Genomic DNA, 55,761 nt, shown 5'->3' with positions numbered 1-55,761 from the left:
CCTGGTGATCCACGAGGGGACCCTCATGGCCGACGGGCCCACCCGGGAGATCTTCCGGGACGAGCGGCTCCTGGCCACCTGCCGGCTGGAGAAGCCCCTTTCCATGCAGGGCTGCCCGATTTGCGGAGCGTCTTGATCTGCGTCAAGGTCCGGCCCTAGGAACCACCTCATGCTTGGGCGACCGGATCCCCGGAACCCGAGGTGGAGATGCTCGCCCTGTTGGAGTTGGAACTTCGGCCCCTGGCGCGGGCGACCCTGGCCACCGTGGCCCTGGCCGGCCTGGTCGCCCTGGGCAACGGCGGAGGCCGCTGGCTGGATCCGGCCCTCCTGGGCTACCTCATCGCCTCGCTCTTCGCGTGCTTCGGCGTGGCCTACCGGTACTTCACCTGGCTGGAGCGGCCCGCCACGGGCATGTACTGGCGCTGGACCCTGCGCACCCTCCTGACGCCCCGCGTGCTGCTGCGCCTGCCCTTGATCCTGCTGGACCAGCTGTTCCTGCAGCGTTTCATCGGCAAGCGCTCCATCAGGCGCTGGGGCGCCCACGCCCTGCTGGCCTGGGGATGCCTCCTGGCCTTCTCCGTCACCTTCCCCCTGGTCTTCGGGTGGGTGCGCTTCACCAGCGACGGGCCCAATGCGGACCGCTACCAGGCCTGGGTCCTGGGCCTGCCGGCGGGGAGCTTCCCCCTGGGGGGGTTCGCCGCCTTCGCCGCCTTCCACATCCTGGACCTGGCCGCCGTCATGGTCATCACCGGCTGCGTCCTGGCCTTCGTGCGCCGCAGCCGGGACGAGGGCGACACGGCCACCCAGCGCTTCGACCTGGACATCCTGCCCCTGCTCCTGCTCATCGCCGTCTCCGTCACCGGGCTCCTGCTCACCGCCTCCGAGACCTGGCTCCAGGGCCGCAACTTCGGGACCCTGGCGTACCTGCATGAGATGACCGTCATCCTCATGCTCCTGAGCCTGCCCTTCGGCAAGCTCTTCCACATCGTCCAGCGCCCCGCCCAGGCCGGCGTGAAGCTCTACAAGGCCGAAGGGGACGCCCTCGGCCTCCTGCCCTGCAGGGCCTGCGCCACGCCCTTCATCCGCCCCAACCAGCACCGGGACCTGCGCGTGCTATGGAAGGAGCTGGGCCTGGAAGCCGGCGCGCACCACCTCGACCTGTGCCCCCGCTGCAGGCGGCGCCTGGTGATGAAGGCCCAGAGCCTGCGCCTGGGCGGCGCCTTCGATCCCTTCGCGGACACGCCGGTGCCCGTGGAACCCCTGGAGAGCTGACCATGGCCCATCTGCCCACCGACGCCAGCCGCCTCCGGGCCGAATTCGGCCCCCACCTCAACACGGCCCCTCCCGGCGGCTGGGACGCGGACCTCCGCCCCGAGAGGATCGTGGAGACCCACTGCTGCTTCTGCGGCCAGCAGTGCGGCATCAAGCTCAAGGTCGCCGGCAACAAGGTGGTGGGCTTCGACCCCTGGGAGGAGTTCCCCTTCAACAAGGGCAAGCTCTGCCCCAAGGGCGTCAAGCGCTACCTGCAGGGGGCCCACCCCGACCGGCTCCTGCACGCCATGAAGCGCACGGATTCGGGCTTCGTGCCCATGGGCTGGGACGAGGCCATGGAGCGCACCGTCACGGAGATCACGCGCATCCAGGAGACGTACGGCAAGGACGCCTTCGCCATGCTCAGCGGCGTGAGCCTCACCAACGAGAAGAGCTACCTCGCCGGCAAGTTCGCGCGCCTGGGCCTGGGCACCCGGAACCTCGACTACAACGGCCGCCTGTGCATGGTGAGCGCCGGCGCCGGCAACAAGAAGGCCTTCGGCGTGGACCGGGCGGCCAACTCCTGGGAGGACATCCCCCTGGCCGACGTGATCTGGGTCTCCGGGGCCAACGTGGCCGAGTGCGCGCCCATCACCACCGACTACATCTGGCGGGCCCGGGACCGCGGGGCCAGGCTCATCGTGGTGGACCCCCGCATCACGCCCCTGGCCCGCACCGCCGACCTGGCCCTGCCCCTCAGGCCCGGCACCGACTCGGCGCTGACCAACGGCATCCTCCACCTCCTGGACAAATGGAACCTCGTGGACCGCGACTTCGTGCGGGACCACACCAGCGGCTTCGAGGCGGCCCTGGAGGCGGCGAGGGACTGCACCCCCGAGTGGACCAGCGCCGTCACCGGCCTGCCCGCGGCCGCCATCGAGAAGGCCGCGCGCATGTGGGGCGAGGCCGCCACCAGCTTCCTCCTCCACGCCCGCGGCATCGAGCACCAGTCCAAGGGCGTGGAGAACGTCAACTCCTGCATCAACATCGTCCTGGCCACGGGGCGCATCGGCCGGCCCGGGTGCGGCTACGCCACGATCACGGGCCAGGGCAACGGCCAGGGCGGCCGCGAGCACGGCCACAAGTGCGACCAGCTCCCCGGCAATAGGGACATCGAGAACCCCGGGCACCGCGCCCACATCTGCGGCGTGTGGGGCTGCACGGACGAGGAGCTCCCCCGCAAGGGCCTCAGCGCCCAGGAGATCATGAACGAGATCCACGAGGGCGGCATCAAGGGCCTCCTCTGCCTGTGCTTCAACCCCGTGGTCAGCCTGCCGGACTCCACCTTCACCCGGGAGGCCCTGGAGAAGCTGGAGTTCTTCGTGTCCCTGGACTTCTTCCTGTCCGAGACCGCCCAGCACGCCGACATCGTCTTCCCCTCGGCCCTCCACGAGGAGGACGACGGCACCTCCACCAGCGCCGAGGGCCGCGTCATCCGCATCCGCAAGGCCGTGGAGCCCCCCGGGGACGCCCGCACGGACTGGGAGATCATGGTGGAACTGGCCCGCCGCCTGGGGAAGGGGAAGTTCTTCGACCACTTCACGTCCCCCGAGGCGATCTTCCAGGAGCTGCGCAGGGCCTCCTCGGGCGGCACCGCGGACTACGGCGGCATCACCTACGAAAAGATCGAGAAGCAGATGGGCGTCTTCTGGCCCTGCCCCACCGAGGACCACCCCGGCACCCCGCGCCTGTTCGAAGGGGGGAGGTTCTTCCACCCCGACGGCCGCGCGAAGTTCATCCCCACGCCCTGGCGGCCCCCCATGGAGGTGGTGGACGCGGAGTACCCCGTGTGGCTCACCACGGGCCGGGTGGTCTTCCACTACCTCTCGGGCACCCAGACCCGGCGCATCGGGTTCCTGGTGGAACAGTGCCCCCACCCCTACGTGGAGATCCACCCCCGCCTTGCAAGGAATCTCGGCATCGCCGAAGGCGACGCGGTCTCGGTCGCCACCCGCCGGGGCGAACTGGTGCTGCCCGCCAAGCTCGTCACCACCATCCGTCCGGACACCGTCTTCATCCCCTACCACTGGCCCGGGAACCTGGGCGCCAACCGCCTCACGGCCCGGAACCTGGACCCCGTGAGCCGGATCCCCGAATTCAAGGTGAGCGCCTGCCGCCTCGCGCGCACCACGCCGGACCGCTTCCCGCCCGAGCTCCTGGAGCTCATGGCCGCCGGAAAGGGGGCGTGATGGTCAGCGAGGAGTTCGGCTTCTTCATCGACCCCCAGCGCTGCATCGGCTGCCGGTCCTGCGTGGCGGCCTGCGCGGAGTGCGGCACCCACCGCGGCGTCTCCATGATCCACCTGGACGAGCTGGACCGCCTGGCCTCCACCCAGACCGGGCCCACCGTGTGCATGCACTGCGAGGACCCCATCTGCGCCATGAGCTGCCCCGCCGACGCCATCAAGCGCACCGAGGACGGCGTGGTGCACGCCAGCCAGAAGCCCCGGTGCGTCGCGTGCCAGAACTGCGAGCTGAGCTGCCCCTTCGGCGTGCCCATCGTGCTGCCCGGCCTGGAGCAGATGCTCAAGTGCGACCTGTGCTACGACCGGAGCTCCGTCGGCCTGAAACCCATGTGCGCCACCGTGTGTCCCAGCCAGGCCCTGCTCTTCGTGCCGAAGCACGAGGTGGCCGCCCTGCGCGGCTCGAAGCCCCTGCGGGAGTTCCGGATCGGCGCCCTGACGATCCGCACCCGCAACGCGATCATGGTGCCCGACCCGGAGATCCCCCTGAACCTGGATGCCTCGATCCTCATCGAAGGAGACCTCTGATGGCCGGCTGGAAATCGCTTTTCCCCGTGGATCTGGCCGAGGAGGGACGGCTCTCCCGGCGGGAGTTCGCGCGGTTCCTGGCCCTGGTGAGCGCCGGCTTCACCGGCGGCATCGGCTACCTGGGCCTCCGGAAGAAGCCTTTGGACGGCGCCCCCGCCGCCCCCGCCGACGCCCCCCGGGAGCTCCGCCTCTGCCGCGCCGACGACGTGGCCCCCGGCAACAGCTACCTGTTCACCTACCGCGACCCCCAGGACCGCTGCATCCTCGTGCGCACCCCCGGGGACCAGTGGCGCGCCTACCGCCAGACCTGCACCCACCTGGGCTGCGCCGTGCGCTGGGACGGCAAGGGCCTGGAGTGCCCCTGCCACAACGGCCGCTTCGAGGTTGTACAGGGCTTCCCCACCGCGGGCCCTCCGACCCGACCTCTGTCCCGCCTGCACGTGGAACTGCGCGACGGCGACATCTGGGTCGTGGGGGACCTGCCCAAGCCCGGAGAAGGGAGCCCCGCATGAACCGCTCCGTCTTCACGGGCGCCGCGCTGGCCGTGGTGCTGCTGATCGTGCTGATCCAGACCTATCTTTTCGAGACCGTCCTGGGCGCCGTCCTGGACGGCCAGCGGGGGATGCTGGCCGGGGCCTTCATCGTGTCCCTCCTGTTGACCGCCGTGGCGCTCGTGTTGGCCTTCAAGGCGAAAGACCTGGACAACAGGAATTGATCTTTTCCCGGCCTCCTCGGCGAGGGGAAAAAAGGAATTCATTCAAGGAGTCTTCATGCCCAAGATCACCTCGTGGAACCCCGAGGACCCCGCCGCCTGGGAGTCCGGGCAGAAGGCCGTCGCCTGGCGGAACCTCGCGGTCTCCATCCCGGCCCTCCTCGTGGCCTTCTCCGTGTGGATGTTCTGGTCCATCCTCGCGGTGCGCATGCGGGACGCGGGGTTCCCGTTCCCGCCCGCGCAGCTCTTCACGCTCATCAGCATCGCGGGGCTGGCGGGTGCCACGCTGCGCATTCCCAGCGCGTTCCTGGTGCCGCTGGCGGGGGGCCGGAACACCGTCGCCATCACCACGGCCCTCCTGATCGTTCCGGCCCTGGGAGCCGGGCTGGCGCTGCGGGACACCCACACGCCCTTCTCGACCTTCGCCGTCCTGGCCACCCTCTCGGGCATCGGCGGGGGGAACTTCGCCTCCAGCATGGCCAACATCCCGGGATTCTTCCCCAAGCGCCTGGCGGGAACGGCCCTGGGGCTCAACGGCGGGCTGGGGAACCTGGGGGTCAGCGTCATGCAGGTGGCGATCCCCGCGGTCATCGGCGTGGGGCTCTTCGGTTCCCTGGGCGGCAAGGCGCCCCTCTACCTGGCCAACGGCGCCCTGGTGTGGGTGCCCGTGCTGGCCCTGCTCTCCGTGCTGGCGTGGGTGTTCATGGACAACCTGCCGGGACAGGACGCCGAGCCCCTCGGGCCCGCGGTCCTCAAGATCCTGGGCCTCCACGCGCTGGGGCTGGCGGTCTCGGCCGCGGGCGTGGCGCTGCTGCTGTCGTTCAGGCTGGGCCTGGCGGCCCAGGTGGGCGTGCTGCTGGGGACCATCCTGGCCTCCCTGGGGCTGCTCAAGCTCATCCCCGGGCGCGTCAGCGAACGGCTCGCCTCCCAGTTCCTGATGTTCCGCAAGCCCGACACCTGGGGGCTCACGGTCCTCTACCTGGGCACGTTCGGCAGCTTCATCGGGTTCAGCGGCGCCCTGCCCCTGCTCATCAACGTGGTCTTCGGGCGCCTTCCGGGCGGCATGGTGAACACCCACGCGCCCCGCGCCATGGCCTACGCCTGGCTGGGCCCCCTGGTGGGCAGCCTCTTCCGGCCCGTGGGGGGCTGGCTCGCCGACAGATGGAAGGGCAGCCACGTGGCCCAGCTCTCCTTCGCGCTCATGGGCGTCGGCGCCCTGGGCGTGGCGCACTTCGTCGTGCGGGCCCAGGGGGCGCCGGCGCCCGAGGCCTTCTTCCCCCCCTTCCTGGGGCTGTTCCTCCTCCTCTTCGTGGCCACGGGACTGGGCAACGGGGCCGTCTTCCAGATGGCGCCCCAGGTCACGGCCCCGGGCATGGCGGCCCCCACGGTGGGGTGGATCTCGGCGGTGGCGGCCTACGGCAGCTTCCTGGTTCCTGCCATTTTCAAGATCCAGGTGGACGCGGGCACGCCCCAGCGCGCCCTGCACCTGTTCACCGCCTTCTACGCGGGCTGCATCATTCTCAACGCCTGGAGATACGCAAGGCGGCAGGAAATGGGCATAATGGCAGGCACCCCCAGGGCGTAGTCCGTCCGGGGAGCCCGAACTGCCCGGAGCAAGCCCATGACAACCCTGAACAAGCGCCTGGTGGAGGCCCCCTACCCCGTCGTGGGCCTCACGGGGGGCATCGCCGCCGGCAAGACCTACGCCTCCAAGCGCCTGAAGGTCCTGGGCTGGGAGATCATCAACGCCGACCAGGTGGCCCGCGAGGTGGTGGAACCGGGCACCCCGGGCCTGGCCGCCCTGGTGCAGGCGTTCGGCTCCGGCATCCTCGGCGAAGCCGGCACCCTGGACCGGGAGCGGATGGCCACCCTGGTGTTCTCCGACCCCGCCAACCGGGAGCGCCTGGAGGCCATCCTCCACCCGCTCATCGAGACGCGTCTCGCCGACAAGCTCCGCGCGCTGCCCACCACGATCAAGGGCGTGGTCCTGGACGCGGCCCTCTGGGTCGAGCGCGGCCAGGCCCACATCTTCGACGCCCTGTGGGTGGTGGACGCCCCCGAGGAGATCCGCCTCAAGCGCCTCATGGAGCGCGACGGCCTGGACACCGCGAGGGCCATGGACCGCATCTACGCCCAGAGCGCGGGCGCCGAGAAGCTGCTGCACGCCGACCAGGTCTTCCACAACGACGGCCGCGACCTGGACGAGTCCCTGCACAAGGCCGAGGAGAACCTCCTGGCCCACTGGAAGACCTCCCGGAGCCGGAAGTGGCGCCCGCCCATGACCGCCCCCTTCGACGCCGAGCAGCTCCGCGCCACCCTCGAGACCCTGCTCAGCCGGGGCGGCGACTACGGCGAGGTCTTCGTGGAGCACCGCCGCGCCTGCGGCCTGGGCATGGACGACGGCCGCATGGAGGACGTGGCCGCCGGGGAGACCTTCGGCGTGGGCCTTCGGCTCATGGACGGGGAGACCACCCGGTTCGCCGACCTCATCGCCCCCACCGCCGCGGAGCTCCTGGACGCGGCCCGCACCCTGGCCGCCCCCGGCGCCGGGGTGGCGGCCTCCATCCCCGAGCTCGCGCCCCAGCTCCTTCCCAAGCCCAGCCCCATCGAGCGCGAACCCGCCGCGGTGCCGCTGCCCGAGAAGGTCGACCTGGTGCGCCGGGCCGAGTACCTCGCCCGGCGGCGCGCGGAGACCCTCCGGCCCGGCGCCCTGCGCCAGGTGGCCGTGGGCTACGGCGACAGCACCCAGAGCGTCTGGATCGCCTCCGCCGAGCGCGTGGACGGCGCCTGGACCGCCACCCTCACCGAGGACCGCCGCATCCAGAGCGTGCTGCGCGTGAACGTCACCGCGGGCGCGGGCGAGCTGCTCCAGACCGGGTACCAGGCCCTGGGCCAGACCCGGGGCTTCGAGCTGTTCCATTCCCAGGAGGTGGAGCGCACGGTGCACGAGGCGGTGCGCCTGGCCATCCAGGCCCTGGACGCCCTGCCCGCCCCGGCGGGCACCTTCCCCGTGATCCTCTCCTCCAGCGCCGGCGGCACCATGATCCACGAGGCCTGCGGCCACGGGCTCGAGGCCGACCTGGCCCTGGCCGGGGTTAGCGCGTTCTCCGGCAAGCTGGGGCAGAAGGTGGCCGCCGACTTCGTCACGATCATCGACGACGGCACCCTGCCCCACAAGCGCGGGTCCTCGGCCTGCGACGACGAGGGCCGCGCCGCCCAGCGGGTCGTGCTCATCGAGAACGGCGTGCTCAAGTCCTACCTCCAGTCCCGCAAGACCGCCCGCAGGATGGGCGTGGAGCCCACGGGCAACGGCCGGCGCGAGAGCTACCGCCACATCCCCATCCCCCGCATGCGCAACACCTTCCTGGCTCCTGGCCAGGAGGACCCGGCGGCGATCCTCAAGGACCTGGACCGGGGCCTCCTCGTCAAGCACATGGGCGGGGGCCAGGTGGACACCGTCACCGGCAACTTCGTCTTCCAGGTCACCGAGGGCTACTGGGTGGAGGGGGGCGTCGTCAAGCACCCGGTGCGCAACGCCACCCTCACGGGATGCGGGCCCACGGTGCTCAAGGAGATCACCCGCATCGGACGGGACCTGGACCACTTCGACATCGGCACCTGCGGCAAGGACGGCCAGGGGGTTCCCGTTTCGGACGCCCTGCCCACCATCCTCTGCCCCGCCCTCGTGGTGGGCGGGACGGCGGAACCCCTCCCCAGCGTCATCTAGGAGTCCCCATGGTCTCGCGTCTCAAGCTCCAGCTGGGCGACATCACCGCCATGGGCACCGAGGCGGTGGTGAATTCCACCGACGAGACGCTCGCGGCGGGGGGCCCCGTGCACGTGGCCATCCACCGTGCCGCGGGCCCCGGCCTGGAGGAGGAGTGCCTGGGCGTGGGCGACTGCCCCCCGGGCGAGGCGCGCCTCACGGGGGGCCACAACCTGGCGTCCCCCTTCGTCATCCACACCGTCGCACCCACGTGGCTGGACGGCAGCGGCGCCGAGGCCGGCGTCCTCGCCTCGTGCTATGTGAACACCCTCAGGCTCGCCAGGGTGCGGGGCATCCGCTCCGTGGCCTTCCCCAGCATCGGCTCGGGCATCGAGCCCCAGATCCCCCTGGACGTGGCCGCCCCGGTGGCCGTGAAGACCATCCTGGACTTCCTGGAGGCCAACGAGCTCCCGGAGCAGGTCTTCCTGGTCTGCTTCAACGCCCAGACGTACCAGGCCCACCAGAAAGCCCTCAAAGAGGCCCTACCCTGATGTCCGACCCAGCCCTGTTCCAGACCTTCATCTCCGATTCCCTCGAGGAGCGGCTCCAGGCCGGCATCCGCTCGGCCCTGGCCCTGGGGGCCGAGGGCGCCGAGGCCTTCGTGAGCGTCTCCCGCTCCCGGCGCGCCAAGGTCCAGAACGGCGCCCTGGAGGACCTCACCACCAGCAAGCGCGGCGGCCTGGGGGTGCGCGTGCTGCGGCCCGGGGCCAAGGGCCTGCGCACTGGCATCGCCACCACCACCGACCTGGGACGGGCCGACTTCACCGAGCTGTTCGCCCAGGCCTGGGAGCTCTCCGCCCTGGGCGACGAGGACCCCTGGATCCGCCAGGCCTCCCCCTCGGGCGTGGACGACCTGCCCCCCCGCCACGACCCCCGCGGCTCGGCGCTGACCCCCGAGGACCGCATCAACCGCGCCCTGGAGCTGGAGGCCCACGCCCGCAAGGCCTCCCCGAAGGTCGTCGCCGTGCGGGACGCCTCCTGGGCCGACGGCGACGGCGCCTCGCTGCTCATCACCCAGCGCGGGGTGCGGGCCTACGACCTGGGCTCGTCCTGCTCCGCCGCCATCGAGCTGGCCGTGGAGGAGCGCGGCGACCGCCAGGCCTCGTGGCACTGGGACATGGGCCGGCACCCCGGCGCCGTGGACCTGGCCGCCATCGGCGCCGAAGCCGCCCGCAAGGGGGAGCGCAAGCTCAACCCGGCGCAGATGGACGCCGGGCGCTTCAACGTCATCCTCCACCCCGAAGTGACCGTGGACATCCTGGGCATCGTCTCGGGGATGCTCTCGGCCGAGGCCGTGCTCAAGGGCCGCAGCCTGTTCGCGGGCAGGCTCGGGGAGACCATCGCCTCCCCCCTGCTCACCCTGGTGGACGACGGCCGGCTGGCCACCGGCCTGGGCTCGGAGCCCTGGGACGGGGAGGGCCTGCCCACCCGGCGCAACGTCCTCATCGACAAGGGCGTCCTGGGCACCTACCTCCACACCCTCAAGACCGCCGCCGAGATGGGCGTGGCCCCCACCGGCACCGCCGGCCGGGGCACGGGCAGCAACCCCGGCGTCTCCACCTTCAACCTGTTCCCGGAAACCGGCGACACCACCCCCCTGGAGCTCTACCGCATGGCCGGGGAGGGCGTGCTCATCACCGAGCTCATGGGCCTGCACACCGTGGACCCGGTTTCGGGCGACCTCAGCGTGGGCGCGTCGGGCATCCGCATCCGGGGAGGGCAGCTGGCCGAGAGCGTGGACCGCATGACCTTCGCGGGCAACCTGCGGGACTTCCTCACCCGCATCGCCGCGGTGGGCAACGATCTCCACTGGTACGGCAGCAGCGGCGGGGTGTCCCTCCTGCTCTCCGACATGAGCCTTGGCGGGGCGTGATAAGGTAGTCGAAGCCTAAATCAAGAGGATTCGATGTCCACAGCAGCAGCCCGCCAATATCTCGCATTTCCCCACCTCGAGCCCGAACTGAGGGCCGAACTGGAACCCCTGGTCCAGGCCGCCGAGAAGGGCGACGCCGCCGCCCTGGTGGAGGTCAACGACCGGTTCTTCGAGCCCCTGGCCTTCGGCACCGGCGGCCTGCGGGGCATCATGGCCGCGGGCCTGCGCCGCATGAACAAGCCCAACGTCCGCCGCACCACCCTGGCCCTGGCCCAGGTGGCCAAGGCGAGGGCCCCCCAGGCGAAGACCGCCCTGGTGGGCTTCGACACCCGCCTGCAGTCGGACGTCTTCGCGCGGGAGGCCGCGCGGGTGCTGGCCGCCGCCGGCTACCAGGTGTTCCTGGGCAACCGCCCCCTGCCGACCCCCTTCCTCTGCTATGCCATGCGCAAGCTGGGCACCGCCTGCGGCATCATCATCACCGCTTCGCACAACCCCAAGGAATACAACGGCTACAAGGCCTATGACGAGAAGGGCGCCCAGGTGGTGAGCCCCTGGGACACCGAGGTCGAAGCCGCCATGGCCTCCTTCCCCCTGGTGCCCGAGCCGCCCCCGGCCGAGGGCGACGCCCGCATCGTGCCCATCCCCGCCGAGCTGGAGGAGGGCTACCTGGCCCTGGGCCTGAGCCTCATGACCCGTCCCGCCGGGTTCAAGCCCGCCAAGGTCCTCTACACCCCCTTCCACGGCACCGGCATCGCCTTCGTGCCCGAGCTCTTCAAGCGCGCCGGCCTCCCGCTGGAGATCTGCGCCTCCCAGGCGGTGCAGGACGGCACCTTCCCCACCGCCCCCCGGCCCAACCCCGAGGAGATCGCCGCCTACAAGGCCCCCCTGGCCGACGCCGCGAAGGCCGGGGCCGACGTGGTCCTCTCCAACGACCCCGACGCCGACCGCATCGGCCTCGTGGCGCCCCATGACGGCGCCTGGGAGCTCATGAGCGGCAACGACCTCGCGGCCCTCACCCTGGACTACCTCTGCACCCAGAAGGGCCTCAAGGGCGTCATGGTCACCACGGTCGTCACCTCCGACCTGCTGGCCGAGGTGGCCCGCCGCCACGGCCTCGAGGTCATGTGGACCCTCACCGGCTTCAAGAACATCGCGCTCTGCATGGACATCCTCGGGAGGAACGGCGAGACCTACGCCTACAGCGCCGAGGAGTCCTTCGGCATGCAGCTCAGCGACCAGATGCGCGACAAGGACGGCGTCCTGGCCGCCCTGGTGGTGGCCGAGATGGTGGGCCACTACAAGACCCAGGGCCTGGGCCCCTACGAGGCCGTCGACGCCCTCAAGGCCCGCGTGGGCATGTTCCACAACCGCCTGGTGAACCTGGAGGACCCGCGTCCCGGCGGCGCCGTGCGCTTCGCCGAGGCCATGACCCGCATCCGCGAGGCCGGCCTGAAGGCCTTCGGCGGCGAAAAGGTGGTCTCCTGGGAGGATTTCCAGGCCTGCCAGTGGCACGCCGGCGACCAGGTCGAACCCATCCTGGACCGTCCCGACAACCGCGCCAAGGCCCGGCCCATGGACCTCTCCAACGTCCTCAAGTTCCGCCTGGAATCCGGCGCCTTCGCCGCGTTCCGTCCCAGCGGCACGGAGCCGAAGCTGAAGGTCTACCTCCAGAGCCGCACGGATGCCGCCCTGCTGGACCGCATGGAGACCGAGGCGAGGGCGCTGCTGGGGCTCTAGCCCCGTTCAGAGAATCACGCAGGGGGCGCTCTTCGGCACCTTGATCCGGTAGTCCGGATGCTTGTCGTCGGGAGCCACCAGTTCGAGGGGGACCGGGTTGCCGTCGGCCTTGTTCTCCTGGGTGGTTTCCAGGTGCAGGGATTCACTGGCCACATCGCCGCCAAGGGCCAAGGCCCGGTAGCGTACCGGAAGGTCCACCCCGGCCCCCTCGTCCAGGCCGTGGAGCGACAGGAGTAGATCCACCTGCTGGATGCCCACCGCGCCCGGGGCGCACGGCGATGGGGTAAAGACGGCCTGACCGCCGGGCGTGAGATACAGGATCAGCGTGTTTATGGGCCTTGGCGCCAAATCCTGGTAGGTGCCATGGAAGGTGGGCTCGTGGACCGCCCCCTTGTCCTCGGCGCCCCAGGCCGGGCGGGCCTTGGGAGGGGCCGCGGACGCGTAGGAGGCCACCGTCAGATCGCGCCCCTGGGCCGCGATGGAGGTGATCTTCAACCTCACCCGATGGGTCGTGGCGTTGGTGAGGGTCACCTCGGCCAGCGCGGGCAGGGTGCCAAGAATCAGAAGGGCGAAACGGAACGGCAGCATGGATTCCCCAAGAAAAAGCCGCCGAAAGGCCGGCCAGATCCAAGGTGCCGCCCCTGCCGGATGGGTTCCCGGCCGGCCGCACTCAGGCACCCTAGCCGCCACCGGCCCCCTGCGGTGGCGCGCCCTGCGCAACCAAGCCTTTCTCCAGGAGATCCAGGAGCTTGGCGTATTCCTCCGGCGCAAGGTCGTGCTGGACGCCGGCGAGAGTCGCCAGCCCCGCCGATTCCTTCATCCCATAATGAAAAACTTCAGAAGAACGGCCAGCGAGGAGGAGCCTGAGTCGACTCCGGCCCGGTTCCAGGGGCGTCACCAGGAGGCTGCCGTCCTGGATGATGCTGGCCTTCCGCTGCTCACGGTCCTGCCACTGTTGCCGGAAGGCAACCATCCCGAGGCTCCTATCCGCACATAGGATCAGATGTCCCTGGTCCAGAAGGATCTCCAGGACCTTCGGGAAGACGGCTTCCGCATCGACGGCCACGGTTCGGGTGCGGTGGGCGGCGAGCCGGCTGACTTCCTCCCGGGGGAGGACAGGCGCGGAATGGATTTCAACCACGGGAAGGGACCCGCAGCCTGCCATGGCAAGACAGGGCAGAATGGCGTGCAGCGGCTTCATCGGGCCCCTCCCTATCGCAGGTAGGTGAAGAGGAAGCTGCCGTACAGGGTATCCGTGTAGACAGCGATGTGGGTTGGCCCCCGCCAGTCGTTGCCCGGCTGAGGCACCGAGAGCTCCGCGTGGGAAGAATTCGTCACCGTCCGGGAGGTCGTGATTTCATCGGTCCACGTCCAGGACTTGTTTGCCGTGATGCCGAAAAATTTCGTCAACCCGGCGCCCATGGCAGCGGAAACCGAGTAGCTGCTGACGATGGAGTTGCCTTTTGTTTCAATCCCCTCGTTCTGGACCATGAGCGAAGACGTGTGTACCACGCCTGACGCGGGGCTGTAGTCCACCGAGCGAAGGTTCGTCAGGCTGAACCTGTTCGGGTCGGGCACGAACGTGTTGCCCATGAAGTCAGAGCCGATCGCATGGTAGGGATTCTGCTTGGCGATGGCATGGAAGTCCGAATCGGTTCCTGGCCCCGTCAAGGCTCCGCCTCCGGGCCATTCCCGCTTCAACCGGGCCAGCAGGTGTTCGTTCGTGATCGGTTCCTTTCCAAGGAGCTGGGCGACGGTCAGGTGGACAACATTGGCGCCGACGGTGGCGGAAAGGGGATCGCCCGGATGGTTCATGAGCCTCCACGAAGCTTCGTTGGAGGAGGTAAAAGACAGCTCAACGGCGGGGTTCAGCCACACCTCCAGGACGTCCTGGTCGTGGTTGATGCCCTCGGACGTGCCGGTCCATCGGTTCAAGGTCGAGAGGTTGTTGCTCATCGTGATGGACCGGGAGTCTGTCGTGCTCGTGGACCAGCCCGCGCCCAAGGTTGCGAAATTCTTGACGTCCTCCCCGCCGAGACTGGCGGACAGGTTGAAGGCGCCCGAAAAAGTTTGGCTGATGGAAGACGTGGTTCCCACCCCGGACCCTTTCCCGTAGCTGACCGTTCCCCCGATTCCGGGAGGCGCATAGATGACGGACAGGACCTTTTATTTGGGAAAGGCCTGGCTCCGGATGACGATCTTTCCCTTGCCGCCGTTCTCGGTGCTCAGGTAGATGGGCGCGCCGTCCAGGGCCTGGACGAGGTTCAGGTTCGTGTATTCCAGGGCGCCGCCGGCCTGGGGGATCATGCCGACGCCGTTGATCGCGATCATCCTCCGGTTGGCGGAACTGGTCCCGGGGAAAACGTGGCGAGTACCCTCGGGGTCCACCCAGGTCCAGTTGGACCAGGTGTGTCCGATCAGGATGGAATCCTTGCCGTCCTGCCTCAGGGCGTGGGTCGGGGTGGACGTCTGGGTCGCCGTCGGCGCCGCCCAGGCCTGGGACCGCAAGGGGGCGGAACCGGCCGCGAGGAGGATCGCTCCGGAACAGGTCAGGGCTTTCGAAAGAGGGGTCATGGTGCCTTTCCGCGCTTCGCGACCTCGCACGCCGGGGCCCGCCCCGGGCACCCCGCCCGCGGCCGGCGACCCCCTGCCGTCCGGGTCAGCGTCACCCTCCAATGCCAACCGCGGCGCCAAGGTTCCACGGCCCGCGGGCCGTACCCCCGAAGGCGCCGCCGTCCCGATGCGGCGGGTTCAGACCCCGTCGGAACCGAAGCCTGTCTTCCCTGTGCGGGCGGGGTTCTGCCCCGTGAGCTGGTCGATGCGGGCCGCGTCCCGGTCGTCGAGCCTGCGGGTGGCCTCCGCGGGCGGGAAGATCTCCGGGGCCTCCTCCTGGAGGTACCGCCGCGTGCGGGCCAGGAGCGAATCCATGTCCTGCAGGAAGCGCACCCGCTCCAGCTTCAGGCCCCGCAGGGAGGCTTCCAGCTCCTGGCTCTTGGCGCTGGCTTCCCGCAGCAGCTCGTCGGCCTTGAAGTCGGCCTCGCGCAGGATGAGCGCCTTCTCCCGGTTCACGGCGTCCAGGATCTCCTCCTTGGTGCGCTGGGCGTTGAGCAGCGTCTCCCGGAAGATCCGGTCCTGGTCCTGGTACTGCTTCAGGTGTTCGCGCAGGTCCAGGATCTCGGTGCGCAGGCGGGAGTTCTCCATCTGGAGCTCCTCCCATTCCGCGGCCACCTCCAGCAGGAAGGCCCGCACCTCCCCTTCGTCCAGGCCGCGGAACCCCTTCTCGAATTCCCGGCGTTGGATGTCCAAGGGCGTGTATTTCATGGGCGCTCCTAGGAGAGGACGCTCTTCTGCAAGAGGGCCTGAAGGGCGTACAGGATCAGGATGGCCACCATGGGGCTGAAGTCCATGCCCATGGAGGACGGCAGCAGGGTCCGGATGGGGTGCAGCACCGGGTCCACGATGGCGTGAAGCAACCGGACGATCGGGTTCCGGGGGTCCGGCTGGATCCAGGACAGGATGCTCGTGATGAAGATGAGCATGATGAGGAGAAGAATGAGTTTGTCGGCCACGAGCACAAGGAACATAGGGAGGGGGACCTTTCCTTGCCATGATAGTCGCAACCGGCCCCGGCGTCCCCTTGGACAATTGGGGAGAACTGCAGTACAACCGTGAGATGCGAATCGGGATCTCCTGCTACTCAACTTTCGGCGGTTCCGGCGTGGTGGCCACGGAGGTGGGGAAGGCCCTGGCCGCCCGGGGCCATGAGATCCACCTCCTCAGCCCCTCCCTTCCACCCCGGCTGCTGGGCTTCGAGGACAAGATCTTCTTCCACGAGGTGACGGCCAGCCCCTACCCCCTCTTCGAGGCGGCTCCCTACTCCATCGCCCTGGCCTCCAAGATGGCCGACGTGGCCGAGCACCATGACCTGCAGATCATGCACGCCCACTACGCCATCCCCCACGCCTCCGCCGCCCTCCTGGCGCGCATGGCCCTCGAGGGCCGGCTCAAGGTCGTCACCACCCTCCACGGCACCGACATCACGGTGGTGGGCTCGGACCCCAGCTACCTGTCCATGGTGAAGCTGGCAATCCGGGAGAGCGACGCCGTCACCTCGGTGTCGGAGTACCTGCGGGACGAGACCTACCGCACCTTCAAGGTGGACCGTCCCATCGACGTGATCCCCAACTTCGTCACCGCCCCCCAGGACCCCAACCCCGGCTGCCGCAAGTGGCTGGCCCCCGCCGGCACCTCCATCCTCACCCACATCTCCAACTTCCGCCCCGTCAAGCGCGTCATGGACGTCATGAAGACCTTCGAGCGGGTGCTGCGGGAGCAGCCGAGCTTCCTGGTCATGGTGGGCGACGGCCCCGACCGGGCCGAGGCCGAAATCTACGCCCGCGACCACGGCTTCGCCGACCACGTCCGCTTCACCGGCAAGCAGCTGGACATCGACACCGTGCTTGCTTGCTCGGACGTCTTCCTCCTCCCCAGCGCCACCGAGAGCTTCGGCCTGGCCGCCCTGGAGGCCATGGCCCACAGGGTCCCCGTCATCGCCAGCCGCGTGGGCGGCCTCCCCGAGGTGGTCCGCCACGGCGTGGACGGCTTCCTGGAGCCCCTGGGCGACGTGGACGCCATGGCCGAGGACGCCCTCACCCTCCTGCGCGACCCCGTCCTGCGCAGGAAGATGGGCCTCTCCGCCCAGACCCGCGCCCTGGAGACCTTCGAGGAGAAGCCCATCGTGGACCAGTACGAGGAGGTCTACGAGCGGGTGCTCGCGATCCCGAAATCCATCGTGGATTTTGGTGCCCGGACCCGGTAGACTAGCTTCTTCGGCTGGGTAGCTCAGGTGGTTAGAGCGAGGGTCTCATAATCCCTAGGTCCGCGGTTCGAGTCCGCGCCCAGCCACCACCAAGAAAAGCCCCGTGAACATTGAGTTCTCGGGGCTTTTCCTTTGTACCCGCGTGCAACACTTACGAAGATAGAATTCGTCAATTTCTGGCCGGGGTACAGTCTAGGGGTACAGTTTGAGCAGGGGTTCTTCGTTTCCCCTTTCTGGGAAAGGGGTTCCGTGTCTGAATCACGTGCTCCATAGCCCTTCCATACCGCCGCCAAGGGTGAGCCACCTGGGGGCCGTCTCGAGGAGGGCAGAATTCGACTTGCTACCCCTTTCACCCAAGTCAACCACGGCTCCCCAGGAAGGCCGCCACGATGCTGGTGGCTTCCGTGCCATGGCCTGCCTCGAGGTTGATCCGAATCCGTGCCCCGTCCCGGGCGGTTATCCCGATCGTGGTGGACGCCACAGGACTCACAACCGGGGCAAGGGCAAAGGGACCGACCGTACAAGCGTAAACCCGCTATTCTAGCAAAACCAGGAGACCCCCCGGCTCTGCCGGGGTGGCAGTAGAAGTTTGACATTTCAGGGAGTCCATCCTGGAATCTCCGATTGTGAGCCGCCAAGCACACGAAAGGAGGTCCAAGATGGACTCGTCGGAAAGTCTAAGCCCTTCCGGTGGGAGTGTAAGTACCACGTGGTGTTTATCCCATAATGTCGAAGAAAGACGCTCTACGAGAAGTTACGACCACATCTGGGTGAGGTGTTCCGGCAACTGGCCGCGCAGAAGGAATGCCGGATCGAGGAGGGGCACCTCATGGCCGATCACGTCCATATTCTGATTTTGGCCTGCCCCCACCCCCTTGGACAGCTTGAAATGTTAGGATCCACTCGGACTGGGTAGTCGCGAGGCGGGTTAGCATAATGAATCACCAAGGGATTGCGTTTGAATATTTTGTTCCTCCATTGGTGATTGCCATTCCTCGGTGTTGTTAAAATTGGAGATATTGCTCGTGCTTTCTGAAATCACCAGGCGCGACATCGTCGATGTCCTCACCTTGTCCGGGATCGAGTACAACGGTCGACTGGGGGAGGTCGAGTTCCTGATGCGTCTGTACGACCTGCAGAAGCTGCCTTCCGGCGATGGACGGTTCGCAGATGCGGCCGGGGACATCAACCAGCATCGCTGGAATAACCACGATTGGGAGGATGGCTGGGTGTTCTCCGACAGCCGGTTCAACCTCCTCCATGGTCCTGAGAAGAGCTTCCTGGATTTCCTGGCCATGATGATCCACCCAGCGGTGCGGTCCAACCCGGCTGAGGTCGATCAAATTGTTGAGCTACTGAACCCGCTCCTCAACCGGGAGGGGTGGGAACTGGCGGTTGCCAGCACCATCGCCGGGCTCCCCGTTTATTCTGCGAGAACCCTTACCGGCAAGATCAGCCCCGCGTTGAACGCCGCCAAGGGGATGGCAGTGCGGGTCGACGCCGCTTACATTCATCAGCAGATCCAGCGAATCGAACAGGCCGTGGAAAAGGACCCTGAACAGGCCATCGGCACTGCCAAAGAACTTGTGGAGACTGTGGCCAAGACCATCTTCCTCGACCATGGTCTGAGGGTCCCGGTGGAAGATGACTTCCCAAAGTTGGTTCGGGCTGCGTTGAAGCAGCTCAAGCTGGTCCCAGACGATATCCCAGACAAAGCCTATGCCGCCGATATCATCCGCAAGTTGCTTCAGAATCTCGCCACTATCTCGAACGGTTTGGCAGAACTCCGAAATGGATATGGGACTGGCCACGGGAAAGATGCCCGAACCCGTGGGCTTCGCGCCCGCCATGCCCGACTGGCGGTGGGAGCAGCCGCGACTCTTGCAGTATTCATGCAGGAGACGTCTGAGGAGATGCTCGGGAAGTAGGTGGTCGGGAAGGCCACGCTGTACAGGTCCAACGCGGTCAGATGGACCGAGTGGTGGAAATGGCCTTCAGGGCCGCCGTGGCCAGGGCCAGGACCCGGAAAGGGACCCCTGCTGGTATCTGGACGACCTCGGCATCATTGAGGTCGGGGATGCCATCCAGGAGGGCTGCAAGCCGGGTCAGCTCCTTGTGCAAGAGGATGGCCAGGACCTCGGGCGGGAGGTCCTGGTCATGGAGAGGGGCAGGCGCGGGGGTGGTCATGTCTAGAACGGTGCTTTTCATGGGCGGGGGCCTCCTATATGGAATCCGGAAGCGGGCGGCGCCTAACTGACGGATGGATTGCGAAAAACGGACCCCTACATCACGTCGTGTCCGAGAGCTCAATCGTCCACGTCCGCCGGGGGACCGTGCCCTCCCAGGGGACGACTACGAAAGTGAGTCGCGGCGTCTGTGAAATCTCGTAGTCCGGAGAAGCCTCGTGCTCGCCCCCTGCCCGTCGGGTGTTGACAACCCCATGTTGAATCTGATTTTAGCCGTCATTTTTCACTCTGGCACGGAGCCTGCTTCCTTGGCCTCACCGATGCGGGCCCGGCCCTGCTGTTCAGGGCGCCGTTCAAAGACGGGCGCTTCCCGCGCTTCCCTTCCCCCTCGCCTTCAGCCGAAGGCCTCTCTAGGAGCTCCCATGAGCCGCAAGATCCCCACCATCCTCTTCGCCCTTGGCCTGATCACCACGGGTCTCCTGGCCCACACGGCCACCGCGATGACCCCCTCAGCCAGGACCATGAACCTCCTGGGTCCCAACGTCGGCGTCGAGGGTTACGACCCCGTCTCCTACTGGTCCGAGGGCGGCAGCAAGCCCATGCAGGGGACCATCAAGCTCACCTACAACCACGCGGGGGTCAACTACCGCTTCGTCAACGAGAAGAACCTCGAGACCTTCAAGATGAGCCCCGAGCGCTTCCTGCCCCAGTACGGCGGCTACTGCGCCTGGGCCATCGGCGCCATCAATCAGCGCGTCGACGTGAACCCCAACCACTATGTGATCCGCGACGGGAAGCTCTACCTCTTCTTTTCGGACGCCAACATCGTCACCCACGATTTCTGGAAGAAGGATACCGTCGCCCTGATCGAAAAGGGTGATGCCGCCTACGGAAAGCTGCTCGCCGAATAGTACTCTCCCTCCCATTGCCGATCGGCGCCCTGGTCACAGGGGACAGGCTTTCACGTTCACCGTGACAAGGCGCCGCCCTACCTGAAGGTGTCCCATGCGTTTCCATCTTGTCCAACTGGCTGTCCTCGCCATCTCCTTCCTGCCCCTAGGTGCCCAGATTACTTACAAGGTCGATCAGGCCCACTCTGAGGTGGGCTTCCGGGTCCGCCATCTCGTGACCCGGGTCTCCGGGCGCTTCCACGGCTTCGACGGCAGGATCCTCCTGGACGAGAAGGACCTTGCCCAGTCCTCCGTCACCTTTACCATCCAGGCCGCCACGCTGGACACCGCTTTGGAGGCCCGCGACAAGCACCTCAAAGGCCCGGACTTCTTTGATGTGGACCACTTCGGCCAGATCACCTTCCAGAGTGCCCAAGTCCTCGATCGCGGCCAAGGGCGTCTGGACGTCACTGGGGACCTCACCATCCGGGGCATCACGAAGCGGGTCACTATCATGGCCGTCAGCCTCGGGACGGTGCAGACCCCCTTCAAGGACACCCGGGCCGGCTTCGAGGGCCAGCTCAAGGTGAGCCGCAAGGACTACGGCATGACCTGGAACCTGCCCCTCGGCCTGGGCGGAACGGTCCTGGGCGACGAGGTGGACATCACCCTCGCCCTGGAAGTCATCAAGCAGTGAACTAGGCACACCCCACCTTTCCTCCAGGAGACCCTCAATGGCCCTTCAAGAAGACTTGAACACGTTCATGGCCGGAGTCCGGACCCAGCTTCCGGCCGAAGTCCTGGCTCCCGTGGAGCGGTTCTACGCTGAACTCGACAAGCCTGATCGCTTCCCCTACCTGCTCCATATCGGAGAGCGGGCCCCCATGTTCACGCTCCCCGACGCCACTGGCAAGATCGTCAGCACCGAAGCCCTCCTGGCCAAAGGGCCCCTGGTGATCTCCTTCTACCGGGGAGCCTGGTGCCCATTCTGCAACCTCGAGCTCAGGGCGCTCCAGACGGCCCTCCCGGAGATCCTCGCGCTGGGCGCGACCCTGATCGCCATCTCCCCGGAGAAGCCCGACTATGCCATGCCCTTGATCGAACGGGAAAGCCTTGCCTTTCCAGTTCTATCCGACCTAGGCAACAAGGTCGCCCGGAGCTTCGGTCTGGTGTACACCCTGGAAGGCGAGGCCAGGCGTATCTCCCTGGACACCTTCGGTACCGATCTCCCAAAGTTCAACGGAGACGACTCCTGGGAGCTCCCGGTGCCCGCCACCTTTGTCCTGGAGCGGAACGGTAAGGCCAGACTCGTCTTCTTCGACCCGGAGTTCCGCAACCGCGTCGATCCCGCCCTCATCCTCTCCACGCTGCGGGACCTCCAGCAAGCGTGTGTCTAGCGCACTGTGCATTGCGTACCGGCGCCCATCCAACCGCCTTCCCCGGAAGGCAGAACCTCGGAGTCCACATGAACCTCCTCAAGTCCACGTCCGTCCTCGTACTCGGGTTGATGACCCTCGGCCTCGCCGCCGAGACCCCGTCCGACTGCGCTTCGGGCCAGGTCTTCACCAGCAGCAATGCCCAGGCCGGCAACGAGTTGCTCGTCTATTCCCGCAACCATGACGGCACCCTGACCTTCAAGAGCCACCTTCCCACCGGTGGCCAGGGCTCGGGCGCGGGGTTGGGTTCCCAGGGCGCGGTGACCTTGAGCCTCGACGGAGAGTATCTGTTCGTCGTCAACGCCCAGAGCAATTCCGTCTCGACCTTCGCACTCCATGGCAACGCGCCCAAGCTCACTTCCGTCCTCGCCTCCGGCGGGACCCACCCGATCAGCGTCACGGAACATGACGGCCTGGTGTACGTGGTCAATGACGGCGGCATCAGCAACGTCACCGGTTTCCGGAACAGCCACGGCATCCTGAAGGCGGTCCCCGGCTCCACCCTGGGGCTCTCCAAGCCCAGCGGCGCCGCCCCTGCGCAGATCGGTTTCAGCGCGGACGGTGCCACCCTGGTGGTCACCGAGAAGGGCACCAACCTGCTGACCAGCTACCAAGTCATCCACGGAGGCGGCATCACCGGTCCCCTCTCCACCCTGTCCCCCGGCCAGACCCCCTTCGGTTTCGCCTTCAACCGCCATAACCGCCTCCTTGTCACCGAGGCGGTCGGCGGCACCCCCGGCGCGAGCACAGTCTCCTCCTACCGTATCGCCCATGCCAGCCCTGCCAGCCTGCAAATCGTCAGCCCTGCCGTCCCTGATGACCAGACGGCCGCCTGCTGGATCGCCATCACCCCCAACGGCCGGTTCGGCTATGTCGCCAACACCGGCAGCAGCTCCGTCAGCAGCTACCACATCGCCTTCGACGGCCAGATCGACCTGATGGCCATGGTGGCCGGCGCTACCGGAACCGGTTCGGCCCCCGCCGATGCCGCCATTTCCTCGGACGGGCACCACCTGTTCGTGCGCAACGGCCGTTCGTTCACGCTCTCGTCCTTCGATATCCACAAGGACGGAAGCCTCAGCGCAGGCATCCTCACCAGCGGACTTCCGACCAGCGCGGTCGGGCTCGCCGCGAACTGAACCTTTCACACCTAGGCTGTACCTACATGCGGCCTGGCACCCTAGGGTGCCTGGCCGCACCGTCGTTCAGGGAATGACCCGGCAGGTCGCCCAAGCCTCCAGGAGGACTCCATGGTCAAGATCTCGATCTTCTACCCCGCGCGCGAAGGCGGCCGGTTCGACCTTCCCTATTACTTGCAGACGCACATGCCCATGTCGATCGACCGCATCGGGGCCCATCCCGGGTTCCGGGGGGTCTCCGTAGAGCAGGGGCTTGGCGGCGGGGAACCGGGAACCAGGCCCACCTTCATCGCCGCCTGCCACTTCCTGTTCGATTCCATGGAGCACTTCGTCGAGGCCTACACTCCCCATGCCGCCTCCCTGTACGAGGACCTCACCAACTACACGGACCTCAAACCCCTGGTCCAGATCAACGAGGTCCTCCTCCGCACCGGGGGAGCCCCACTTTGTTCACCTGGTGGCAGAATCGCCACCGGATCGGACCCTGCGCGCAGGCCCCTGGCGAACGCCAGGGGAGCATGCGCCCACGCCAGTTGAAACCCCCGCTGGCATGCAGGAAGCCCAGGCCGTCCTCGACAAGCGAGGCCGGCTTGGGCTCGGTTCGTTTCAGAGGCCGAGGTCGCTGAGTCCCGGGTGGTCGTCGGGGCGCCGCCCCAGGGGCCAGCGAAACTTCCGGCCCTCCTCCTGGATCGCCAGATCGTTGATGCTGGCATGGCGTACCGCCATGAGCCCATTCCCGGCGAACTCCCAGTTCTCATTGCCGTAGGACCGGAACCAGGCTCCTGTGGCATCGTGCCATTCGTAGGCGAAGCGCACCGCGATGCGGTTGCCGTCAAACGCCCATAGTTCCTTGATCAGACGGTATTCCAGTTCCCGCTCCCATTTCTGTTCCAGCAGGGCTACGATCTCCTCGCGCCCCCTTGGAAACGCGGAACGGTTGCGCCAGAGGGAATCGGGGGTGTAGGCCAGCGCGACCCGCTGGGGGTCCCTCCCGTTCCAGGCGTCTTCCGCTACCCTCACCTTCTGGAGGGCGGAGGCACGGGTGAAAGGAGGCAGGGGGGGGCGAGCCTGATCCATGTTCATGGCAGTCCTTTCATGCAAGGTCGATGACTGGTCGAAGCTTGCCGCAAGTGGAAATTTCGTGAGTTCATGGTCATGGCCCCGCCTTTCGTCGCTAGGGAATCCTCATGCGGATTCCTTCTCCAGGTCTGGGGTGCTCCAAGGCAGGGTTGCGCTACGGAATTTATCTCCGGCCGCCCCGCCCTGTGGCACGCGCCATGCATCTGGAACCGCATGGCTGCGAGGTGCAGCGCTGTCTTCTGAAAGCGGACCTAACCATGGACCAGGATTTTCAATTCGCGTCCCACCCCATCCAGAGCGAGGAAGCGCCTTGGCCCGCGTCCACCACGCTGATCCCAAAACGTGTTCGCACCGGTGCCATGGGCAGGCCCGCGAAGCCGCCTCTCTTTCTCGCCGAGGGGGGTCGACACCCGGTGGTGCCTTTGGCGGTGCGCGACCGGGAAGAGGGTCTCCTGGTGGCCGCCAGGGCGGGGGACGCGGATGCCTTCGCGGCGCTTGTTGGACCTTGCACAGGCATGCTGCGCCAGGTGGCCTTGGGCATCCTCCGCAACGAGGAGGATGCCCAGGATGCCTTCCAGGAAGCGCTGCTGCGCATCTACCTGGATCTGCACCGCTTCAACGGCACTTGCAAATTCAGCACCTGGGCCTACCGAATCTGCGTCAACCGGGCTCTGATGGTGCTCCGCTCCAGGAAGCGCCGGCGCGAGGAGGCCATGGAGGTCCTCCTACCCTGCCATGACCGCTATGGCTCGAGGCAGATGGGGGCGCCGGAGGAAACCCTCCAGGAGGCCCCGGTAGCCTTCGCCCGGCTGGAACAGCTCCATGTCCGGACGGAGGTCCAGAAGGGTCTTCGGAAGCTCACCCCCAAGCAGTTGGAGGTCTTTCTGCTCAAGGACATGAGAGGTTGGAAAGCCAGGGAGCTGGCCGTCCATATCGGCGTGTCCCTGGACGTCGTCCGACAGCGCCTGCACCGTGCCCGGTTGGGCATGCGGGAGCACCTCGGCACCTACGGAACTCACGCCTTCCTTCCCCTGGGGATGGCCCAGGCAGTGAGTTGCGTTGACGAAAGATCGTAGAGGTCCGCCATGACTTTTCGTAATCCTCCACCGCACCGCTGGCCCTCCCCCCCCACGCAATCCCGCCACAGCCAATGTACGCGTGGGTTTCTTCCTTGTTTAGGAGTTGGCACGCGAAATGCGATCAAGGCGGTATCGAGGCACACCGCATCGATTCAACTCATGAAGGAAGAATCCCATGAACCGACTCAACCAACTTGATCCAGCCAAGGCCTCGGGCGATACCAAGATGATGTTCGCGGACGTGCAGGCGAAGCTGGGCTCCGTCCCCAACATGTTCCGGATCTTCGGCAATTCGCCTTCCGCCCTCAAAGGCTATCTGGCTTTCAGCGGCGCCCTTGTCGCAGGCGTGCTCAACGCCAGGGTCCGCGAACAGATCGCCCTGGCCGTGGCCGAAATCAACGACTGCGACTACTGCCTCAGTGCCCACACGCTTCTGGGCAGGATGTCCGGTCTCACCGGGACCGAAATCGACAACGCGCGGCGGGTCCAGTCGGCCGACGAGCGCAGCACCAGTATTTTGCAGTTGGCCCGGACCATCGTGGTGAAGCGCGGTGAACTGAACGACGAGGACCTGGCTGCGGCCCGCGCCGCCGGCCTCACCGATTCGGAGATCGTGGAGACGGTTGCGAACGTCGCGCTCAATATCCTCACCAACTACCTCAACAGGGTCGCGAAGACTGTCCTGGACTTCCCCCCGGTCAAGGCCGGTGTGTTCACCGAAGGTTCCAACTAGTCCGGACCCGGGCCTCCCAACGAAACCTGGATTCCAGGTCTGCATTCCCGGATTCCAGGTCAACTTTCCACGCAAGGAATGTGGCACTTTGATCTAGGGCTTGACCCTTCGAAACGGCATGGCCAATTCATCATATGGCCATGGAATTGGAAGGCCCGTCCCCTTCCGGGGGGGCCTGGGTGGGCTGCGCTCCAGTGCCTCTGTTTCTATGATTTTTTTCACCCTGGGCCGCTGGCCCATTCGCGGTACTTCCGCATGGAGATTTTATGACCAATCAACTGATACACCTCAGCGGCCTCTTCGCCGCCACGGTCCTCCTGACCGGCGCGGCCCCCACTCTGGGGGCAGCCCAGGTGGCCAAGTCCTCGGCTTCCATTGAAGCCCACGACATGTCCGGTTCCTGTGGTGCCAAGGAGTCCAAGGAGGACAAGAAGGGCGACGAGAAGAAGGACGCCGGCGAAGTGAAGAAGGGCGGCAAGGAGGGCGCCTGCGGTGCGGGTTCCTGCGGCAGCAAGGACACCAAGCCCAAGAAGCCCAAGAAGGCCGAGAAGAAGCCTGAAGCCACCAAGTAGACCCGGTTGGGGGTGGGCCCTCGGCCCCCCCCCGCCCCGCCGCCCATGGAGGCGCATCATGACCACCCCCGCACAAGCAGCCTCCTATGGCGGCCATGCCTATTTTTCCGTCCAACTCCATCTTCTCCACGCGTGCAATCTCTCCTGCGCGCACTGCTATGACGCGAACCACAGCGGTGGCGAGATGCCTGCACTGCCGGAAATCAAGCGGCGCCTGGACGCGATCTTCGCGTTCGGGGCCAGCGAGGGGTTCCTCCCCGATATCCATCTCTCTGGGGGAGAACCCACCCTCCGGAAAGATCTGGTGGAGATCGTGGAGTACATCATCGGGACGAAGGGCGGGGACGCCCTTCTCTTCACCAACGGCACACGCATGAACCGCGCCTTGGCCCGGGATCTCTACCTGGTGGGCCTGAGGTTCATCCAGGTGAGCCTGGAGGGCCCGAAGCCGCACACCGACGGCATCCGGGGTCAGGGCGTCTTCGACACCGCGATGGCGACCTTGAGGATGTTGAAGGGCATGGGCTTCCGCCTGACGGTGAGCACCACCGTGACGGCCTCCAACTATCCGTATCTCCAACGTTTCGTGGAGGAGCTGGACGACCTGGGGCTCCATTTCCACCTGCGGGAAGTCTTCCCGGTGGGCGCGGGTTCCGCACTCCTCCAGATCACCCGGGAGCAACGCAGGGAGTTCCACCGCTGGGCCATCGCCCATGAGGGGGCGTCCACCGTGGGCGTCGAGGACCCCGTCCACTGTTCCGCGGACGCAGGCTTCGCGAAAAACCGGGCGGGCTGTGTCGCCGGGCGCAACCACTTCTCCGTGGATGTGGACGGGTCCATCTATCCCTGCAGGCCCCTCGCCCATCGGGTCGGTCACGTGAACTACCTGCGGGCCGCCTGGTATTCGCCGGACATGGTCCGGATCCGGAAGCGAGCCTTCGGAGGGCAGTGCGGGCACTGCGAACTGACCCAGAACTGCGGAGGTTGCCGGGTTCATGCCCTGCTGGCCGGGGACCTGTTCGGAGAGGACCCCCGCTGTTTCGCCGCCGAGACCGGAATGCTCAGGCCGCAGGAGGTGGGCACATGCTGAACCGTGGCTTCACCGGGGTCGGCCTCGGCCTCCGGGGCCCCCACATCCAGGAGGTCCTGGATGGGCCGGAACACTCCGTGCCCTTCTGGGAGATCGCGCCGGAGAATGTGCTCGGGGACGGTGGTGCCGGACACCGGCGGACGATGGCGATCCTCGCCCGGGATCCGGTCCTCACTCACGGCCTGACCCTCAGCGTCGGCGGGCATGACCCTTTCGACCCTCAGTATCTTCGGGCCCTTGGGGAGCTCATCACGTTCACCGGTGCCCCCTGGCATTCGGAACACCTGTGCTTCACAACGGTGGGAGGGGCGAACAGCCATGAACTCCTGCCCATTCCCTTCACGCGCGCCGCGGCCCGCAACACCATCCAGCGGGTCCGGCAGCTCCAGGACAGCCTCCCGGTGCCGCTTGCGCTCGAGAACATCACCTACTACGCCGAGCTTGGCGCCGCCGAGATGGAGGAAGCGGACTTCCTCGCCGACGTGCTGGAAGGGGCTGACTGCGGGTGGCTCCTGGACGTGAACAATGTCTATGTGAACAGCCTCAACTGGGGCTTCGACCCGGTGCGCTGGCTGGAACGGACCCCCCTCCACCGCGTGGTGCAGATGCATGTAGCCGGTCATGCGCGGACCGGCGCCGTGGTGCTGGACACCCACGCCTCCACCGTGGCCGCCCCCGTTGTTGAGCTGATGCAGTGGGTCCTCCGCAGAATCCAGCGGCCTGTGCCGGTCCTCCTGGAGCGGGACCACCTGATCCCCGAGTTCAACGCCCTCCTCCTGGAACGGGAAAAGCTGCAAGAGGCCTATGGATGCGCCCTCGCTCCGGTGGAGGTGGCCCATGCGTGAGCTGCTGCTCCAGAGAGCCCTGGGGGATCTGATCTTCGAAGCGGGGGCCGGCGCCTCCTTTCAGCGGGACCCGGCCGCCTTCGGCGGCGCCCGGGACCTGGACGCGGATGACTCCGCGGCCCTGTTCCGCTTCCAGGACCGCCTCCTGATCTATCGTGATCTCGCCCGGGCAAGCCTGGGTGACCCTCTGTCCAACATCTTCCCCATCAGCCAGGCCCTTCTGGGGGACGACTGGGCGGCCTGTGAAGAGGCCTTCCTGGACACCAGGCGGGTGCGGAGCCCCCACTACCGGGACATCGCACCCACCTTCCTGGCCTGGCTCAGTGAATCGGAGTGGGGCCGGGACAAATGGCCGTTTCTCCTTTCGCTCGCCCACTATGAATTCATGGAAGTCATGGTCACCCGGTGGCCTGCAGAGGGCCCCGGGGATCAGCCGGTGCTTCCACCCTCTCTGGAAGGCAGGATCTCCCTCACGGAGGGCGCGCACCTGCTGACCTACCCCTGCGCCGTCCACCGGGCGACCGAAGAGGCTCCTGAGCCCGTCGGGGCGACCACCTGCCTCCTGATCTTCAGAGACCCCGAGGGCGACTTCCAGGTGCGTGAGCTCACCCCAGCCACGTCCGCCCTCCTGGCCAGGGCGCAAGAGCACGCGATCGGTTCCACGCTAGCGGACCTGGGCATCCAGGACGAACCGGCGGCCCTGGCCCTCCTGGAGGGCCTCGCCGAGGCCGGCGCCATCCTCTGCACGTCCGGCGCCGGGGCTCCCGGTTCGTCCCGGACCGACTCAGCTCTCTCCCCAACCTCCAAAGCCCAGGACCCGACATGAAGGCTGCATTCCTATCCCTGATGCTCATCCTCCCCGTATCCGCCCAGGACGTGAGGTGGGAGAAGACCCTGATGGCGGCCAAAGCCCGTGCCAAGGCTGAACACAAGATGATCCTCCTCGATCTCTGGGCCGAATGGTGCGGCCCCTGCCAGGCGATGAAGAAGAATGTCTTCCCCACGCCCGAGGCCCAGGCGGTCCTGAAAGGGGTCGTGGCCCTGGACGAACTGGTGGAGCTGCGCGACCGCACCCCCGTGGCCGAGGGCACCGACCTCGCCCGCACCTTCAAGCTCCGGGCCTTTCCCAGCCTGTTCCTCCTGGATGCCGAGGGCAACCTCGTGCGCAGCCATGTCGGGTACGTGAACCCCGAAGAGTTGGCCCGTTTCGTCCATGGTTCCTGATTCCCCCCGTTGCAAGCCTCCTGAAAGGGCAACAATGTTCCTTCGAACCCTGCTTTCAGCGGGACTCCTGTTCACCACGGCCGCCTTCGCCGGTGAACAGCAGTTCACGCCCGACACCACCCACACCCTCCTCGGCTTCACGGCTTCCACGCTCCTTTTCGATGTTCCAGGGGTGTTCGATCGCTACCAGGTGAAGATCAAGGGCGACCCCGAAGCTCCGTCCACCGTGGAGATCCGCCTCGAGCTCGAGGCCAGGTCCATCGACACCGCCAACAAGTCCCGGGACAACCATCTGCGGTCCGCGGATTTCCTCGAGGTCGCGACCTACCCAAAGATCGTCTTCACGTCCTCCAAGGCCTGGCGCCAGGGCGGGCAACTCATCGTCCAAGGCCTGCTGGACCTGCATGGGAGGCAACGCCCCCTGCAGATCACCTTCGACGAGGCGAAGGGCCTGAACGGAGCCGGCACACCGACCTGGGCGTACAAGGCCAGCCTATCGATCAACCGTCAGGAGTTCGGGATCGGTGCCGATAGCGTGGCCGCCAAGATCAGCCTGAAGGACGACGTGAAACTCAACCTCCTCCTGGTCGGCTTCTTCGCAGAAGCCCAACCGGAACCGGACCGCAAGGCGCCCGTGAAGGCGCGGGCCGCCAGGACCAAAGGCAGCACGGCTCGTTGAGACCTGACCGCGCGCAACGCCTGCCCCCGCAGGGCCCCCTTCTTGGAGTTCGATGCAACCACCCACGCGCAAAACAGCGCCCCGCCCCAGTGCTTCCCTTACCCAGCAAGAAAACCCCTCATTCGAAAGAGAACGCAATGTACCTGACCAAGCTCTTCCCCATCAAGATGGGCCTTCCCGGCTTCTTCCACCCCAACCTCTCTCTGCTGAACCGCCTCGTGGCTGTCTCCGCCGTCCTCGCCCTGGCGCCTGCCGCCGTCGCGAGCGAGCTGACCGTGACCGTGACCAACCTGACCCGCGCGACCTGGTTCACGCCCCTCCTGGTGACCGCGCACCCGGCCTCCTTCGCGGCGTTCACCGAAGGCGCGGCGGCCAGTGTCGAGATCCAGAGCATCGCCGAAGCCGGTGACACCACGCCGATGCAGGCCCTCCTCCCCGCCGGCGTCGCCAAGGTCTTCAATCCCAACAACGGCCCCCTGAAGCCCGGCAGCAGCACCACGACCGCGTCCTTCGTGGGCGGTTCGGGCACGGCCAACTCCCAGTTGACGATCCTCGGGATGCTGGTTCCCACCAATGATGGCTTCGTCGCCCTCAACGCCATCGACATCCCCACCGCCCCCGGCACCTACACGTATTTCGCCAACGCCTACGATGCCGGCACGGAAGCCAACGATGAGAAGAAGGCCGCCGCGGGCGGCATCAACCAGCCGGGAATGATCTTCCCCGCCTTCCTCAACGATACGACCGGCAACCTTTCCAGCACCATCAACCCTGCCGCCACCGGTTTCGCCAATGCCACCAAGGAAGGGTTCGTCCACATCCACCCGGGCATCATCGGCAGCGCCCCCGGCGGCCCCAGCGCCCTCGACAACACCGTCTACCGGTGGCTGAACCCGGTGGCGCACATCGTGCTGACCGTGAAGTAGAGGGGCTGACATGAGAATCCCTTTGAGCCTTCCCGCCGGGATCACCGTCCTGGCCCTTGGCGCCCTGTTGCTGGCCTGCAGTGGTTCCACCTCCCACAATCCCAACGCCACTTTCGAGATCACTCTGGTCAATTTGACCGCCGGTCAGCCCCTGTCCCCGATGGTCGCCATCGCCCACAACGATGGGTTCTCGGTCTTCACCATCGGTGAACCGGCGAGCATCGCCCTGGAGCACTTGGCCGAAGGCGGTGAATCAGCCCCCCTGGCCGCCCTCGCCAACGACTCGAAGTCCGTGTTCGCCACGGCGGTCGGCGTTGGCGGCCCACTGCTTCCCGTCGCCGGGAACAAGTCGACCGTGACCCTGACCGTCCCGGCGTCTGAGGTCGCCACCCTCAAGCTTTCCCTGGCCGCCATGTTGGGCAACACCAATGACGGGTTCACGGGGCTGAACGCACAGTCCCTGGCCGGGATCGCCGTAGGTGCAACGGTGACGACCCACCTGCTTGGCTACGATGCCGGCACCGAAGCCCATACCGAAAGCGCGGACACCGTTCCCGGCCCTGCCACGGCCAACTCGGGCGGGCGGCGCGAAGCCTTCAACGCCACCCGGGACGATGTGATCAACTCCGTGCACCTGCACCCTGGCATCGTCAGCAAGGATGACGGGCTGACGACTTCGGCCCTCACCCTTGCCAATCGCTGGGACAACCCGGTGGCGGTTCTGAGTATCAAACGGACGCTCTGATTTCCTTCGGAGCTGCAACGGGCCCGGACTCGCCTCCGATACGACGCACCATGGTGCCAGTCACGGCAGCCCTTCTCTGCGCCAAGATCGTCCCTAGCGAAGGCCCTTGATGCGGTTCACCACCGCCTCAAGGGCCTTCGCCAGGCGCCTGGCCGTTGGGGGGTCGATGATCTGCCCATCCTGGTTCATTCGTGTCCGGATCCGGTCCACACGAAAGGAAGCGCCCTTCACCACGTCCACGTTCAAGGCGCGCAGAACCCACAGTAGGCCCTGGTGCGCCTTGGCGCCGCCGCCAGCGAGGGGAGAGGCGACCATGAAGGCTATGGGCATCCGGTCAAGGGCATTCATGGACACGGTCCAGTCCAAGAGGTTCTTCAGGACTCCTGGCATCCCGAAAGCATATTCAGGTGAGCAGAGTAAGAGGCCATCCGCCTCCAAGAGGCGCCTCCTCAACTCCACTACAGGTTCGGGAGCATGGTAATCGGTTGGGTCCAGATCCAGACCAGGGTCGAAGGGCGGTAGCCCGGCCAGCCCCTCATAGAAGGCGATGTCCACCCCCTCCGGGGCCATCCGGGCCCAGGCCCTCAGCAGAGCAGAGTTCGAGGACTCCGCTCGCAAACTGCCAGAAAGGGCCAGCAGGCGGATCCCCTACCCTGTTCTCTTGGTCATTGCATCCTCATGCGGCAAGCTGTTCACCCACGTTGCTGCTGGAGCCACGCCCGGGGTGAACGGCCTGTGAGCTCCCGAAAGGTCCTCGAGAGCGCCGTTGAGCTCCCGTAGCCTACGTCGAAGGCGGCCACTTTCAAAGGCGTACCATGGGACAAGAGTTCCTGGGCCAACGAAACACGGAACCTCGCCAGGTGCTCGCCCGGCGTCATTCCGAGGGTCTGCTTGAAGGCCTGAGCGAAGGCGCTCCTCGACATTCCGGCGGAAGCGGCCATTTCGTCCAGGGACCATGGCTTGCCCGGTTCCAAATGGATGGCCCTCAAAGCGTTCCGCAATTGTGGATGCACCAGGCCGGACAGGAGCCCTGGCTGAGTGTGGCCTTCGGCCAGCGCCTGCCTGACAAAATGGATGAGGACGACCTCGCAGAGTCTATCTACCATCCCCTGCCTCCCGTCCTGGGTCCCGAAGGCCTCCTCGAAAAGGAGGTCGCCCAGAGCTTGGACCTTGTCCATGCCCATGTGCATCACTTCTGGGAGCGCCTGTGCGAACGGACAACCGACACCGGTTCCGAAGGTGATGGTCGCACAGACAAGGTCCAGGCCCTCAGCGTCTGCAGGAATCAAATGATGCGGCAAGCTCCGCGGGTAGAAAAGGATGCCCGGACCATTGAGCTGGAACGACCGCCTTCCCTGGTTGTACCGGACCTCGCCCCGCCCTCTTCGCATCAGGTGGAGATACCCCTGGCCCTCGGGCTTTTCGAAGCTGGCGATGGCGCACTGGTTACCAACGAAGAACGTGCGGGCGCGAACCCGGAAGTGCTCGAACAGAGGTTGAATCGCATCAGATGACATCGGGGACTCCTGGTCAGCAATGACGGACTCCCGGTCATCTCCTGGCGAGTCCATTGTGGCACTTTTGTAGGCCGTTAATTTTCACTTCCAAGGAGTAACGCGTGGCCAGTGACCAACCCCTTCAACCTACTTCGGTGCCGCCTGCCGACACTTCCGGCCTTGCTGCGTTTCTGGCCTGGAGTGGGCTCCTCCTGGTGGATTTCTGGGCTCCCTGGTGCAGCCCCTGCAAGGCCTTGACCCCCGTCCTCCATGAGCTTGGCAAGAACTTTGAGGGCCGGGTCAGGATCGTTAATGTGAACGCGGACGAATGTCCGGAAATGGCGGCCCACTTCCAGGTCCTGTCCCTTCCGACCCTGATTCTGTTCCGGGACGGTTCCGTGCTGGACAGGATCGTGGGAACGCGGTCCCGCAGAGAACTGGAACTGCTGCTCCTAAAGTACCTGCCCTGATGGCCGCCCGCCGCGCCTGCCTGGGCCATGGCCTTCGTGCCTGGTCCCAGAGAAGACGAAACGAGGACACCAAGGAAATCCTGCAGGTGAAATTGCTCCAGGCCCAGAAATTGGAAGTGGTCGGGCGATTGGCTGGCGGCATAGCCCACGACTTTAACAACATGCTCTGCATCATCCTCGGCTGCGCCGATCTGGCGCTGGGCCTGGCCGAACCTGGCGGCCAGATCCATGCCTCCCTCCATGAAATCCTCACCGCGGCGCGGCATTCGTCCAACCTTACCGGACAGCTCCTGGCCTTCGCCAGGAAACAGGAAGTCGTTCCACGGCTGCTTGACCTGAATACAACCGTTGAAGGCATGCTGTCCATTCTCAAAAGGTTGATCGGGGAGGAAATACGTCTGGAGTGGCAACCCCTGCCCTCGGTATGGCCGGTACGCATGGACCCGGCCCAAGTCGAGCAGGTTCTGGCCAATCTATGCGTCAATGCCAGGGACGCGATCGTAGGTCCTGGAACCATCCGTGTGGAGACGCGGAATGTGACCTTCGGTACAGACCCGTGCGCGCCCCAGACGAGCACAGGGCCAGGGGACTATGTGGTCCTGGCCGTCTGCGACAATGGCGCCGGCATAGACCCTAGCGTGATCAAGCAGATCTTCGAGCCGTTCTTCACCACCAAAGCGGCTGGGAAGGGCACCGGACTCGGACTGGCCAACATCCATGGCATCCTCAAGCAGAATGGCGGCTTCATCGAGGTCGATAGCGCACCGGGGGCCGGGAGCCAGTTCACGGCCTATTTCCCGCGGGCCATGCGGGGGCCCGAGTACTCTTGGCTGCCAAAAGCCGACCAGGTCGCCCGGGGCCGTGGAGAGCTGCTGCTCGTGGTCGATGACAACGAAAGCCTGCGGTCCGCGACCTGCGAGGCGTTGCGCTCCCTTGGCTACACAGTCCTGGAAGCGGATTCTCCAGGGGAGGCCCTGAAACACGCCAAGATAAGCCTGAACGAAATTGCCCTGCTCATCACCGATATGATCATGCCGATCATGAACGGCCAGGAGTTGGCGAAACAACTTAGGAGCGCCAAACCGGGCTTGGGGTGTCTATTCGTCTCGGGTTGCCCGGAGCCCCTTGCATACGGGCAAGGTCTCTTTCCGGAGAAGGCCGGGTTCCTTCAGAAACCCTATTCCTTCCGGGACCTCTCGAGTAGGGTCAGGGGATTGCTCGATGCCGAATAGGCCTTTCCACCCAAGCTGCCCTGTCCTCCCAAACCGGTGACCCATGCCTGAGCAAGCGATCCCTGTCACTTATGGCGACCCTCCGGGGGGCCCAGGAACCTTATGGTCCGCCCGTTCCCGGTTCCCATTCCATGAAACGCTCCAGGGCCTCAAGGAAGCCATTGCTGCTGAAGACCTGCTGTTGATCCACGAAATCGACCCTCAGGTCATCATGGCGCGAGGTGGATTCGTCACTTGGCCGATCCGTCAGCTCCTGTTTTTCCACCCACGCTTCATGGTCCGCCTTCTGGAAGGGGATCCGAGCGCCCTGGTGGAGGTTCCCCTGAAAGTGGTGATCCTCGAAATGCCCGATGGGAGGGTGTTCGTGCGTCGTCCGGATACCCAAAATGCTTTCCGGCGCTATTTGAATCTACGCCAACTTGGCGCTGAATTGGACGGCATCTGCCAACGCCTAGTGGGCACGGTAGCCATCCCGGAGCCATGGCACAACGACTGTTGAACACCTGGGCACCCCGATCCACCAGGAGCCGGCATTCTACTTGGCCACCGTCAACCAGGAGGGCTGGCCCTATATCCAATATCGCGGTGGCCCCACAGTCTTCCTGAAAGTATTGAGCCCGACAGAACTTGCCTTCGCAGATTACGGAGTCAACCGGCAACTCCTCACCACGGGAAACCTCCAGGGGGACGGTTTAAGGGTCGCCCCCAGTGGCTCCTTGGCCTTGTTCATCCACAGCACTCGGTAGAGCAACTCGGTAGCAACCCGGTTGTAGAGCCGGATGGCGCCTTCCTCTTCGATGTTCGCGTGGACCTTGGCTAGGCCAATCGTCGGCGTGTACTTCGTGGATGACGATAAAACTGGCGGGTTCGATGGCGCCCAGTAGCCCTTCCATGCCGGCAAAAACCTGGCGAGGGAATTCGGCCTTCTCGTCCTTATTGTTCGGACCCTCCGTAACGAGGGCCTCAAGGTGGAACGAGTGGACGGTGGCCTGACCCAGGGCGGCACCGCCGATGAGCCACTGCCCGGACTCAGTGAACCTGACTGCCACGGCGGTGAGTTAACGCTTCTTCAGAATCTAATTCAACGCACCACAATGGGTTTGAAATTGTGCGGGGGAGCGCCAGGGAGGCTGCATCCTGAACGGCTACGAATTGCCGTTGTCATTCATTTTGAACTCTCGTAGCCTTGGCCAATGACAGTGGACCTTGCCGGGCGAGAGATGGAGTCTGCGCGTATCGACGTGCTGCGCAGGTACCAGATCATGGATACACCACCAGACGGAGCCTTCGACCACGTCACGGCCGTTGCGGCGGAACTGCTCCGGGTGCCCATCGCAATCGTTAGCCTGGTGGATACCGACCGCATCTGGTTCAAGTCGCACCATGGCCTGGAGGCCAGTGGCGTGGAGCGGGAACCGGGTCTTTGCGCTTCCGCCATCCTTTCGGAAGACATCTACGAAGTGCGCGACGCCAAACTGGACGCGCGCTCCTTGGCCAATCCCCTGGTCGCGGGCGCCTTCGGCCTGCGCTTCTACGCAGCGGCCCCTCTGCGTACCCACGATGGCTTCAACCTGGGCACCCTCTGCGTGATCGACCGTGAACCACGCGAGTTGACCGGGCCGGATGCCAGGAACCTGGAAATGCTAGCTGCACTCGTCATGGATCTCATGGAACTCAGGTTGGCGGCCCGCAAGATCGCTGAACTGGAAGAGGGGCAGCGGGAGATCAGTGAAAAGCTTCGGCAGGCCGTGGCTGCGGCCTCCGAGCAGGAGCAACAGTTCCGGGACCTATTTGATGAGGCTCCCGTTCCTTACGTTTTTGAAGGCCTTGATACCCGCTTCATCCACATCAACCGGGCCGCCATGAGAATCCTGGGGGTGAAACCAGAAGAGGTCACCAGCATCAACGGGGCCACCCTGCTCGCCGACACCCCGGAAAACAAGGCATCTTGGGCGGCTGCCAAGGATGCCATTGACCGGGGCATCGAAACCAAGGATGTCATCCTCGAACTCCACCGCAAGGACAACGGCCAGTCCGTCTGGGTGAAGTGGTGGTCCAAGCCGGTGCCTGGCCTCGAGGCCACCCGCACCGTCATCCAGGACATAACCGAGCAGGTGCTCCTTGAGCGTGAGCAGGCCAGGCTCCAGGCGCAGAACGAGTATCTTCTCGAAGAACTCCGTGACGCCAACGACTTCGGGGACATCATCGGGGAAAGCCCTGGACTGCGCAAGGTCATGCAGCAGATGCACCTCGTGGCCCCCACAGACGCGGCGGTGCTGATCACGGGCGAAAGCGGGACGGGCAAGGAGCTGGTGGCGCGGGCGATCCACGACAACAGCCTGCGCAAGCTCCGCCCGCTGATCAAAGTCAATTGCAGCGCCGTTCCGGAGTCCCTTTTCGAGAGCGAATTCTTCGGGCACATGCGGGGGGCTTTCACGGGCGCGGTCCGCGACAAGCCGGGGCGGTTTGAGCTTGCGGACGGAGGGACCCTCTTCCTGGACGAGATCGGCGAGATCCCCCTCGCCATGCAGGCGAAGCTCCTGCGGGTCCTGCAGGAGCACGAACTGGAGCGCATCGGGGATACCCGGACCCGCAAAGTGGACGTCCGGATCATCGCCGCGACCAACAGGGACCTCATCAAGGAGGTGGAAGCTGGCCGTTTCCGGCAGGATCTGTACTACCGCCTCGTGGTGTTCCCCTTGGCGATCCCACCCCTGAGGGAACGGTGCGAGGACATCAGCAAGCTCGCGACCCACTTCGTTCGGGCGACCGCCAAGAAGATGAACCGCAAAGTGCCCCCCCTGACTTTGGCCGATGCCGAACGGCTCACGGCCTACGAGTGGCCCGGCAACATCCGGGAGCTCCAGAATGCCGTGGAACGGGCCGTGATCCTGGCAGGGGATGGGCCGCTATCCTTTGACCTGCCCCGGAACCGGTATTCCGAAGCGCAGCCCTCGGCCCAGGCACCATCCCCGCTTCTGCTCACGCGTGAAGCGCAGAAGAACCAGGAACGGGAGAGCATCATCGCTGCGCTGAAGCAGGCCGGGGGCAAGGTCTTCGGGACGGGCGGAGCTGCGGAGATCCTCGCCATGAAACCCACCACCCTCGCCTCGCGGATCAAGGCGCTGGGCATCGAGAAGTCCTGACGGGGCGAGGCGCCTCCCGGCAGAAGCCACCTGGCCCCTGCCGGGACTCATGTTCACTTGGAACAAGGGAGAAGGCCGCTGTTCACTTCAAGCAGGACCCATGGTCTGGAGGCTGGGTGGCGGTTCAAAGGATGGATGGAATGCGGTTCCGTATGGCTTCAACCCTTCCGGATTTCGAGTTCCATCCCGCAAAGAGCGCATTTCCCTGGTTTGCGGAATTCCTTGGGGTGCTCCTTCATGGGACAGGTATAGATAACCGCCACACCATGGTCCTTTCGCGACAGCGGGTTCTGGGCTGACATCGACGCCGGCAACTTCGTGCCCGGCTGCCAAGAGTATTCCTCAAGCATGGCCACCTTCCTTGCGGCCTCAGTGCCCAGCAGTTTTTCGATTACATGCAACGCGCCGTCGATTCCGGCGGAAAGTCCTCCCGTCGTGATGATCTTGCCGTTATCCGTGTAGCGCTGGTTGCCGATAACCTTGATGCTTGGGAATTGGCTGGCGAGGCGGGGCAGGTTCCCTCTCGTCGTCGTCGCTTGGAGGCCGTCCAGCATTCCTGTATGGGCGAGAATGAAGGATCCGTTGCAGACCGACATCGTGTTTTGCGTGTGGGCGGTGGCATCCTTGATGTATTGGATGGTGGGTCCATCCACGCTGGCCTCGCCGACACCACCCCCGGGGATCACGAGCACATCAGGCTGGGGCGCGTCGCTGAAGGTGTATTTCGGAACCACGGTGAGCCCCATGGAACTGGTCACGGAACCCTTGGCTCCTGCGACGGTATAGACCTCGAACCCGGCGGCGCCAAACATTTCATAGGGTCCCGTGAAATCGATGATTTCGACGCCGTTGAAGACGAGAATGGCGACCCTCTTGCGATGAGGATGGGCAGCCTCGGAACCGGCCTCGACCAAGGGCATGCCGCAGGTCGGGCATTGTCCAGGGTGGTCGTAGACTTTCGTATCGCAGGGAGCATCGCACGGAGAACAGACATAACCATGGGCGACTTCCTCTACTTTGGCCTTCTGCCGGAGTGGGGTGGTCGCCTCGACCAAGGCCATGTGGCAGGCCGGGCAGACCCCCGGTTCCGCGTAGACCTTCGTGTCACAGTCCTGAGCACAAGGTGGACACACAAAGTGCTTCTCTGATGGAGGTACCGGAGCGGCCCCGATACTGGCCCCGGATGTCCAAAGCAGGACAAAGCAAAGCAGGGCGCCAAGGCGCGCATGGAAGTTCATTCGACCCTCCTGGGTGTCGGTTCGCGCGGCCCCTGAGCTTGGTCGCGGTTGGTTAGGAACGGTTGAAGCGCTTGCGGTATTGGTTAGGTGGAATGCCCACGGCGTGCAGGAAGGATCGGCGCATGGACTCGGGAGTCCCGAGGCCACTCTTCAGACACACGACTTCCAGTGGATCGGTGGTTTCTTCGAGCAGTCGGCGGGCCGTCTCGATCCGCGCCGAGGTCACGAACCGCGCAGGGGTGATGCCGATCTCCTGGGTGAAGAGGCGGGCGAAATTTCGTGGGCTCATGGCCGTCCGGCGCGCAAGCTGCTCGATCGAGAGGTCCTCAGTTGGATGGTCTAGAATGTAGGTCTGGAGTGCCCGCAGGGGCGCGTGCTCAGCAAGCTGGACCGAGAGTTGGGCACTGAACTGGGCCTGACCGCCTGGCCGCTTCAGGAACATGACCAGTTCGCGGGCAGTTGCCAGTGCTACCTCGCGCCCGAAATCCTCCTCGACCATCGCAAGGGCGAGATCCATGCCGGCGGTGACGCCACCAGAGGTGTAGATGGCGCCATCCTGGACGAAGATCGGGTCCGATTCGACCCTGATGTCAGGGAAAGCCCGGGTGAAATCCGAGCAATGGTGCCAGTGCGTTGTCGCCCTCCGCCCTTTGAGAAGGCCGGCCTCCGCCAGAAGGAAGGCACCTGTGCAAATCGAGGCCATGCGACGCACATGTTTGGCTTGCTGCTGTATCCACCGAAGCATGGGTGTGTATGTACGACACGGCTCCACACCCACCCCTCCGGCGATCAGCAAGGTGTCGATTCCCCGCCTGACCTCGGCCATGCCGTGACCGGCGAAGATCTGCAACCCGGATGAGGTCAGCAGTGGCCCTCGCTCCAGCCCGATGATTTCAACCTCATACACCAGGTCGGCGGATTTTCCCTGGTCACGAAGCCACCGGGAAGCCCTGGAAAATACCTCAAGCGGCCCCATGACATCGAGCACCTGTACATTTGGGAAGGCAAGCATGGCGATCCGCCTGGGGCCCTTGACCACGGGGCGATCCGGGGAAGGCTTTCGGGGCGAGGAAGCGTTCGTCATGTCAAGAAGCATGTCAGTGCTTCCTCCTGGCTCCAATGACAATCAACCAACAGATCCTGCCAAATTGAAGCAATAGCCCTCCTCCTTGGCATCCTCCGGGAAGCCGGACTGCCTCCAGCGCAGGTCCTGGCGGGAATGAACGCTATCGCCGCCGCGGTGCGCGGCGTGGTGGGCATGGAGGTCGCCGGAGGCGGACATAGCATTCCCTGTCCAGTTCAACAGCTCACGCCACGGCATCATGCAGGCCAATCGGAAACACTACGGGTCGAGACGTTACTCGGATTTTACGGGTCCCTGCTCTAATGAACCAGTCCAGGCGGACGGGAGGCTCCATGCACCTCACCCAAATAATGGATAAGGATGTCCTCATCCTAGCCCCGGGCCAGAAGTTGACGGCCGCCGAAGGCAAGGAGGACCTTTCGGAGGCTGTCCATGCAGCCCTTGGTTTAGGGGTGCGAAAGATCGTCCTTGACTGCTCTTCGGTTGAATTCATTGACAGCCTGGGTGTGGGCCAGATCGTGGCGAGTTTTGTTTCGACCAGAAACCTTGGCGGGCGGTTGATCCTCTGTGGAATCGGATCGCGGATCGCGCTTGTATTGCGCATGGCCAACCTGCACCTGGTGCTGGACATGAGGGAGACCGGACCGGAAGACATCATCTGGTAATTCATGTGGTATCCCCTGCCCTCTACCCACGTACAAAATTGCGTTGATCGGCCAAAGCACAGCCTCTTTCGGAGACATGAGGCCAAGGCTGGTGAGCTTTAGCCGCCGAATAAGAAGAAGGACCGCCTATGCACAACCGAATATTCCAGGACCAAAATTCCATGATGCGCCCCCCTCACGCATGAGCAGGCGCCAAGCGGAAGTCCGTCCCGCATCCCGGGAAGCGCGTGCAATGGAGAAGCGTTTACGCGATAGCAGGAAGGCGGAAGCCGAGTATGAATCAACGTTGGACCCAAGGCAGCGGGCCAACTCGATTCTCACGGTCGAGAACGAATGGGGCGACCGGCTGCAGGTGGAGATCTGACCGCAACCCGGGGCCAACTGCCATTTGAGCAAACGGACTCTGCCCACGAAAAGGGAAGGCGCCTTGCGAAGCCCCGCAGGTTGGTGGCCGTGCCATTCCCCGGGAACAGGTGACGGAACGGGAAATTGTGAGTGACATTGTCGGCAGGACCCATCCCTTCCGGTTCCATGCGGGCTGAGGGAAAGGCCCGCGAACGATAAATTTGCAAACGAAATCCACTCGGAGGAGCGGGAATATCCTAGCCTGGCCGTGCGTTGACAGCGCCCGTGGGTTGCCTACACATCTCACCCAGAGGCAACCATGATGATCAATCCATCCCCATCCCCCAGACGAACGTCTGCCTACCGCACGGTTCGGCGGTTCGGGTGCACCCTGCTGACAAGCGTCTTGATCCTTGGCTGCTGCCAGGAGGCCCTGGGGGCGGAGGTCACCGGACCGGTGCCCATTCCGGGCCAGGACCTCCCACACCTAGCCTTCAAGGACTTCTTCGAGGTGGACGCATCGGCGATCAAGCCTTCCGGCCGGCTTCTGGCGCTTTCCGGCAAGCGCGTGAGGCTGGTTGGGTTCATGGCGAAAATGGAGGTGGCGCCCAAGGGCGCGTTCTACCTCACGCCCCGGCCCGTTTCCTGCGACGAGGAGGGCGGAGGGACCGCGGACCTGCCCCCGGAGGCGGTTTACGTGGTGGTCCGTTCCTCCCCCGGCCAGGAGGTCCCCTACACGCCCTCTGCGCTCGAAGTGACCGGTCGCCTGCAGGTCGGTTATCGCGTGGAGGAGGACGAGCGGGTGACTCATATCCGACTGCTTCTGGATCGACCTGAAGACCTGCTCGGCATGTCGCCGAAGCATGCACGTCCACCTCATCCCACGGAGGCCCATCCATGAATCCGAATCTGCAGATCCGCAGGGCAGGCGCCCTGCTTGTCCTGCTCTCCGCACTGGGGGCCGCGCAAGCGATGGCGGCTCCCACCGGCGCCGCCCTGTTGCCCCCGGACGGCGCCAGGTTCCTGGTCAACCAGCGCTTCGACATCCGAATCGAAGGGCAAGGCTCAGGCCCCTTCTCGGCGCGCCTCTGGGTCGATGGGCATCGGGCCACCTTAACGTCGGGAGCCCAGGGAACCGTCACCACCGACGGAATCTCATCCCCCGGGTGGGCCGGGTTCAACCTCCGCGGCGCCCACCTGGAGCACAAGGGCCAGCACACGCTGACCGCTGAACTCACCGATGGCTCGGGCACCACCACCGTCACTTCGCACATTCAGATCATCGATCCCTTCTTCCAGGGCATGGGGGGAAGACACCGCACCCGGAACATCGTGATCATGCTGGGCGACGGCATGGGCATCGCCCACCGGACCGCAGCCAGGATCGTCCGGTACGGCGTGACGGCCGGAAACCCCAACGGCAGGCTGGAGATGGACCAGTTTCCAGGGACAGGCCTGGTGAGCACCCATTCCCTGAACAGCATCATCACCGATTCAGCGCCGGGCATGGCCTGCTACAGCACCGGGAACCACTTCATCAACAGCCAGGAGGGTGTCTATCCGGCGCATGTGACCAACTCGTTCTTCGCGCCGCGCGTTGAATACATGGCCGAGTATCTGCATCGCGTGAAGGGCACGGCCCTGGGCCTGGTCACCACAGCCGACGTGGAGGACGCCACCCCCGCCGCCAACGCCGTCCATACCGCCAACCGCAACAACGGCACCGGCGTCGTGGACCAGTACCTGGATGAACGCAAGAGCACCGGGTTGCGTGTCCTGCTCGGGGGCGGCCGCAGGTGGTTCCTTCCTTCCACGACCCTCTACTCAAGCCGCACCGCCGGAACCGGCTATCCGGCCCTTCCCGCCGATGTGCTGGCGGGTTGGGATCTGCCCGCCACTCCCGCGGGCCAGGGCAGTGCCAACCGGGACCTCATCGCGGATTTCAAGAGCGCGGGGTTCGCCTACGTCGACAACAGCACGGACCTGAAGGCGGCCGCGGCCGGCCATGCACCGGACAAGCTGCTCGGCCTGTTCGGCTACGGGAACATGAACGTGGCCCTGGACAAGGTCGCCAAACGCCGGGGGATCCTGCCTCCGGGCGCCTCCACGTTCGCCGTGGACGACTACAAGGCCCCCGACCAGCCCATGCTCGACGAGATGGCCGAGGCCGCTTTTCACGTGCTTTCCCGCAACCACGAAGGTTTCGTTCTGATGATCGAAGGCGCCCACATCGACAAGCAGTCCCACCTGATGGATGCCGACCGCGCCATCGGGGAAACCCTGGAATTCGACCGGGCCGTGGGCGTCGCGCGCAAGTGGGCGGACCGGCTCGGCGACACCACCGTGCTGGTCCTCGCGGACCACGAATGCTCGGGGTTCAGCCTGATCGGCGCGCTTTCCCTGAACGGCGGGATAGCGGCCCTGAAGAACCTCCCCTCCGACAGCGCCTCCCTGGATCCCGGCGTGGTCCCGGCGCGCCAGAACGCCGTGGGAACCTACGATTTCGCCGGCTTCCCCAGCTACCAGATCCTGAATGACGGCTACCCCGCGACCATGGACATCGACAACAAGATGCTGATCGGTTTCGGCGCCAACAGTGACCGCTACGAGAGCTGGCTCTCCAAGCCCACGCCCGTCATCGACAGCCTCCTGCCCGGCCAGTTCAAGGGCGCCGGCGGGCTCCTCGGCGCCAAAGGCTACGCGACCATCCCTGAGCTGCGGGATATCGACCGGAACGGCTTCTTCGTCCGGGGCCAGTTGAACGGCGAAGGCCAGGCGGTACACACGGCGGCGGATATTCCGGTTTCCGCCTACAGCACCGGAAACCGGGCCTGGGCTCGCTTCGTGGGCGTGCAGAAGAACACCGATGTGTTCTTCAAGCTGATGAAGGCCGCCCTTGGTGGCGATCACCCGGCCGACAACGACCCGGATGACGACGACTAGCGAGTGCCGGTTCGTCAGACCGGAGAAGGGCAGCGCCGGCCGGAGGCCGGTGCTGCACTCATTTCACGCGGGGGGGGTAGGGATGTAACTCCGGGGTTACGTCCGACCGGTACGTTGGGAGCAGGACTGCCCCCCTGGAGCCGCCATGAGCCCATTCTCCACCCGTCATCTGCTGGCGCCCCTCGCAGCTCTGGTCTGCCTAGTACCCGCGCGTGCCCAGGTCGAGCCCTTCCCGGCCACAGGCACGGAGGCGGCCCGGATCGACACCGCCATTGTTCTCTGGGCCCAGCGGACCCGCACGGCCGCAGCCGTGGCGAAGGCGAGGTCCGAGGTCATCCTGGGGCCCTCGGCCTTCTCGGAGGCGCTAGGCGAGCCGCTGGACGCCCGCACCCGGCCGCGCACGTCCGCCCTGTTTGACGAAGTCGCCAGGGAGCTCAAGGCGATCACCGACCCTTTGAAAAAACAATTGGCCCGGCCTCGACCCTATGATGCCGATCCCCAGGTTAGCCCGGCCATCGAGCGGGAAGCCAGTTTCTCCTACCCTAGCGGGCACGCCACACGTGGCCTCGCCTTTGCCATGATCCTTGCAGAACTGGCGCCTGGGCATCGGGAATCGATCCTGGAGGCAGGCCGGCAGGTGGGGGTGAACCGCGTGGTCGGCGGAGTGCATTACCCTTCCGACATCGAGGCCGGCCAGCGTCTGGGCGCCGAATGGGCGCGGGTATGGCTCTCCAAGCCCACTAATCAGGCGCGTCTGGCAGAACTCCGCGCAGCGGAATGGCCCCGCTGAAAGGATGTGGCGCCGCATTATCACCCTCCTGCTCAGATTGATGGGGAAAGGGCACTGGAGCCCCTTCCTGCGGGCCCTGAGCAACCAGGGGCGCCCGTCGCCCGTGTTCTTCCCCCCTGAATTGATTGACCAGGGCCTCAGCTTCGCTCTGACGGGAATCACCAACACCTTCGGATTCCAAGGCCATGCCGGGTGGGCCCTGCCCTGGTGGGCCGAGCAGCAGTTGCGCCGCGAGTCGCCTGCCTTCATCCCGACCGGGGTGAACGTACTCACCGTGAACCTCACGAACCGGAACTGGACGGCTCTGGCCCTTCGCGGCGCGCCATGGAAGGCCATGGTGGATCCCTGCGGCATGCTCACGTCGAAAGCTTTCGCCCCGTCCTGGATGCCGGCCCTGGCCGTCGGCGGTCGAACCTGGATCCCTTCGCGCCTGGAAACGTCGCAGGTGGCCCAGGAGCTCCGGGAAGGCTGGCAGAATCGGGTCGTCACCCGGTTCAAGGTGGAGGAGGGGCTTGACTGGAGTTCGGAAGCCATGGCCTTCCGGCATGGGGGGCAGGACTGGGTCCACTGGACCCACCATCTTGCCTGGGCGGGGCCGGGACCGCCGGACCTGACCTTCATGCTCGGCCTGCGCCCCTACAATGCCCTGACCCTTGGCCCCGTCTTCCGAAGCCGCATGAAGCGGAGGTTCTGGAGCGTCAATCGCCAGGCCGCGCTGATGGTGGACCGGGAACCCGACGCCGTTCACTTCGGCCGGGACCGGACCGACCCGCTTCTGGACGCAACGCCTCCCGAGCCCATGACCCGAGGTCGGAGCAGGCACGGATGGCTGGGGGGAGCCGCCCGGTGGAACGTGCGGCTCGAATCCGGCCAGGCCTGGGACCTGTCCTCCTTCGTCCTGGTGCACGCAGACGACGGCCGGCTGCGTTGGGGCAGCCTGGACACGGAGGGACTGCAGGCGGCGGCCGATGCGGAAAGTCAGGCCTGGGCCGGGCGTGCCACGCCTCTGGGGTTTCGCGTGGCGGATCCGGGCATCCAGACCCTGGTCTCGACCCTAACGCACCGCCTGCCGGCCTTCGACAACGGCAGCCACTTCGCTCCGGGGGCCTTTTTCTACAATCACCACTGGCTCCGGGACAGCGCCTTCCTCGCCTTTGCCCATGATCTCTGGGGCCTGCACGGGGCGGTCGCGGACAAGGAACGGGCCTGGCTGAAGACCCAGACCTGGGCGGGCGATTTCCGCTCCCACTCGGGCGAATGGGATGGTTCGGGCGAAACGCTCTTCACCTGGTCCACCCACGTCCTGATGACCGGCGATGGCGACTTCCTCGCCCGGAATTGGCGGAAGCTGGAGCGCTGCGCACGCTGGATCGCCAGGACGCGCCGGAAGGACCCGGACCCCGCGGCGACGGGCCTGCTCCCCGCCGGGCTCTCCGCCGAACACTTCGGTCCCAATGACCACTACCTCTGGGACAACTTCTGGAGCCTTGCAGGACTGGACCGGTTCCGGCTTGCCCTGGAGCGCTGGCCCGCGGCCCCCGCCGCGGCCAGGCGGCTGGCAGAATGGCTGGCCACCGAATCGGCCGCCTACCGAGACGGTTTGCAGGTCCACATTGAAAGGCTCACGCTTCGCGAGGCCGGTCTCCTGCCCTCCTCCCCCTACCGCCACCCGGACGCCGCCTGTATCGGGACCCTCGCGGCCCTCAGCCCCCTGGACCTCGACCTCGGGCAGGCTGTCTGGGCCAAGGGCAACGTGGACTTCCTGGTCGAGAACTGGGCCAGGGATGGTTTCTTCTACCAGCCCATCATCCATACCGGAGGCAATGCCTACCTGACAGTGCAACTGGCCCGGGCCCTGCAGTGCCTGGGCGATGGGCGCTGGCTGGACCTGCTGGCCGGAGTCCGTGCCCACGCCACACCCACCTGCACGTGGCCCGAGGCCAGCCATCCCCGCACCGGGGGCGGCTGCATGGGGGACGGCGACCACGGGTGGGCCTGCGCCGAGGTACTGTCGCTGATCCGGTTGGCCCTGGTTCGGGACCAGGGGGAGCGGATCCTCCTTTTGCCCAACGCACCCGGAACCTGGTGGGCCAACGGTCCCCTGGGCCTTACGGACGCCCCGACTCCCGCGGGCCGGCTGACCTTCGAGCTGAAGCCCACGGGCCCGGGTGCCTACGAACTGGCCTGGAACCTGGACCGGAAGGGGCTCCGAACAGGCTGGCCCCTGGTCCTCGTGATTCCCGGAAGTTTGCGGCCGGATAACGGGATCGAAACCACCGAGAGCCCCTGGGGGACCCCGGCTCTGAGCCTGCAGGACTCGGGCCGTCTGGAACTTCATTAGTAACCCAAACGTTACTCACCAACCACCGCCAGGAAGCATCCGCCCGGGATGCTGGTGGCGTGTCGGAACCCACCTTCCTCCCTGACCCCTCCTTCCGCGCCGGCCTGCTGCAGAGGTTGACGGGACGCCTTGACGCCAGCGGTCCCGATGGGGAGGCCCTGCGCATCGACCTCCACTGCCACGACAAGCACTCCGATATGCCGGACGAGCTGTGGGGGCGGATCCTGCGCCTGCCCGAGTCCTGGGTGGAGCCGCGCCGGCTGCACAAGCTCCTCCGCAAGCGGGGCGCCACGGCCTGGACCGTCACCAACCACAACAATGCCCGGTCCTGCTGGGAGCTGGCGGAACAGGGCAAGGACGTCCTGAGCGCCGCGGAGTGGACCTGCCAGTTTCCGGAATACGACCTCGCCATCCACGTCCTGGTCTACGGGTTCACCCCTGAACAGGAACACGAGCTGGAAAGCAGACGCCGGGACATCTACGCCTTCCTACGGTACTGCCGGAAGCACGACCTGCCGGTCATTCAGCCCCATCCGCTCTACTTCTACACCCGCGACCGCCAGCCCCACCTGGACGTCTTCGAGAAGTTCTCCCTGTTGTTCGAGCGCTTCGAGGTCTTCAACGGCCAGCGGGACCCCTGGCAGAACCTCCTGGCCTGGGAATGGGTCTCGGCCATGGATCCCGAGAAGCTGAACGGGTATGCCCGCAAACACGGCCTGGACCCCTTCGAATTCTGCGCCGACCCCTGGAAGAAGGCCATCTCCGGAGGGTCGGACGACCACTTCGGCGTCTTCGCGGGCCTGACGGGCACTTGGTTGCAGGTGCCTGACCTCGCCGAACGCCTGGAAGCCGGGGAACCCCCTTCGCGGCTTGCCCTGGAAGCCCTCCGCGCCAAGCGCATGGGGCCCTTTGGCCGGGCGGTGGAACAGGAGAACCTCACGGGTGCCGTGCTTGATTTCCTCTCCCAGGCGGCCGTGGAATTCGAGGATCCCGGCCTGCTCCGGATCCTGCTCCACAAGGGCGAGGCCTCCGACAAGTTCGGGTGCCTGGTCGTGGCCAACGGGCTGGCCGAGCTGCGCCGGCACGCCTACACCATGCGCTTCCTCAAGGCCTGGCACGCCAGCCTGCAGGGAGAGAAGCCGGGCGTCATGCTCAAGCTGACCGTGAAGGAGGACTACAAGCCCTTCCTGAAACACCTCGAGCACATCTCGAAAGTGGCGCGGAAACGCCCCGAGGACTTGCCCGGAACCCTCCGCGAGGCCCTTTCCGACCTTTTCAGCGGGATGATGAAGCTCACCCTCCACAGGGCCCGCAAGGGGCTCGGACCGATCGCGGCGCGGTGGGCCGCGGAGGAGGGCGGCCGCCCGCTGCGCCTTGATGACTGGATCGCCCACCTGGAGGTCCCCAGCCACTTCCGCGCCATCCTGGGCAACGAGCGTCCCAAGGAGCCGCGTTCCATGAGCGCCGTGCAAGTGTCGGCGGTCCTGGACGACCTGACGTTCCCGAGCCTCATGACGACCATGCTGGCCGGAGCCTCCGGGATCGCAGCCCACCACCTGCACGGCGGCCGCGAGCTGATGAACCGCCTTGCCGCCGGTATCGGGGGAACCGGGCATCCCCGGCGGGTGCTGTGGCTGACCGATACCTTCTTCGACGGCAACGGCGTCTCCAGCGCCCTTCAGTCCGTACTGGCCGAAGTGCGGCGCAGGGATCTGCCGGTGGACTTCCTCATCTGCCATGGGGAGCAGACGTCCGAAACCCACCTGCGGGTCGTGCGCCCCCTGGAGTCCTTCACGTTGCCGGGTTTCGGAGATCAGCCCATCCGCATTCCGGATCTCCTGGAGGTGCTGCGCCTGGTGGAAGCCGAGGGTTACGACCGGCTGATCGTCTCCACCGAAGGCGTCATGGGCTGGGTGGGGCTCTTCCTCAAGCACGCCCTGAGGCTCCCTGCCCACTTCTTCATGCACACCGATTGGCTGGAATTCCTGGTGCACAACTCCGAACTGGACCAGCAGGGCCTGGACCGGGCCCGGCGCCTCCTCCGGTGGTTCTATCGCCAATGGGAGGGACTGTTCGTCCTGAACCGGCAACATGTCGAATGGCTGGCCGGCCCAGCCATGGAGATCCCCCGCGACCGCCTCCACCTCACCGCCCACTGGGCGGCTCCGGAGTATGTGCCGGAGGCCGGGGAGGATCCAGCGTTGCCGCCCGAGATCGACCCGGACCGCCCGATCCTTCTCTACGTGGGGCGCCTTTCCGAGGAGAAGGGTGTCCTTGAAGTCGTTGATGCCTGGCGGCTCATCCAGCGGGAAATCCCCACAGCCCAGTTGGTGATTGCGGGCCGCGGGCCTGCCGAAGGCAAGCTCAGGGGCCTGGCTCCGGAAGCCTACTTCCCAGGCTGGGTGGACCGCGCGACCCTCGCGGGCTGGTTCCGGGCCAGTTCCCTGCTGCTCTTCCCGTCACGCTTCGACACCTTCGGCTGCGCGGTCCTGGAGGCGCTGAGCTGCGGCCTGCCGGTGGCGTGCTACCCGGTCAAAGGGCCTGCGGACCTGATCCAAGAGGGGGTCAACGGCCTGGTGTGCGAGGACGCCATGGACATGGGCCAACGCGCGTCCGCCTACATGAAGCTGCCTCCCGCCGAACGGGAAGCGTTCCGGAACCGGGCCTTGGCCACGGCAGGGAGCTATCGGGCGGATCAGATCTTGGATGAGATGATGCGGGTGGTAGGTCTGGGAAGAGCCATCTGATCGCCCGAAAGCCCTCAGCATTCACGCCTGGGCGGGCTGGGGGCCCAGGAAGGCCGGATGGGATGCGAAATGTAGTGTGCTCTTAACGCTGCGGTTACGGAGCGATAGGAAAATCTGTATCAGGAGGTCTTCAAATGTTGAAACGTATGGTGGCCCTGGCATTCCTGAGTCTTGGCGTAACGGCATTCGCCTTCGCGGCGGGCGACGTACAGCCAGAAAAATCCGCCATCGAAGGCCACTTCTCGATGAAGGGCTCGGATTCCATGGACCCCCTCATTCGCTTGTGGATCTCCGAATTCCAGAAACAGAACCCCAAGGTTGAAATCAAGATCGAGAGCCCCGGTTCCAATACGGCCCCTCCCGCCTTGACGGCAGGCGAGGTGCGTCTGGGCCATATGAGCCGGGAAATGAACCCTGAAGAACAGGCGGCTTTCCAGTCCCGCCGGGGCTTCCCCGTCACCCGGCTGGTGGTGGCGATGGACGCCCTCGCCATCTACGTCCACAGGGGCAATCCCGTGCGCAGGATCGCCCTCGGACAGCTCGACGCCATCTACTCCACAACCCGGCTTTCCGGCTGGGACAGGCCCCTGGGGCTGTGGGGAGAACTTGGAGCGGGCGGCCGTTGGCGAAAACGTCCAATCCACGTCTACGGTCGCGATGAGAAGAGCGGGTCACGCGTCTTCTTCGACGAGAAGGTGCTGGGCAAGGGCGGAATTATTCGGGCCGGCTACCAGGCGCGTGACCAGTGGGGCATCGAGGAGGCCGTCAGCAAGGACCCCGCGGGCATCGGCTACGGCCCCGCCAACTACGCCAGTTCGGACGTGAAGATGCTCCCCGTCTTCGCTTGCTCAGGGATGTACTACATGCCCTCCACGGAGAACATCCTCAACGGCCGCTATCCCTTGACCCGGCGCCTCAACATCTACGTGGACAAGGAACCCGGCAAACCGCTGCCCGAGGCCCCGCTGGCCTTCCTGAAGTTCATCCTCGGCCCCCAGGGGCAGCGCCTGGTCCAGGAATATGGATCCGTTCCCGTGGGCAGGGATCTGCTCGAGAAGCAGCTCCTCAGCCTGGAGCGTTGACATGGGTTTCAGCACCTTTGGTCCGATCCTTGTCGCCCAGGAGCTCGTCACGGATGGCCTCGGCACCCTCAGCCGGGCCTGGGAGCGGGATGCGGAAGGGGAGACGCGCCCGATATTCCTGCGTCGGTTCGCGCCGGAGCTTCTGCTTCCCCAGGTGACTTCGGCGTTGGAGGCCAGCCAGCGTTCTCAGGACGTTCCTCCATCCTGTGGGACGGGCCACCAGTTCGGAACGAACCCTGCCCCCCATTGGAAGCTGGACCACCGGATGAGCCGGAGCATCCGCCGCATCCAGGAAAAGTGCCGGGAGGAAGCCTTCCCGCTGGATCTCGCACTCTCCCTGCACATCGCCTGGACCCTTGCCCATGTGTGCGCGAAGTTCTGGCGCGCGGGCCAGAGCGTTGGCGCCCTCAGCCTGGATTCCGTACGGGTGGATTTTGAAGGCAGCCTGTTCCTGCCGGACCTGGCTTGGATGCCGACCCTCATCCGCCTTGCGGATGAAGAGCCCGGGCTCCGCTCCGCCCTGCCGGGCCTTCCCCGGGGACCGGTGACGGGGGACCTTCGCGACGAGGCTCTGCGTTTCGGAACGTTCCTTTACGAGCTGATCACCTTCGAAGCTCTGCCCGCGGGGGTCTCGCCGGCAGAGGCCATTGGACAAGCCCAGGCCTGGACTCCCGAGGGTCCTGTGGCCCTTCCAGAGGCGGTCCGGAATGGCCTGGCCCGCCTCCTTGGCGGCGGAATGCCGTTCGAGACGCTTGAAGGCGCACTGAAGGCATTCGAGAAGATCGTCTTCGAGGATGAGGACGGTCCTTCCACTTTCAATCTGGCCCACTTGATGCACACCCTTTTCCGTCAGGACTATACGAGCCAGCAGGACCAGCTCGAAAAGGAGTTGGAGGCCCTGAGAACTCATGAAAGCTGGTGGGTCGAAGCTTCCGGGTCCCCGGACCAGCTTCAGGTGTCCGGCCCGAAGAGGACGTATGCGGGCATCACGGTCGCGGGCATCCTGGTGGCCGCCTGCGCAGCCGTGGCGGGCTTCCTCACTCTGAGGCACATGGAACGTTCCAGGCAGGGTCTGGAAACGGAGCTCGCCTCCTTGAGAAGCACCTACCAACTGCAGGTCCAGAAGGGTACGGATGCCGCGTCCCTGGAACGGACCCACCTGCTGTTGAAGGAAGGACTCGAACGCGCGGCGACCACCGCCACCAATGCGGAACAACGGAGACGGCTGGGGATGGAACTTGAACACCTCCAGGCGGAAAAACCGGCACGGCAGGCATCCGCAATGCCGGGGCGGGAAGAACCCGCCCCGGTCTCCCGGTTGGAGCCCACCGGCCCCTTCCCTGCCAACCCGAAGGCCGCGCCCGGCGCGGCGCCCATCAAGGACGTTGCGCCCAACGCTTCCCCGGTTGCCGTCACCCAGGACCGGCCCGCCCAGGTCAGAAGCCTTTCACCCGTGCCCTGGCCCCAAGGAGAACCCAAGGTCCCCGTAGTCTTGAGGGTCTTCGTGCACGAGGATGGTCACGCACTGCGCGCCACCCCCGTGGCGGGCCCGGCACCGGGTTCGAAAGCCGCGCAGGCGGCCATGGAAACCGTCCTGAAGGGCCGGTACCTTCCGGCACTCCGGGGCGGAAAACCCGTTCGGGACTGGGTGGAAGTCCAGGTAAAACCATGATCCCCCCCGCCAACGACTCCCTGGAGACGTCCCCCATGCTGGCATCCGACCACTTCCGCATGAAGACCGAGAGCGCCCGGAAGGGAATCCTATTCTCCTTCAACGGCTTCATCTCCGAAACCATCCTGTTCGCCCTCGGGGACGCGCTGAAGAAGAAGATGTCCGCCGACGAGACCAACGTCACCACGATCAAGCGTGTCTTCTCGGTCTTCGTGGAGCAGGCCCAGAACATCATCAGGTACTCCGCCGAGATCCTCGGCGACCCTGAAAGGGAAGGCCCGCAGTTCCGTTCAGGCCTGATCACAGTGGGAACCGAAGAGGGCCGCTTTTTCGTGGTGTGCGGCAATGTCATGCGGCGCGAGGATGCCGAGCCGCTCCAGGCCCGCCTTGAGATCCTCCGGGGCCTGGACCCGGCCGGCATCAAGGCCTACTACCGGGAGCGGATCATGGACCCCGCCAGCCCCGGGAGCAAGGGGGCGAACCTGGGCCTCATCGAGATAGCCCGCCGGGCCAGTGAACCGATCCAGTTTGATTTCCTGGCCATCGACGGCCAGACCACCTTCTATTGCATGAAAGTTTTCATCTGAACCCGGAGCCCGCCATGGAGAACATCTACCTTCCCGCCCGCGAGCGATCCCCGGAAGTGGATTTCCGCTTCACCGAAAACCACCTGTCCCTGCGGGGGGAGGCCTACCCGGAAGATGCGGCCTCGTTTTTCGGCCCCCTCCTGAAGGCCCTGGCGTCCCACTGCGAATCCATCCATGGGCGGGAATTGCGGGTGGACTTCCAGCTCATCTATTTCAACACCAGCAGCGCCAAGGCCCTCATGAATCTCATCCAGATCCTGGAAGCCACGGCCTCGGATGGAACACGCGTGGTCATCCGCTGGCTTGTCCAGGAAGACGATGACGTGATGCGGGAATTCGGCGAGGACTTTTCAGGGGAGCTCAAGAATGTCCATTTCGAACTCATCCAGATCTGAACCGGCCTTCGATCTCCTGGACCAGGAGAATGGCGTCATCCGCAAGGCCGCGGCCTTCCTGGAGGACCATCCTGAGGACGCTGCCGGCCTGGGGAGGACCATCGGGGACTTGATCGAAGCCTTCCAGCGGAGTGCCCGTGAACAGCACCGGCTCATGCGAGGGAGTGACCGGCAGCAGGCCCAGCTTCGAGCGGTGAGCAAGGAACTCTCAGACAAGTCCCGCCTCCTGGAGGAACAGGCGAAGCACCTCCTCATCCTGAACACGGAACTGGCCCATGAAGTGGAATCCAGGAAGGCCCTCGAAGTGGAGCTCCGGGTGCTGGCGACCACGGATCCCCTGACCGGCGTATACAACCGGCGGAGGTTCCTCGAGCTTGGGGACTATGAACACAAGAGGGAACTCCGCACACGCCGAGGCATGAGTTGCCTCGCCCTGGATCTCGATCATTTCAAACGGGTCAATGATACGTATGGCCACGGAGCAGGTGATGAGACCTTGGTGCGCTTCGTCCAGCTATGCCGCCCCTGCCTCCGGGCGATGGATACCATCGGGAGAATCGGCGGGGAGGAATTCGGCGTGCTTCTGCCGGAGACAAGCCTGACGGAGGCATGCGAGGTCGCCCACCGGATGCGGGTTGCCGTCGAAGCCTGGGAGATGACCGCAGGCCAGACGCCCTTCCGGATTACCGTCAGCATCGGAGTCGCGCAGCTTGAGGGCGAGGAGTCCTTTCCCTCCCTGATGGCGAGGGCCGATTCCCGGCTCTACGCCGCCAAGGAGGCAGGCAGGAATCGCGTGAGTCCCGATTTTGGGGTAGGCCCCGGCTGATGGAGCCTTCAGGGCGTGAACACGAGAAACGTCGCATCATCCCGGCGCACCTGCTCCCCCTGCCATGCCCCGAGAAGGTCAAGGAAGCGCTGCCCGATGGCCTCCGCGGACAGCGTACGCGTGCCAATGAGCCACTCCATGAGCCGCCTCCGGCCCAGGGACAAGCCGTTGGGACCACCGACCTGGTCCGTGATGCCGTCCGTGGGGATCACCACCCTGCTTCCGCAAGGCAGTGACACGTCCTGCTCCAGCCAGAGGTGGTCATCGGGCGTGCCGACGTACCCCACGCCCATGCGCTCGGCTTCGATGATCCGGCTTTCCTCCGGGTCCTCGTTGACAAGGAACATCGGCATCCGGGCACCGGCGAATACCAGCCTGGTCCCGTCCGGAGCGAGAAGGAAGCAGGCTGCGTCCAGACCATCGTCGGATACACGCAGGGAATCGGCTTCCCAGGCCTCCATCTCCGGCGCCTGGGCCTGTGAGAGCACGGCCTTGATGTGCTGGTTGAGCAGGGTAAGAGCCTGGCCGGGCCCGACCCGCTCCTGACCATCCCCGATCAGGAAGCCCAGGAAGGAAAGGGTGATGAGGCTCATGAAGGCTCCGGGAACGCCATGCCCCGTGCAGTCGACGATGGCGCCGAAAAGACCGGCCTGCGTGCGCCGGAAGAAATAGCAATCCCCGCCCACCACGTCCCGGGGAGCCCAATGAAGGGCATAGTCCTTCAGCGTCTCGGCCAGATGAAGGTTGGACGTGCGGAGGTGGGAGCGTTGGATGGTGCTCGCGTATTCGATGCTCTCCATGACCTGCCGGGACCGCTCGGTCTCCAGAGCCTCCATGGCCTTCATCAGGGCGAACCCTGTTCCCTGGCCGATGTAGCGGCCATCCCGCGTACCGATGAACCCGTCCTTGAGGACCCTGGGGCCCTTGGCCAGGGCCGCCTTGATGAGCGCCTCGATGCCTGTTTCCTCGTCCAGGACCAAGGGATCCTTGTCCATCCACGCGATGCAGGACCGTTTGCCATACACTTCCCTTGCGAAGGGGTGGGCATAGGCCTCGGCGAAGATGAAGCGGTTGATGAGGCCGATGGGGC

The 55,761-nt window shown here is 65.6% G+C and carries 56 protein-coding genes, 1 tRNA gene and 2 pseudogenes (2 of these 59 running past the window's edge); 46 read left to right on the top strand and 13 right to left on the bottom strand.

Going from position 1 to position 55,761, the window contains the following annotated elements; all coding sequences use genetic code 11:
* The 11 genes from RAH40_RS02530 to RAH40_RS02480 all read left to right on the top strand — a co-directional run.
* Positions 1 to 136: the 3' portion of an energy-coupling factor ABC transporter ATP-binding protein gene (locus RAH40_RS02530; RefSeq protein ID WP_306600498.1), read on the top strand. The gene continues 617 nt to the left of window position 1, outside the view; only the last 136 of its 753 coding nucleotides appear in the window; its start codon lies off the left edge, out of view; the stop codon is at positions 134 to 136.
* Positions 137 to 207: 71 nt separating this feature from the next.
* Positions 208 to 1,272, top strand: coding sequence for a hypothetical protein (locus tag RAH40_RS02525; RefSeq protein ID WP_306600497.1), 1,065 nt, complete (start codon positions 208 to 210; stop codon positions 1,270 to 1,272).
* Positions 1,273 to 1,274: 2 nt separating this feature from the next.
* A complete protein-coding gene (locus RAH40_RS02520; RefSeq protein ID WP_306600496.1) occupies positions 1,275 to 3,500 on the top strand; it encodes a molybdopterin oxidoreductase family protein in 2,226 nt (741 codons plus the stop codon).
* Positions 3,500 to 4,081 (top strand): 4Fe-4S dicluster domain-containing protein, encoded by a 582-nt coding sequence (locus RAH40_RS02515; protein WP_306600495.1) that lies wholly within the window; start codon positions 3,500 to 3,502, stop codon positions 4,079 to 4,081. The genes RAH40_RS02520 and RAH40_RS02515 overlap by 1 nt, the downstream gene beginning before the upstream one ends.
* A complete protein-coding gene (locus tag RAH40_RS02510; RefSeq protein ID WP_306600494.1) occupies positions 4,081 to 4,593 on the top strand; it encodes a ubiquinol-cytochrome c reductase iron-sulfur subunit in 513 nt (170 codons plus the stop codon). Before RAH40_RS02515 ends, RAH40_RS02510 begins: the two co-directional genes overlap by 1 nt.
* Complete coding sequence (locus RAH40_RS02505; protein ID WP_306600493.1) at positions 4,590 to 4,796, top strand: DUF6755 family protein; 207 nt, start codon at positions 4,590 to 4,592, stop codon at positions 4,794 to 4,796. The genes RAH40_RS02510 and RAH40_RS02505 overlap by 4 nt, the downstream gene beginning before the upstream one ends.
* A 55-nt stretch (positions 4,797 to 4,851) precedes the next feature.
* On the top strand, positions 4,852 to 6,378 hold the full coding sequence (locus RAH40_RS02500; protein ID WP_306600492.1) for an MFS transporter: 1,527 nt from the start codon (positions 4,852 to 4,854) through the stop codon (positions 6,376 to 6,378).
* Positions 6,379 to 6,414: 36 nt separating this feature from the next.
* Positions 6,415 to 8,520: a dephospho-CoA kinase gene (gene coaE, locus RAH40_RS02495; protein WP_306600491.1), complete on the top strand. Its 2,106-nt coding sequence runs from the start codon at positions 6,415 to 6,417 to the stop codon at positions 8,518 to 8,520.
* A gap of 8 nt (positions 8,521 to 8,528) precedes the next feature.
* Positions 8,529 to 9,050 carry a macro domain-containing protein gene (locus RAH40_RS02490; protein ID WP_306600490.1) on the top strand — a complete coding sequence of 174 codons (522 nt, stop codon included), beginning with the start codon at positions 8,529 to 8,531 and terminating at the stop codon, positions 9,048 to 9,050.
* Positions 9,050 to 10,432 (top strand): TldD/PmbA family protein, encoded by a 1,383-nt coding sequence (locus tag RAH40_RS02485; RefSeq protein WP_306600489.1) that lies wholly within the window; start codon positions 9,050 to 9,052, stop codon positions 10,430 to 10,432. Before RAH40_RS02490 ends, RAH40_RS02485 begins: the two co-directional genes overlap by 1 nt.
* A 33-nt stretch (positions 10,433 to 10,465) precedes the next feature.
* On the top strand, positions 10,466 to 12,169 hold the full coding sequence (locus RAH40_RS02480; protein WP_306600488.1) for a phospho-sugar mutase: 1,704 nt from the start codon (positions 10,466 to 10,468) through the stop codon (positions 12,167 to 12,169).
* A gap of 6 nt (positions 12,170 to 12,175) precedes the next feature.
* Here the strand turns inward: RAH40_RS02480 and RAH40_RS02475 are convergent, their stop codons facing one another.
* The 6 genes from RAH40_RS02475 to RAH40_RS02450 all read right to left on the bottom strand — a co-directional run bounded on the left by RAH40_RS02475 (position 12,176) and on the right by RAH40_RS02450 (position 15,753).
* Positions 12,176 to 12,757, bottom strand: coding sequence for a hypothetical protein (locus RAH40_RS02475; protein WP_306600487.1), 582 nt, complete (start codon positions 12,755 to 12,757; stop codon positions 12,176 to 12,178).
* 91 nt (positions 12,758 to 12,848) lie between these two features.
* On the bottom strand, positions 12,849 to 13,370 hold the full coding sequence (locus tag RAH40_RS02470) for a hypothetical protein (protein WP_306600486.1): 522 nt from the start codon (positions 13,368 to 13,370) through the stop codon (positions 12,849 to 12,851).
* An 11-nt stretch (positions 13,371 to 13,381) separates the two neighbouring features.
* Positions 13,382 to 14,266 (bottom strand): hypothetical protein, encoded by an 885-nt coding sequence (locus RAH40_RS02465; RefSeq protein ID WP_306600485.1) that lies wholly within the window; start codon positions 14,264 to 14,266, stop codon positions 13,382 to 13,384.
* A gap of 69 nt (positions 14,267 to 14,335) precedes the next feature.
* Positions 14,336 to 14,743 carry a hypothetical protein gene (locus RAH40_RS02460; RefSeq protein WP_306600484.1) on the bottom strand — a complete coding sequence of 136 codons (408 nt, stop codon included), beginning with the start codon at positions 14,741 to 14,743 and terminating at the stop codon, positions 14,336 to 14,338.
* A 177-nt stretch (positions 14,744 to 14,920) separates the two neighbouring features.
* Positions 14,921 to 15,490 (bottom strand): DivIVA domain-containing protein, encoded by a 570-nt coding sequence (locus RAH40_RS02455; RefSeq protein ID WP_306600483.1) that lies wholly within the window; start codon positions 15,488 to 15,490, stop codon positions 14,921 to 14,923.
* Between the two features lie 8 nt (positions 15,491 to 15,498).
* A complete protein-coding gene (locus RAH40_RS02450; protein ID WP_306600482.1) occupies positions 15,499 to 15,753 on the bottom strand; it encodes a YggT family protein in 255 nt (84 codons plus the stop codon).
* Positions 15,754 to 15,842: 89 nt separating this feature from the next.
* Between RAH40_RS02450 and bshA the strand changes: the two genes are divergently transcribed.
* The 4 genes and pseudogenes from bshA (at position 15,843) to RAH40_RS02430 (ending at position 18,916) form a co-directional block, all read left to right on the top strand.
* Positions 15,843 to 16,988, top strand: a complete 1,146-nt coding sequence (bshA, locus tag RAH40_RS02445; protein WP_306600481.1) for an N-acetyl-alpha-D-glucosaminyl L-malate synthase BshA — start codon at positions 15,843 to 15,845, stop codon at positions 16,986 to 16,988.
* 12 nt (positions 16,989 to 17,000) lie between these two features.
* Positions 17,001 to 17,077 (top strand) — tRNA-Met (locus tag RAH40_RS02440).
* A 570-nt stretch (positions 17,078 to 17,647) separates the two neighbouring features.
* Positions 17,648 to 17,856: pseudogene (gene tnpA, locus RAH40_RS02435) on the top strand (IS200/IS605 family transposase); the annotation flags it as partial.
* Positions 17,857 to 18,013: 157 nt separating this feature from the next.
* Positions 18,014 to 18,916: an abortive infection family protein gene (locus RAH40_RS02430; protein WP_306600480.1), complete on the top strand. Its 903-nt coding sequence runs from the start codon at positions 18,014 to 18,016 to the stop codon at positions 18,914 to 18,916.
* A 37-nt stretch (positions 18,917 to 18,953) separates the two neighbouring features.
* Here RAH40_RS02430 and RAH40_RS02425 read toward each other — a convergent pair whose 3' ends face one another.
* Positions 18,954 to 19,196 carry a hypothetical protein gene (locus tag RAH40_RS02425; RefSeq protein ID WP_306600479.1) on the bottom strand — a complete coding sequence of 81 codons (243 nt, stop codon included), beginning with the start codon at positions 19,194 to 19,196 and terminating at the stop codon, positions 18,954 to 18,956.
* A gap of 400 nt (positions 19,197 to 19,596) precedes the next feature.
* On the opposite strand from RAH40_RS02425, the gene RAH40_RS02420 reads away from it, so the two are divergent.
* The 5 genes from RAH40_RS02420 (at position 19,597) to RAH40_RS02400 (ending at position 23,176) form a co-directional block, all read left to right on the top strand.
* Positions 19,597 to 20,085, top strand: a complete 489-nt coding sequence (locus tag RAH40_RS02420) for a YHS domain-containing (seleno)protein (RefSeq protein ID WP_306600478.1) — start codon at positions 19,597 to 19,599, stop codon at positions 20,083 to 20,085.
* Between the two features lie 94 nt (positions 20,086 to 20,179).
* Positions 20,180 to 20,761 (top strand): YceI family protein, encoded by a 582-nt coding sequence (locus tag RAH40_RS02415; protein WP_306600477.1) that lies wholly within the window; start codon positions 20,180 to 20,182, stop codon positions 20,759 to 20,761.
* A 37-nt stretch (positions 20,762 to 20,798) separates the two neighbouring features.
* Entirely contained in the window at positions 20,799 to 21,461 is a 663-nt protein-coding gene (locus RAH40_RS02410) for a peroxiredoxin-like family protein (RefSeq protein ID WP_306600476.1), read from the top strand.
* Between the two features lie 68 nt (positions 21,462 to 21,529).
* Positions 21,530 to 22,639: a beta-propeller fold lactonase family protein gene (locus RAH40_RS02405; protein WP_306600474.1), complete on the top strand. Its 1,110-nt coding sequence runs from the start codon at positions 21,530 to 21,532 to the stop codon at positions 22,637 to 22,639.
* A gap of 111 nt (positions 22,640 to 22,750) precedes the next feature.
* Positions 22,751 to 23,176, top strand: a complete 426-nt coding sequence (locus tag RAH40_RS02400; RefSeq protein ID WP_306600473.1) for an EthD family reductase — start codon at positions 22,751 to 22,753, stop codon at positions 23,174 to 23,176.
* A gap of 69 nt (positions 23,177 to 23,245) precedes the next feature.
* On the opposite strand, the gene RAH40_RS02395 is transcribed toward RAH40_RS02400, so the two are convergent.
* Positions 23,246 to 23,722: a nuclear transport factor 2 family protein gene (locus RAH40_RS02395; RefSeq protein WP_306600472.1), complete on the bottom strand. Its 477-nt coding sequence runs from the start codon at positions 23,720 to 23,722 to the stop codon at positions 23,246 to 23,248.
* Between the two features lie 194 nt (positions 23,723 to 23,916).
* On the opposite strand from RAH40_RS02395, the gene RAH40_RS02390 reads away from it, so the two are divergent.
* The 10 genes from RAH40_RS02390 (at position 23,917) to RAH40_RS02345 (ending at position 31,612) form a co-directional block, all read left to right on the top strand.
* Positions 23,917 to 24,795 carry an RNA polymerase sigma factor gene (locus RAH40_RS02390; protein WP_306600470.1) on the top strand — a complete coding sequence of 293 codons (879 nt, stop codon included), beginning with the start codon at positions 23,917 to 23,919 and terminating at the stop codon, positions 24,793 to 24,795.
* A gap of 178 nt (positions 24,796 to 24,973) precedes the next feature.
* Complete coding sequence (locus RAH40_RS02385; protein ID WP_306600469.1) at positions 24,974 to 25,531, top strand: carboxymuconolactone decarboxylase family protein; 558 nt, start codon at positions 24,974 to 24,976, stop codon at positions 25,529 to 25,531.
* Positions 25,532 to 25,797: 266 nt separating this feature from the next.
* Positions 25,798 to 26,103 carry a hypothetical protein gene (locus tag RAH40_RS02380; protein WP_306600468.1) on the top strand — a complete coding sequence of 102 codons (306 nt, stop codon included), beginning with the start codon at positions 25,798 to 25,800 and terminating at the stop codon, positions 26,101 to 26,103.
* 58 nt (positions 26,104 to 26,161) lie between these two features.
* Positions 26,162 to 27,193 (top strand): radical SAM/SPASM domain-containing protein, encoded by a 1,032-nt coding sequence (locus tag RAH40_RS02375; RefSeq protein WP_306600467.1) that lies wholly within the window; start codon positions 26,162 to 26,164, stop codon positions 27,191 to 27,193.
* Positions 27,187 to 28,038, top strand: a complete 852-nt coding sequence (locus tag RAH40_RS02370) for a DUF692 domain-containing protein (RefSeq protein WP_306600466.1) — start codon at positions 27,187 to 27,189, stop codon at positions 28,036 to 28,038. Before RAH40_RS02375 ends, RAH40_RS02370 begins: the two co-directional genes overlap by 7 nt.
* Positions 28,031 to 28,864 (top strand): putative DNA-binding domain-containing protein, encoded by an 834-nt coding sequence (locus RAH40_RS02365; protein WP_306600464.1) that lies wholly within the window; start codon positions 28,031 to 28,033, stop codon positions 28,862 to 28,864. The genes RAH40_RS02370 and RAH40_RS02365 overlap by 8 nt, the downstream gene beginning before the upstream one ends.
* Entirely contained in the window at positions 28,861 to 29,262 is a 402-nt protein-coding gene (locus RAH40_RS02360) for a thioredoxin family protein (protein WP_306600463.1), read from the top strand. Before RAH40_RS02365 ends, RAH40_RS02360 begins: the two co-directional genes overlap by 4 nt.
* Positions 29,263 to 29,296: 34 nt before the next feature.
* A complete protein-coding gene (locus RAH40_RS02355; RefSeq protein ID WP_306600462.1) occupies positions 29,297 to 29,941 on the top strand; it encodes a YceI family protein in 645 nt (214 codons plus the stop codon).
* A gap of 137 nt (positions 29,942 to 30,078) precedes the next feature.
* Positions 30,079 to 30,867 (top strand): spondin domain-containing protein, encoded by a 789-nt coding sequence (locus tag RAH40_RS02350; protein ID WP_306600461.1) that lies wholly within the window; start codon positions 30,079 to 30,081, stop codon positions 30,865 to 30,867.
* Between the two features lie 22 nt (positions 30,868 to 30,889).
* On the top strand, positions 30,890 to 31,612 hold the full coding sequence (locus RAH40_RS02345) for a spondin domain-containing protein (RefSeq protein WP_306600460.1): 723 nt from the start codon (positions 30,890 to 30,892) through the stop codon (positions 31,610 to 31,612).
* A 93-nt stretch (positions 31,613 to 31,705) separates the two neighbouring features.
* Here the strand turns inward: RAH40_RS02345 and RAH40_RS02340 are convergent, their stop codons facing one another.
* Together RAH40_RS02340 and RAH40_RS02335 are read right to left on the bottom strand one after the other, a co-directional pair.
* The gene (locus tag RAH40_RS02340) at positions 31,706 to 32,248 is read right to left on the bottom strand and encodes an NADPH-dependent FMN reductase (RefSeq protein ID WP_306602275.1); all 543 of its coding nucleotides are present in this window, start codon (positions 32,246 to 32,248) and stop codon (positions 31,706 to 31,708) included.
* A 56-nt stretch (positions 32,249 to 32,304) separates the two neighbouring features.
* A complete protein-coding gene (locus RAH40_RS02335) occupies positions 32,305 to 33,129 on the bottom strand; it encodes an AraC family transcriptional regulator (protein WP_306600459.1) in 825 nt (274 codons plus the stop codon).
* 101 nt (positions 33,130 to 33,230) lie between these two features.
* Here RAH40_RS02335 and RAH40_RS02330 point away from each other — a divergent pair, with 101 nt between their 5' ends.
* The 5 genes and pseudogenes from RAH40_RS02330 (at position 33,231) to RAH40_RS02315 (ending at position 37,956) form a co-directional block, all read left to right on the top strand.
* A complete protein-coding gene (locus RAH40_RS02330; protein WP_306600458.1) occupies positions 33,231 to 33,578 on the top strand; it encodes a co-chaperone YbbN in 348 nt (115 codons plus the stop codon).
* Entirely contained in the window at positions 33,578 to 34,810 is a 1,233-nt protein-coding gene (locus RAH40_RS02325; protein WP_306600457.1) for an ATP-binding protein, read from the top strand. Before RAH40_RS02330 ends, RAH40_RS02325 begins: the two co-directional genes overlap by 1 nt.
* A 43-nt stretch (positions 34,811 to 34,853) precedes the next feature.
* The gene (locus tag RAH40_RS02320) at positions 34,854 to 35,309 is read left to right on the top strand and encodes a DUF302 domain-containing protein (RefSeq protein ID WP_306600456.1); all 456 of its coding nucleotides are present in this window, start codon (positions 34,854 to 34,856) and stop codon (positions 35,307 to 35,309) included.
* Positions 35,310 to 35,313: 4 nt separating this feature from the next.
* Positions 35,314 to 35,496, top strand: a pseudogene (locus RAH40_RS23010) (pyridoxamine 5'-phosphate oxidase family protein); the annotation flags it as partial.
* Positions 35,497 to 36,003: 507 nt separating this feature from the next.
* Entirely contained in the window at positions 36,004 to 37,956 is a 1,953-nt protein-coding gene (locus tag RAH40_RS02315) for a sigma 54-interacting transcriptional regulator (RefSeq protein ID WP_306600455.1), read from the top strand.
* Positions 37,957 to 38,114: 158 nt separating this feature from the next.
* On the opposite strand, the gene RAH40_RS02310 is transcribed toward RAH40_RS02315, so the two are convergent.
* Complete coding sequence (locus RAH40_RS02310; RefSeq protein WP_306600454.1) at positions 38,115 to 39,194, bottom strand: DJ-1/PfpI family protein; 1,080 nt, start codon at positions 39,192 to 39,194, stop codon at positions 38,115 to 38,117.
* 52 nt (positions 39,195 to 39,246) lie between these two features.
* Positions 39,247 to 40,290, bottom strand: a complete 1,044-nt coding sequence (locus tag RAH40_RS02305; protein ID WP_306600453.1) for a GlxA family transcriptional regulator — start codon at positions 40,288 to 40,290, stop codon at positions 39,247 to 39,249.
* Positions 40,291 to 40,610: 320 nt separating this feature from the next.
* On the opposite strand from RAH40_RS02305, the gene RAH40_RS02300 reads away from it, so the two are divergent.
* The 11 genes from RAH40_RS02300 (at position 40,611) to RAH40_RS02250 (ending at position 54,671) form a co-directional block, all read left to right on the top strand.
* Positions 40,611 to 40,943 (top strand): STAS domain-containing protein, encoded by a 333-nt coding sequence (locus tag RAH40_RS02300; protein WP_306600452.1) that lies wholly within the window; start codon positions 40,611 to 40,613, stop codon positions 40,941 to 40,943.
* Positions 40,944 to 41,607: 664 nt separating this feature from the next.
* On the top strand, positions 41,608 to 42,189 hold the full coding sequence (locus tag RAH40_RS02295; protein WP_306600451.1) for a hypothetical protein: 582 nt from the start codon (positions 41,608 to 41,610) through the stop codon (positions 42,187 to 42,189).
* On the top strand, positions 42,186 to 44,231 hold the full coding sequence (locus RAH40_RS02290) for an alkaline phosphatase (protein WP_306600450.1): 2,046 nt from the start codon (positions 42,186 to 42,188) through the stop codon (positions 44,229 to 44,231). The genes RAH40_RS02295 and RAH40_RS02290 overlap by 4 nt, the downstream gene beginning before the upstream one ends.
* A gap of 145 nt (positions 44,232 to 44,376) precedes the next feature.
* Complete coding sequence (locus RAH40_RS02285; protein WP_306600449.1) at positions 44,377 to 45,021, top strand: phosphatase PAP2 family protein; 645 nt, start codon at positions 44,377 to 44,379, stop codon at positions 45,019 to 45,021.
* Positions 45,022 to 45,025: 4 nt separating this feature from the next.
* Positions 45,026 to 47,362, top strand: coding sequence for a hypothetical protein (locus tag RAH40_RS02280; protein WP_306600448.1), 2,337 nt, complete (start codon positions 45,026 to 45,028; stop codon positions 47,360 to 47,362).
* A gap of 59 nt (positions 47,363 to 47,421) precedes the next feature.
* Positions 47,422 to 50,109, top strand: coding sequence for a glycosyltransferase (locus RAH40_RS02275; protein WP_306600447.1), 2,688 nt, complete (start codon positions 47,422 to 47,424; stop codon positions 50,107 to 50,109).
* Between the two features lie 134 nt (positions 50,110 to 50,243).
* Positions 50,244 to 51,191, top strand: a complete 948-nt coding sequence (locus RAH40_RS02270; protein ID WP_306600446.1) for a PstS family phosphate ABC transporter substrate-binding protein — start codon at positions 50,244 to 50,246, stop codon at positions 51,189 to 51,191.
* A 1-nt stretch (position 51,192) separates the two neighbouring features.
* Positions 51,193 to 52,863: a hypothetical protein gene (locus RAH40_RS02265; RefSeq protein ID WP_306600445.1), complete on the top strand. Its 1,671-nt coding sequence runs from the start codon at positions 51,193 to 51,195 to the stop codon at positions 52,861 to 52,863.
* Entirely contained in the window at positions 52,860 to 53,450 is a 591-nt protein-coding gene (locus tag RAH40_RS02260; RefSeq protein WP_306600444.1) for a SiaB family protein kinase, read from the top strand. The genes RAH40_RS02265 and RAH40_RS02260 overlap by 4 nt, the downstream gene beginning before the upstream one ends.
* A 14-nt stretch (positions 53,451 to 53,464) precedes the next feature.
* Positions 53,465 to 53,845, top strand: coding sequence for a DUF1987 domain-containing protein (locus tag RAH40_RS02255; RefSeq protein ID WP_306600443.1), 381 nt, complete (start codon positions 53,465 to 53,467; stop codon positions 53,843 to 53,845).
* Complete coding sequence (locus RAH40_RS02250) at positions 53,817 to 54,671, top strand: GGDEF domain-containing protein (protein ID WP_306600442.1); 855 nt, start codon at positions 53,817 to 53,819, stop codon at positions 54,669 to 54,671. The genes RAH40_RS02255 and RAH40_RS02250 overlap by 29 nt, the downstream gene beginning before the upstream one ends.
* A gap of 8 nt (positions 54,672 to 54,679) precedes the next feature.
* Here the strand turns inward: RAH40_RS02250 and RAH40_RS02245 are convergent, their stop codons facing one another.
* Positions 54,680 to 55,761, bottom strand: the 3' portion of a protein-coding gene (locus tag RAH40_RS02245; protein ID WP_306600440.1) for a SpoIIE family protein phosphatase. Its footprint extends 208 nt past the window's final position; the window shows 1,082 of its 1,290 coding nt (coding positions 209–1,290); its start codon lies off the right edge, out of view; its stop codon occupies positions 54,680 to 54,682.

The organism is Geothrix sp. 21YS21S-2, from assembly GCF_030846775.1.
Lineage (GTDB): Bacteria > Acidobacteriota > Holophagae > Holophagales > Holophagaceae > Mesoterricola.
The sequence above is the reverse complement of the archived record's forward strand: the minus strand, read 5'-3'. Positions and strand labels throughout refer to the sequence as shown.

Coding starts and splice junctions, on each gene's coding strand:
- RAH40_RS02405 (WP_306600474.1), top strand. CDS start 21,530: ATGAACCTCCTCAAGTCCACGTCCGTCCTCGTACTCGGGTTGATGACC.
- RAH40_RS02310 (WP_306600454.1), bottom strand. CDS start 39,194: ATGAACTTCCATGCGCGCCTTGGCGCCCTGCTTTGCTTTGTCCTGCTT.
- RAH40_RS02350 (WP_306600461.1), top strand. CDS start 30,079: ATGTACCTGACCAAGCTCTTCCCCATCAAGATGGGCCTTCCCGGCTTC.
- RAH40_RS02300 (WP_306600452.1), top strand. CDS start 40,611: ATGCACCTCACCCAAATAATGGATAAGGATGTCCTCATCCTAGCCCCG.
- bshA (WP_306600481.1), top strand. CDS start 15,843: ATGCGAATCGGGATCTCCTGCTACTCAACTTTCGGCGGTTCCGGCGTG.
- RAH40_RS02520 (WP_306600496.1), top strand. CDS start 1,275: ATGGCCCATCTGCCCACCGACGCCAGCCGCCTCCGGGCCGAATTCGGC.
- RAH40_RS02470 (WP_306600486.1), bottom strand. CDS start 13,370: ATGAAGCCGCTGCACGCCATTCTGCCCTGTCTTGCCATGGCAGGCTGC.
- RAH40_RS02360 (WP_306600463.1), top strand. CDS start 28,861: ATGAAGGCTGCATTCCTATCCCTGATGCTCATCCTCCCCGTATCCGCC.
- RAH40_RS02280 (WP_306600448.1), top strand. CDS start 45,026: ATGTGGCGCCGCATTATCACCCTCCTGCTCAGATTGATGGGGAAAGGG.
- RAH40_RS02305 (WP_306600453.1), bottom strand. CDS start 40,290: ATGCTTCTTGACATGACGAACGCTTCCTCGCCCCGAAAGCCTTCCCCG.
- RAH40_RS02485 (WP_306600489.1), top strand. CDS start 9,050: ATGTCCGACCCAGCCCTGTTCCAGACCTTCATCTCCGATTCCCTCGAG.
- RAH40_RS02385 (WP_306600469.1), top strand. CDS start 24,974: ATGAACCGACTCAACCAACTTGATCCAGCCAAGGCCTCGGGCGATACC.
- RAH40_RS02490 (WP_306600490.1), top strand. CDS start 8,529: ATGGTCTCGCGTCTCAAGCTCCAGCTGGGCGACATCACCGCCATGGGC.
- RAH40_RS02500 (WP_306600492.1), top strand. CDS start 4,852: ATGCCCAAGATCACCTCGTGGAACCCCGAGGACCCCGCCGCCTGGGAG.
- RAH40_RS02420 (WP_306600478.1), top strand. CDS start 19,597: ATGAGCCGCAAGATCCCCACCATCCTCTTCGCCCTTGGCCTGATCACC.
- RAH40_RS02355 (WP_306600462.1), top strand. CDS start 29,297: ATGTTCCTTCGAACCCTGCTTTCAGCGGGACTCCTGTTCACCACGGCC.
- RAH40_RS02265 (WP_306600445.1), top strand. CDS start 51,193: ATGGGTTTCAGCACCTTTGGTCCGATCCTTGTCGCCCAGGAGCTCGTC.
- RAH40_RS02365 (WP_306600464.1), top strand. CDS start 28,031: ATGCGTGAGCTGCTGCTCCAGAGAGCCCTGGGGGATCTGATCTTCGAA.
- RAH40_RS02255 (WP_306600443.1), top strand. CDS start 53,465: ATGGAGAACATCTACCTTCCCGCCCGCGAGCGATCCCCGGAAGTGGAT.
- RAH40_RS02325 (WP_306600457.1), top strand. CDS start 33,578: ATGGCCGCCCGCCGCGCCTGCCTGGGCCATGGCCTTCGTGCCTGGTCC.
- RAH40_RS02370 (WP_306600466.1), top strand. CDS start 27,187: ATGCTGAACCGTGGCTTCACCGGGGTCGGCCTCGGCCTCCGGGGCCCC.
- RAH40_RS02525 (WP_306600497.1), top strand. CDS start 208: ATGCTCGCCCTGTTGGAGTTGGAACTTCGGCCCCTGGCGCGGGCGACC.
- RAH40_RS02415 (WP_306600477.1), top strand. CDS start 20,180: ATGCGTTTCCATCTTGTCCAACTGGCTGTCCTCGCCATCTCCTTCCTG.
- RAH40_RS02250 (WP_306600442.1), top strand. CDS start 53,817: ATGTCCATTTCGAACTCATCCAGATCTGAACCGGCCTTCGATCTCCTG.
- RAH40_RS02480 (WP_306600488.1), top strand. CDS start 10,466: ATGTCCACAGCAGCAGCCCGCCAATATCTCGCATTTCCCCACCTCGAG.
- RAH40_RS02505 (WP_306600493.1), top strand. CDS start 4,590: ATGAACCGCTCCGTCTTCACGGGCGCCGCGCTGGCCGTGGTGCTGCTG.
- RAH40_RS02375 (WP_306600467.1), top strand. CDS start 26,162: ATGACCACCCCCGCACAAGCAGCCTCCTATGGCGGCCATGCCTATTTT.
- RAH40_RS02380 (WP_306600468.1), top strand. CDS start 25,798: ATGACCAATCAACTGATACACCTCAGCGGCCTCTTCGCCGCCACGGTC.
- RAH40_RS02400 (WP_306600473.1), top strand. CDS start 22,751: ATGGTCAAGATCTCGATCTTCTACCCCGCGCGCGAAGGCGGCCGGTTC.
- RAH40_RS02460 (WP_306600484.1), bottom strand. CDS start 14,743: ATGACCCCTCTTTCGAAAGCCCTGACCTGTTCCGGAGCGATCCTCCTC.
- RAH40_RS02475 (WP_306600487.1), bottom strand. CDS start 12,757: ATGCTGCCGTTCCGTTTCGCCCTTCTGATTCTTGGCACCCTGCCCGCG.
- RAH40_RS02450 (WP_306600482.1), bottom strand. CDS start 15,753: ATGTTCCTTGTGCTCGTGGCCGACAAACTCATTCTTCTCCTCATCATG.
- RAH40_RS02320 (WP_306600456.1), top strand. CDS start 34,854: ATGCCTGAGCAAGCGATCCCTGTCACTTATGGCGACCCTCCGGGGGGC.
- RAH40_RS02455 (WP_306600483.1), bottom strand. CDS start 15,490: ATGAAATACACGCCCTTGGACATCCAACGCCGGGAATTCGAGAAGGGG.
- RAH40_RS02425 (WP_306600479.1), bottom strand. CDS start 19,196: ATGAAAAGCACCGTTCTAGACATGACCACCCCCGCGCCTGCCCCTCTC.
- RAH40_RS02515 (WP_306600495.1), top strand. CDS start 3,500: ATGGTCAGCGAGGAGTTCGGCTTCTTCATCGACCCCCAGCGCTGCATC.
- RAH40_RS02285 (WP_306600449.1), top strand. CDS start 44,377: ATGAGCCCATTCTCCACCCGTCATCTGCTGGCGCCCCTCGCAGCTCTG.
- RAH40_RS02315 (WP_306600455.1), top strand. CDS start 36,004: ATGACAGTGGACCTTGCCGGGCGAGAGATGGAGTCTGCGCGTATCGAC.
- RAH40_RS02335 (WP_306600459.1), bottom strand. CDS start 33,129: ATGTCATCTGATGCGATTCAACCTCTGTTCGAGCACTTCCGGGTTCGC.
- RAH40_RS02510 (WP_306600494.1), top strand. CDS start 4,081: ATGGCCGGCTGGAAATCGCTTTTCCCCGTGGATCTGGCCGAGGAGGGA.
- RAH40_RS02260 (WP_306600444.1), top strand. CDS start 52,860: ATGATCCCCCCCGCCAACGACTCCCTGGAGACGTCCCCCATGCTGGCA.
- RAH40_RS02410 (WP_306600476.1), top strand. CDS start 20,799: ATGGCCCTTCAAGAAGACTTGAACACGTTCATGGCCGGAGTCCGGACC.
- RAH40_RS02290 (WP_306600450.1), top strand. CDS start 42,186: ATGAATCCGAATCTGCAGATCCGCAGGGCAGGCGCCCTGCTTGTCCTG.
- RAH40_RS02395 (WP_306600472.1), bottom strand. CDS start 23,722: ATGAACATGGATCAGGCTCGCCCCCCCCTGCCTCCTTTCACCCGTGCC.
- RAH40_RS02295 (WP_306600451.1), top strand. CDS start 41,608: ATGATGATCAATCCATCCCCATCCCCCAGACGAACGTCTGCCTACCGC.
- RAH40_RS02270 (WP_306600446.1), top strand. CDS start 50,244: ATGTTGAAACGTATGGTGGCCCTGGCATTCCTGAGTCTTGGCGTAACG.
- RAH40_RS02390 (WP_306600470.1), top strand. CDS start 23,917: ATGCATCTGGAACCGCATGGCTGCGAGGTGCAGCGCTGTCTTCTGAAA.
- coaE (WP_306600491.1), top strand. CDS start 6,415: ATGACAACCCTGAACAAGCGCCTGGTGGAGGCCCCCTACCCCGTCGTG.